General features: G+C 40.1%; 50 protein-coding genes (2 of these 50 running past the window's edge). 33 read left to right on the top strand and 17 right to left on the bottom strand.

Annotation, left to right across the window (positions count from 1 at the left end; genetic code table 11):
• Both HMPREF0766_RS08480 and HMPREF0766_RS08475 read right to left on the bottom strand, forming a co-directional pair.
• Window positions 1–226, bottom strand: the 5' portion of a protein-coding gene (locus HMPREF0766_RS08480; protein ID WP_236590491.1) for a hypothetical protein. The gene continues 101 nt to the left of window position 1, outside the view; 226 of the gene's 327 nt are visible here — the first part of the coding sequence; the start codon lies at window positions 224–226; its stop codon lies off the left edge, out of view.
• A 155-nt stretch (window positions 227–381) separates the two neighbouring features.
• Window positions 382–1,638 carry a CynX/NimT family MFS transporter gene (locus tag HMPREF0766_RS08475; RefSeq protein WP_002995630.1) on the bottom strand — a complete coding sequence of 419 codons (1,257 nt, stop codon included), beginning with the start codon at window positions 1,636–1,638 and terminating at the stop codon, window positions 382–384.
• Between the two features lie 63 nt (window positions 1,639–1,701).
• Between HMPREF0766_RS08475 and HMPREF0766_RS08470 the strand changes: the two genes are divergently transcribed.
• The 3 genes from HMPREF0766_RS08470 (at window position 1,702) to HMPREF0766_RS08460 (ending at window position 3,441) form a co-directional block, all read left to right on the top strand.
• A complete protein-coding gene (locus tag HMPREF0766_RS08470; RefSeq protein WP_002995629.1) occupies window positions 1,702–2,478 on the top strand; it encodes an AraC family transcriptional regulator in 777 nt (258 codons plus the stop codon).
• Window positions 2,479–2,539: 61 nt separating this feature from the next.
• Window positions 2,540–2,872 (top strand): DMT family transporter, encoded by a 333-nt coding sequence (locus HMPREF0766_RS08465; protein WP_002995628.1) that lies wholly within the window; start codon window positions 2,540–2,542, stop codon window positions 2,870–2,872.
• Between the two features lie 5 nt (window positions 2,873–2,877).
• On the top strand, window positions 2,878–3,441 hold the full coding sequence (locus HMPREF0766_RS08460; protein ID WP_002995625.1) for a Crp/Fnr family transcriptional regulator: 564 nt from the start codon (window positions 2,878–2,880) through the stop codon (window positions 3,439–3,441).
• 111 nt (window positions 3,442–3,552) lie between these two features.
• Here HMPREF0766_RS08460 and HMPREF0766_RS08455 read toward each other — a convergent pair whose 3' ends face one another.
• Window positions 3,553–3,882 (bottom strand): DMT family transporter, encoded by a 330-nt coding sequence (locus HMPREF0766_RS08455; protein ID WP_002995624.1) that lies wholly within the window; start codon window positions 3,880–3,882, stop codon window positions 3,553–3,555.
• A gap of 314 nt (window positions 3,883–4,196) precedes the next feature.
• On the opposite strand from HMPREF0766_RS08455, the gene HMPREF0766_RS08450 reads away from it, so the two are divergent.
• Entirely contained in the window at window positions 4,197–6,416 is a 2,220-nt protein-coding gene (locus HMPREF0766_RS08450) for an NADP-dependent isocitrate dehydrogenase (protein WP_002995621.1), read from the top strand.
• A 95-nt stretch (window positions 6,417–6,511) separates the two neighbouring features.
• Here HMPREF0766_RS08450 and HMPREF0766_RS08445 read toward each other — a convergent pair whose 3' ends face one another.
• Complete coding sequence (locus HMPREF0766_RS08445) at window positions 6,512–7,090, bottom strand: PhnA domain-containing protein (RefSeq protein WP_002995620.1); 579 nt, start codon at window positions 7,088–7,090, stop codon at window positions 6,512–6,514.
• Window positions 7,091–7,221: 131 nt separating this feature from the next.
• Here HMPREF0766_RS08445 and ypfJ point away from each other — a divergent pair, with 131 nt between their 5' ends.
• A complete protein-coding gene (ypfJ, locus tag HMPREF0766_RS08440; RefSeq protein ID WP_002995619.1) occupies window positions 7,222–8,091 on the top strand; it encodes a KPN_02809 family neutral zinc metallopeptidase in 870 nt (289 codons plus the stop codon).
• Window positions 8,092–8,094: 3 nt separating this feature from the next.
• Here the strand turns inward: ypfJ and HMPREF0766_RS08435 are convergent, their stop codons facing one another.
• Both HMPREF0766_RS08435 and fabG read right to left on the bottom strand, forming a co-directional pair.
• On the bottom strand, window positions 8,095–9,072 hold the full coding sequence (locus HMPREF0766_RS08435) for a LuxE/PaaK family acyltransferase (RefSeq protein WP_002995618.1): 978 nt from the start codon (window positions 9,070–9,072) through the stop codon (window positions 8,095–8,097).
• A gap of 211 nt (window positions 9,073–9,283) precedes the next feature.
• Complete coding sequence (gene fabG / locus HMPREF0766_RS08430; protein WP_002995617.1) at window positions 9,284–10,027, bottom strand: 3-oxoacyl-[acyl-carrier-protein] reductase; 744 nt, start codon at window positions 10,025–10,027, stop codon at window positions 9,284–9,286.
• A 240-nt stretch (window positions 10,028–10,267) separates the two neighbouring features.
• Here fabG and HMPREF0766_RS08425 point away from each other — a divergent pair, with 240 nt between their 5' ends.
• The 3 genes from HMPREF0766_RS08425 to HMPREF0766_RS08415 all read left to right on the top strand — a co-directional run bounded on the left by HMPREF0766_RS08425 (window position 10,268) and on the right by HMPREF0766_RS08415 (window position 13,766).
• Window positions 10,268–11,764 carry a malate:quinone oxidoreductase gene (locus HMPREF0766_RS08425; protein WP_002995614.1) on the top strand — a complete coding sequence of 499 codons (1,497 nt, stop codon included), beginning with the start codon at window positions 10,268–10,270 and terminating at the stop codon, window positions 11,762–11,764.
• Window positions 11,765–11,988: 224 nt separating this feature from the next.
• On the top strand, window positions 11,989–12,627 hold the full coding sequence (gene pnuC, locus HMPREF0766_RS08420; RefSeq protein WP_002995613.1) for a nicotinamide riboside transporter PnuC: 639 nt from the start codon (window positions 11,989–11,991) through the stop codon (window positions 12,625–12,627).
• A gap of 59 nt (window positions 12,628–12,686) precedes the next feature.
• Window positions 12,687–13,766, top strand: coding sequence for an acyl-CoA dehydrogenase family protein (locus HMPREF0766_RS08415; RefSeq protein WP_002995611.1), 1,080 nt, complete (start codon window positions 12,687–12,689; stop codon window positions 13,764–13,766).
• Window positions 13,767–13,951: 185 nt separating this feature from the next.
• Here HMPREF0766_RS08415 and HMPREF0766_RS08410 read toward each other — a convergent pair whose 3' ends face one another.
• The 3 genes from HMPREF0766_RS08410 to HMPREF0766_RS08400 form a co-directional block, all read right to left on the bottom strand.
• On the bottom strand, window positions 13,952–14,425 hold the full coding sequence (locus tag HMPREF0766_RS08410; protein ID WP_002995610.1) for a copper resistance protein NlpE: 474 nt from the start codon (window positions 14,423–14,425) through the stop codon (window positions 13,952–13,954).
• A gap of 46 nt (window positions 14,426–14,471) precedes the next feature.
• Entirely contained in the window at window positions 14,472–15,314 is an 843-nt protein-coding gene (locus HMPREF0766_RS08405; protein ID WP_002995608.1) for a universal stress protein, read from the bottom strand.
• A 71-nt stretch (window positions 15,315–15,385) separates the two neighbouring features.
• Complete coding sequence (locus HMPREF0766_RS08400; protein ID WP_002995605.1) at window positions 15,386–16,249, bottom strand: DUF4846 domain-containing protein; 864 nt, start codon at window positions 16,247–16,249, stop codon at window positions 15,386–15,388.
• A gap of 218 nt (window positions 16,250–16,467) precedes the next feature.
• Here HMPREF0766_RS08400 and HMPREF0766_RS08395 point away from each other — a divergent pair, with 218 nt between their 5' ends.
• Window positions 16,468–17,040, top strand: a complete 573-nt coding sequence (locus HMPREF0766_RS08395) for a 2'-5' RNA ligase family protein (protein WP_236590492.1) — start codon at window positions 16,468–16,470, stop codon at window positions 17,038–17,040.
• Here HMPREF0766_RS08395 and HMPREF0766_RS08390 read toward each other — a convergent pair.
• Window positions 17,037–17,633: a sugar O-acetyltransferase gene (locus HMPREF0766_RS08390; RefSeq protein WP_002995602.1), complete on the bottom strand. Its 597-nt coding sequence runs from the start codon at window positions 17,631–17,633 to the stop codon at window positions 17,037–17,039. The two genes, HMPREF0766_RS08395 and HMPREF0766_RS08390, sit on opposite strands and share 4 nt — an antisense overlap.
• 65 nt (window positions 17,634–17,698) lie before the next feature.
• Here HMPREF0766_RS08390 and HMPREF0766_RS08385 point away from each other — a divergent pair, with 65 nt between their 5' ends.
• Window positions 17,699–19,162 carry an aminoacyl-histidine dipeptidase gene (locus HMPREF0766_RS08385; protein ID WP_002995601.1) on the top strand — a complete coding sequence of 488 codons (1,464 nt, stop codon included), beginning with the start codon at window positions 17,699–17,701 and terminating at the stop codon, window positions 19,160–19,162.
• 108 nt (window positions 19,163–19,270) lie between these two features.
• Here the strand turns inward: HMPREF0766_RS08385 and HMPREF0766_RS08380 are convergent, their stop codons facing one another.
• The 6 genes from HMPREF0766_RS08380 to HMPREF0766_RS08355 all read right to left on the bottom strand — a co-directional run bounded on the left by HMPREF0766_RS08380 (window position 19,271) and on the right by HMPREF0766_RS08355 (window position 25,169).
• The gene (locus HMPREF0766_RS08380) at window positions 19,271–20,752 is read right to left on the bottom strand and encodes an amino acid permease (protein ID WP_002995600.1); all 1,482 of its coding nucleotides are present in this window, start codon (window positions 20,750–20,752) and stop codon (window positions 19,271–19,273) included.
• 166 nt (window positions 20,753–20,918) lie between these two features.
• Window positions 20,919–21,569 (bottom strand): NAD(P)-dependent oxidoreductase, encoded by a 651-nt coding sequence (locus HMPREF0766_RS08375; protein WP_002995599.1) that lies wholly within the window; start codon window positions 21,567–21,569, stop codon window positions 20,919–20,921.
• A 7-nt stretch (window positions 21,570–21,576) separates the two neighbouring features.
• The gene (locus tag HMPREF0766_RS08370; RefSeq protein WP_002995598.1) at window positions 21,577–21,993 is read right to left on the bottom strand and encodes an Rrf2 family transcriptional regulator; all 417 of its coding nucleotides are present in this window, start codon (window positions 21,991–21,993) and stop codon (window positions 21,577–21,579) included.
• A gap of 110 nt (window positions 21,994–22,103) precedes the next feature.
• Complete coding sequence (locus tag HMPREF0766_RS08365; protein WP_002995597.1) at window positions 22,104–22,805, bottom strand: hypothetical protein; 702 nt, start codon at window positions 22,803–22,805, stop codon at window positions 22,104–22,106.
• Between the two features lie 36 nt (window positions 22,806–22,841).
• Complete coding sequence (locus tag HMPREF0766_RS08360; RefSeq protein WP_002995596.1) at window positions 22,842–24,800, bottom strand: M1 family metallopeptidase; 1,959 nt, start codon at window positions 24,798–24,800, stop codon at window positions 22,842–22,844.
• A gap of 21 nt (window positions 24,801–24,821) precedes the next feature.
• Complete coding sequence (locus tag HMPREF0766_RS08355; RefSeq protein WP_002995595.1) at window positions 24,822–25,169, bottom strand: Spx/MgsR family RNA polymerase-binding regulatory protein; 348 nt, start codon at window positions 25,167–25,169, stop codon at window positions 24,822–24,824.
• A 243-nt stretch (window positions 25,170–25,412) separates the two neighbouring features.
• On the opposite strand from HMPREF0766_RS08355, the gene fbaA reads away from it, so the two are divergent.
• The 8 genes from fbaA (at window position 25,413) to HMPREF0766_RS08315 (ending at window position 35,444) form a co-directional block, all read left to right on the top strand.
• Window positions 25,413–26,492: a class II fructose-bisphosphate aldolase gene (fbaA, locus tag HMPREF0766_RS08350; RefSeq protein WP_002995594.1), complete on the top strand. Its 1,080-nt coding sequence runs from the start codon at window positions 25,413–25,415 to the stop codon at window positions 26,490–26,492.
• A 130-nt stretch (window positions 26,493–26,622) separates the two neighbouring features.
• Complete coding sequence (locus HMPREF0766_RS08345; protein ID WP_002995593.1) at window positions 26,623–27,504, top strand: tyrosine-type recombinase/integrase; 882 nt, start codon at window positions 26,623–26,625, stop codon at window positions 27,502–27,504.
• A 14-nt stretch (window positions 27,505–27,518) separates the two neighbouring features.
• Entirely contained in the window at window positions 27,519–27,863 is a 345-nt protein-coding gene (hpf, locus tag HMPREF0766_RS08340; protein WP_002995592.1) for a ribosome hibernation-promoting factor, HPF/YfiA family, read from the top strand.
• Between the two features lie 151 nt (window positions 27,864–28,014).
• Window positions 28,015–28,392, top strand: coding sequence for a hypothetical protein (locus tag HMPREF0766_RS08335; RefSeq protein ID WP_002995591.1), 378 nt, complete (start codon window positions 28,015–28,017; stop codon window positions 28,390–28,392).
• 178 nt (window positions 28,393–28,570) lie between these two features.
• On the top strand, window positions 28,571–29,098 hold the full coding sequence (locus tag HMPREF0766_RS08330) for a ferritin (protein WP_002995590.1): 528 nt from the start codon (window positions 28,571–28,573) through the stop codon (window positions 29,096–29,098).
• 330 nt (window positions 29,099–29,428) lie between these two features.
• Window positions 29,429–32,086: a TonB-dependent receptor gene (locus tag HMPREF0766_RS08325; protein ID WP_236590493.1), complete on the top strand. Its 2,658-nt coding sequence runs from the start codon at window positions 29,429–29,431 to the stop codon at window positions 32,084–32,086.
• A gap of 1 nt (window position 32,087) precedes the next feature.
• Window positions 32,088–33,056: an NAD(P)H-quinone oxidoreductase gene (locus tag HMPREF0766_RS08320; protein WP_002995588.1), complete on the top strand. Its 969-nt coding sequence runs from the start codon at window positions 32,088–32,090 to the stop codon at window positions 33,054–33,056.
• A 96-nt stretch (window positions 33,057–33,152) separates the two neighbouring features.
• Complete coding sequence (locus HMPREF0766_RS08315; RefSeq protein WP_002995587.1) at window positions 33,153–35,444, top strand: GH92 family glycosyl hydrolase; 2,292 nt, start codon at window positions 33,153–33,155, stop codon at window positions 35,442–35,444.
• Between the two features lie 51 nt (window positions 35,445–35,495).
• Here HMPREF0766_RS08315 and HMPREF0766_RS08310 read toward each other — a convergent pair whose 3' ends face one another.
• A complete protein-coding gene (locus HMPREF0766_RS08310) occupies window positions 35,496–36,350 on the bottom strand; it encodes a helix-turn-helix domain-containing protein (RefSeq protein ID WP_002995586.1) in 855 nt (284 codons plus the stop codon).
• 159 nt (window positions 36,351–36,509) lie between these two features.
• On the opposite strand from HMPREF0766_RS08310, the gene fucP reads away from it, so the two are divergent.
• From fucP to HMPREF0766_RS08235, 15 genes are all read left to right on the top strand, one after another.
• A complete protein-coding gene (gene fucP / locus HMPREF0766_RS08305; RefSeq protein WP_002995585.1) occupies window positions 36,510–37,775 on the top strand; it encodes an L-fucose:H+ symporter permease in 1,266 nt (421 codons plus the stop codon).
• 11 nt (window positions 37,776–37,786) lie between these two features.
• Complete coding sequence (locus HMPREF0766_RS08300; protein ID WP_002995584.1) at window positions 37,787–38,122, top strand: L-rhamnose mutarotase; 336 nt, start codon at window positions 37,787–37,789, stop codon at window positions 38,120–38,122.
• On the top strand, window positions 38,122–39,786 hold the full coding sequence (locus tag HMPREF0766_RS08295; RefSeq protein WP_002995582.1) for a UxaA family hydrolase: 1,665 nt from the start codon (window positions 38,122–38,124) through the stop codon (window positions 39,784–39,786). The genes HMPREF0766_RS08300 and HMPREF0766_RS08295 overlap by 1 nt, the downstream gene beginning before the upstream one ends.
• A 56-nt stretch (window positions 39,787–39,842) precedes the next feature.
• Window positions 39,843–40,607 (top strand): SDR family NAD(P)-dependent oxidoreductase, encoded by a 765-nt coding sequence (locus HMPREF0766_RS08290; RefSeq protein ID WP_002995581.1) that lies wholly within the window; start codon window positions 39,843–39,845, stop codon window positions 40,605–40,607.
• A 161-nt stretch (window positions 40,608–40,768) separates the two neighbouring features.
• The gene (locus HMPREF0766_RS08285) at window positions 40,769–41,626 is read left to right on the top strand and encodes a fumarylacetoacetate hydrolase family protein (RefSeq protein ID WP_002995579.1); all 858 of its coding nucleotides are present in this window, start codon (window positions 40,769–40,771) and stop codon (window positions 41,624–41,626) included.
• Window positions 41,627–41,636: 10 nt separating this feature from the next.
• Entirely contained in the window at window positions 41,637–42,464 is an 828-nt protein-coding gene (locus tag HMPREF0766_RS08280; RefSeq protein WP_002995577.1) for an amidohydrolase family protein, read from the top strand.
• Window positions 42,465–42,477: 13 nt separating this feature from the next.
• On the top strand, window positions 42,478–43,269 hold the full coding sequence (locus tag HMPREF0766_RS08275) for an L-fucose dehydrogenase (RefSeq protein WP_002995576.1): 792 nt from the start codon (window positions 42,478–42,480) through the stop codon (window positions 43,267–43,269).
• A gap of 274 nt (window positions 43,270–43,543) precedes the next feature.
• The gene (locus tag HMPREF0766_RS08270; protein WP_002995575.1) at window positions 43,544–45,016 is read left to right on the top strand and encodes a sensor histidine kinase; all 1,473 of its coding nucleotides are present in this window, start codon (window positions 43,544–43,546) and stop codon (window positions 45,014–45,016) included.
• A gap of 137 nt (window positions 45,017–45,153) precedes the next feature.
• The gene (locus tag HMPREF0766_RS08265) at window positions 45,154–47,772 is read left to right on the top strand and encodes a zinc-dependent metalloprotease (protein WP_236590494.1); all 2,619 of its coding nucleotides are present in this window, start codon (window positions 45,154–45,156) and stop codon (window positions 47,770–47,772) included.
• An 18-nt stretch (window positions 47,773–47,790) separates the two neighbouring features.
• Window positions 47,791–51,129, top strand: a complete 3,339-nt coding sequence (locus HMPREF0766_RS08260; RefSeq protein WP_002995573.1) for a SusC/RagA family TonB-linked outer membrane protein — start codon at window positions 47,791–47,793, stop codon at window positions 51,127–51,129.
• A gap of 24 nt (window positions 51,130–51,153) precedes the next feature.
• Window positions 51,154–52,479 carry a RagB/SusD family nutrient uptake outer membrane protein gene (locus HMPREF0766_RS08255; protein WP_002995572.1) on the top strand — a complete coding sequence of 442 codons (1,326 nt, stop codon included), beginning with the start codon at window positions 51,154–51,156 and terminating at the stop codon, window positions 52,477–52,479.
• A 65-nt stretch (window positions 52,480–52,544) separates the two neighbouring features.
• Complete coding sequence (locus HMPREF0766_RS08250; protein ID WP_002995571.1) at window positions 52,545–53,270, top strand: LytR/AlgR family response regulator transcription factor; 726 nt, start codon at window positions 52,545–52,547, stop codon at window positions 53,268–53,270.
• Window positions 53,271–53,779: 509 nt separating this feature from the next.
• Entirely contained in the window at window positions 53,780–54,382 is a 603-nt protein-coding gene (locus HMPREF0766_RS08245) for an RNA polymerase sigma factor (RefSeq protein ID WP_002995570.1), read from the top strand.
• 86 nt (window positions 54,383–54,468) lie between these two features.
• Window positions 54,469–55,563 (top strand): FecR family protein, encoded by a 1,095-nt coding sequence (locus tag HMPREF0766_RS08240; RefSeq protein ID WP_002995569.1) that lies wholly within the window; start codon window positions 54,469–54,471, stop codon window positions 55,561–55,563.
• Window positions 55,564–55,695: 132 nt separating this feature from the next.
• A protein-coding gene (locus tag HMPREF0766_RS08235; protein WP_002995568.1) for a TonB-dependent receptor crosses the window boundary here: on the top strand, window positions 55,696–57,671 show its 5' portion. Its footprint extends 1,429 nt past the window's final position; the window shows 1,976 of its 3,405 coding nt (coding positions 1–1,976); the start codon lies at window positions 55,696–55,698; its stop codon lies off the right edge, out of view.

Genomic DNA, 57,671 nt, shown 5'->3' with positions numbered 1-57,671 from the left:
TTAAAACTCTCGGTAGATAGAAAACGATCAGAAGAATAGGCAAAATCGCATTTGCCTGATTTGCTGTCCGGTATTCGTCGTATTGGAAATCAGATGTTTCCTGTTCGTTGTTTGCGGGGAGATCCAGAAGTTCATCCAGAATGATATTGACTAATGTTACTCCTGAGTGGATATCATTGTCAATTTTGTCCAAAATACAGGTCTCATGATACGCAATTGCATTCATGTAAAAGAAGAGCATCAGAAAACCGAATAACCGTTTGAACATCTTTGCAAATATATCAAAAGGAGGGTCAATTAGGATAATTGCCCTCTTTTTGTTACAAAATTATGTCATAGTTTCATTTACAGAAGTTTAGATCTTAGTTTAATCGTATTTTTTCAACTTTTCTTTTTAAAATCAGACTCAATGCTGCGGTCTTTAGCTGCATGAAGTCCAAAGATCAGCATCAGCAGGACTGTAGCTGTCAAAAAATAGAAAGAAGTATTCCATATACCGGTGATATCATAAAGTTTGCCAAATACAGGAGGGCCGAATGCTGCAATCATATAACCTACGGACTGAGACATGCCGGAGATCTTGATAGCAGTATGGGCGTGTTCCGTACGCAGAGAAAAAAATAACATAGACAAACTAAAGGATAATCCGTTTGCTAATCCGAAAAGTATAACTGCCGGATAGATATATTGTAAACGGAATACGATGATAAGGATGAGTCCCGCTATCATGGAAAAACTCAGCATCCAGATGAGTATATTTTGCTGCTTCATCTTGCTGGCTATGACCGGACCCACAAATGTTACCGGAAGCATCGCTAACTGAAAGTAGAACAACACCCAGCCTGCAGTATTGGTGTTCATTCCAAAATCTATCAGGACAGCAGGCAGCCAGGCGGCTAAAGAGTAGTACATCAGCGATTGTAATCCCATAAATATGCTGATATTCCAGGCCTGCCTGGATTTGAAAATAGGAATGCTATGATGTGGAGAAGATACGGCAGCGGCTGATCCGGCAGATATACTGACATTGAAAAGCTGCGGTAACCAGATTATAAGGGTGACAGCGGCCGGTATAATCCATATACCCAATGATCCCTGCCATCCGGATTGTGTCCAGCGACCGATCGTAATACTCAGACCGGCAGCAAGCGCAGCAGAAAGGTTCATGGCCACAGAATAGATCCCTGTCATCACGCCGACCTTTTCCGGAAAATTTTTCTTAATAAATGCCGGCATCAATACATTGGAGACGCATATACCTATGCCAACGAGAGCGGAACCGGCAAATAGCCACAGGTTGTTTCCCATTACCCTTGTCCACAGACCGGTAATCAGGATGAGTAAACTAATGAGTATAAGTTTTTCCATCTTATACTTAATCGCAAATTGTCCTATTGCACCGGACAATCCTGCAAAGACCGCCAATGGTACAGCCGTTAATAATCCGGCTTCAATATTGGAGAGGTGAAGCCCGTTAATGATCTCATTCATTACAGGACCTACGGCTGTAAGAGGAGAACGTAAATTGGAAGCCACAAATATTACGCCTGTGAAGGAGAAAATCCGAAGGTAGGGGTTTCTGATTTCAACGCGTATACGAGGCCTTTTTTTAGAGGTTGTGATTAATTCTGATTGCATAATGCAAATGTAAAATGGTTATTTTAATTAAATTTGCCAATAATTACATTTATAACGACATGAATGGATATTTCATTAAGTAATCAATTGCTGGATTCCATACATAAGCAATCCTATGTGTGGTTTGACAATAACTGGGTGCATGCCCATGCGGTGCATGGGCATCGTCTGGCTCAGTTTGTCTACGTAGAGAAAGGATTTCAATATCTTGAAGCAGGAGGAAAGATCCATCTGCTGCCTCAGAATCACGCGGCATGGATTCCGCCAAATATGTTGCATAAGACATCTACAGATGCTTCCCATGTACAGTTACGCACTATTTTTTACAGGATGGAGGATATCCCTGAGTTTTATAACGAGTTGCGTATCTTTCAGGTTGCACCTGTATTGAAGGAGATGATCCTATATGCAGAAAAATGGAACAGGATTGCAGACTACAGTATTGAAGAAGACACATTTTTGAAAGCGATAGTATTGGAACTGCCAAATTTTTGGAAGCATTCGCTGTCCCTGCACATTCCTGCCCCGATGGATGAGCATCTTATTAAAGTCTGTGCCTATATTCACAGCCATCTTGCTGATAACCGGCCTGTGGCAGAAATAGCGGAGCAACACTATCTTTCTTTGCGTTCACTGCAGCGCATATTCAAATCCGAAACAGGTATTACTCTGGCAAAATATATGCAGATGGTACGGATTATTAAAAGTGTGGAATTATTAGGCACAGGAAGGTATACCGTGTCTCAGGTGGCGCATCTGGTAGGATATAAAAGTGTTCAGGCTTTCAGTGACAGTTTTTATATGATTATTAAAGACAGACCACATACTTTTTTGATTTAAAGTTGAAATTGCGGACTTGCTTTTTTTGTACTTTTGAGCACAGAATATTAATAACACGTATATGAAGAGTTATCTGTTTTTGCTGCTGGCTATTGTTTTTGAGATTATAGCGACTACTTTTCTTAAGAAATCGGAGCAATTTACCCAGCTCAAACCTTCTATTATAACTGTACTTGGATATCTGGCTGCCTTTTACTTTTTAAGTATGACCCTGCGTACCATTCCTGTAGGTATTGCCTATGCAATATGGTCCGGTGTAGGTATTGTGCTGATCAGTATTGTAGGCATAGTTCTTTTCAGGCAGACTCCTGATCTCCCTGCCGTGATCGGATTGACGTTGATTATAGCCGGGGTTATCGTCATTAACGTATTCTCTAAAATGTCAGCACATTAATCATTATGGATTTAAAGGAGATCGTTAATGACATCTATGCACTTCCTGAAAGTGCTATGCTTCTGTTTCAGGAAATTGTAAAAGAAGTCTCTCTTCCTAAGGGGTATACACTGATGGAGGCGGATAGAGTGGAGGATACTCTTTATTTTATCCGAAAGGGAATAGCGAGAGCGTATGCCTATCTGGAAAATACAGAAATGACATTTTGGTTTGGGGTAGAAGGTAGCGCTCTGATCTCCATGCGGAGTTATATCGAGCACAAAAGCGGATATGAGTATATCGAACTTCTGGAAGATTGTGTTTTATACCAGTTCAAAACGAGTGATTTACAGCGATTATATGAAAGTAACATTCATATTGCCAACTGGGGCCGAAAGTTTGCTGAGCGGGAACTGATAAAGACAGAAACGCGAATGATAAACCGTGAATTTAAAACAGCTGCAGAACGCTATCAGGATCTGATGGATTATTATCCGCATCTGCTGCAACGTGTTCAGCTTGGGTATATAGCCTCCTTTCTTGGCATCACTCAGGTGAGTCTGAGCCGGATCAGAGCAGATAAACGCTAGGTTTTGGAAAAGGGCCGGCTCGTTAAAAAGCGTAACTGACCCTTTTATACTATAGCTATATCAAACAAATCACACACAATGTTAGGTATACATCACTATAACCTGATCTGTTTAATGAGATGATACTGCTTTAAGCCCTATAATAGAGCCTACTAATGTAGTGATAAACAAAAGTCTCATAAATGTTGCCGGCTCTTTAAACACCAGAATACCCACCAGAACTGTTCCTACTGCTCCAATACCTGTCCATACTGCATAAGCCGTTCCTAACGGAAGTGATTGTGTTGCGCGGATCAGCAAATACATACTGATCAGTAAACAGGCAAAAAAACCGCCGTACCAAAGGTAGGTGTCATTACCTGATGTTTCTTTTGCCTTTCCCAGACAGAAAGTAAACCCAACTTCAAAAAGTCCTCCGAGAATTAAAATAACCCAATTCATAATATTTTTTATTTTATCTATGTCACAAAGGTCTGCTTTAGGGTGGACTAAAAATTTTACAAATGTTAAAAAATGAAATAAGCGTTTGTTTTCTTCAAGTTGCTAGTATCATCATTCCGGCACTCCTCATTTATCCCATTTATCGATGCTTGCCAAAATATTTCGATTTTGACGATTTTATTGTCATAAGTGAATGTTCGGTCGCTGTTTTATTCTTAATTTCTTATCTTTAGGCAAATTTTTGAGGAAGTTGATAATACACGAACCTCTTAAAGGACTAAATCAGAAAATTAACATATTTCTAATAGATAACCATGTCGAATACATCAAAAATTATCTACACCAAAACAGACGAAGCTCCGTTACTGGCTACGTATTCCTTTTTACCAATTGTACAGGCTTTCGCTTCCTCAGCAAATATTGATGTGGAATTGAGAGATATCTCTCTGGCAGGACGTATTCTTGCTAACTTTCCGGAGTATTTAAAAGAAGATCAGAAGATTGCGGATGCTCTAGCTGAATTAGGAACATTAGCCACTACTCCTGAAGCTAATATTATCAAATTGCCGAACATTTCTGCTTCTATTCCTCAATTGAAAGGAGCTATTGCTGAATTACAAAAGGCGGGTTATGCAATTCCAAACTATCCGGATGACGCAAACAATGACGAAGAAAAATCTATCAAAGCTAAATATGCCAAAGTATTAGGATCTGCAGTAAACCCGGTATTGAGAGAGGGAAATTCAGATCGTCGTGCACCAAAAGCAGTAAAAAACTATGCAAAAGCTAATCCGCATAGCATGGGAGCATGGTCAAAAGACTCGAAGACAAAGGTTGCTTCTATGAGTGAAGGTGATTTTTACGGTTCAGAGCAGTCTGTAACTGTTGAGAATCCGACTCAGTTCAAAATCGAATTTGCAGATGCTAATGGTCAGGTAACAGAACTAAAAGGATTGTCTCCGCTGAAAGCAGGAGAAGTGATCGATTCATCTGTATTAAGTCTGAATGCATTGAAAAAATTTGTGGCAGCTACTATTGAAGAAGCTAAGGCTGCAGGTGTATTACTGTCAGCTCACCTGAAAGCGACCATGATGAAAGTGTCTGATCCTATCATTTTCGGCGCTATAGTAGAAGTATATTTTAAAGACGTATTTGCAAAGTATGCTGATTTATTTCAGGAACTTGGTATTAATAAAAATAATGGTCTTGGTGAAGTGTATGCTAAAATCTCCGGAAATGCAAAAGAGGCTGAAGTAAAAGCTGCTATTGATACTGCTATTGCTAACGGTCCGGCATTGGCTATGGTGAATTCGGATAAAGGAATCACGAACCTTCACGTTCCTTCAGATGTTATCGTTGACGCATCTATGCCAGCTATGATTCGTACTTCAGGTCAGATGTGGAATGCCGAAGGTAAACAACAGGATACGATTGCAATTATTCCGGATCGTTCGTATGCAGGAGTTTATGAAGCGACTATCGAAGATTGCAAAACAAATGGTGCATTAGATCCTAAAACAATGGGTTCAGTTCCGAATGTAGGCTTAATGGCTCAGAAAGCAGAGGAATACGGATCTCACGATAAAACATTCCAGGCTACAGCCGCAGGTACTATCCGTGTCACAGATGCAGACGGTAACGTGCTTATGGAACAAAAGGTAGAAGAAGGAGATATTTTCCGTATGTGTCAGACAAAAGATGCGCCTATTCAGGACTGGGTTAAACTGGCTGTAAACCGTGCCCGTCTTTCCGAAACTCCTGCTATCTTCTGGTTAGATAAAAACAGAGCACACGACAGAGAGATCATTAAGAAAGTGGAGAAATACCTTCCTGATTTTGATACTAAAGGATTGGATATTCAGATTTTAAGCCCTGTAGAAGCTACAAAACTTTCACTGGAGCGTATCCGTAAAGGATTAGATACTATTTCTGTAACAGGAAACGTATTACGCGATTACCTGACAGACTTGTTTCCTATTCTGGAAGTAGGTACATCTGCAAAAATGCTTTCTATCGTTCCTTTAATGAATGGTGGAGGTTTGTTTGAAACAGGTGCAGGTGGTTCAGCTCCTAAGCATGTTGAGCAGTTTCAGGAAGAAGGATACCTGCGTTGGGATTCATTAGGTGAATTCTTGGCTTTAGGCGCTTCTTTAGAGCACTTATCACAAACACAAGATAATGCAAAAGCGTTGATCCTGGCTGAAACACTTGATGAAGCCACTGAAAAATTCTTAGCGAATGATAAATCTCCGGCACGCAGAGTAGGGCAGATTGACAACCGTGGTTCTCATTTCTACCTGACGCTATATTGGGCGCAGGCTTTGGCTGCTCAGACAAAAGATGCGGAATTAGCTGCCAGATTTGCTCCTTTAGCACAAAAGCTAACAGAGAATGAAGCAAAAATCAATGAAGAGTTGATCGGTGCACAGGGTAAACCTCAGGATATCGGAGGTTACTACTTCCCGAATGATGAGCTGGCTTCAAAAGCTATGCGTCCTTCAGCGACATTAAACAGTGCGATTGCATCTTTGTAATTCTGTGCTGTTATAACGAAAAAGACCATTCATTTTTTGAATGGTCTTTTTTTATGAAATTAGTAGCAAAAAACAGAAGTTTAATGCTGCAGTTTTTATCCCTTTCTCAGGTATTTAGTCAGAATCACAATTGTCTGGCCTTCTACTTTACCTTCTATCTGGCCGGTATTGTCCGCAACCAGTCTGATGTTTTTGACAACTGTACCTAATTTAGCACTTAAAGAAGAACCCTTTACATCGAGTGTCTTGATCAGCACAACGGTATCGCCTTCATACAATCGTGTTCCATTAGAATCCTGATGAAATTCCACGTGACTGTCCGCCTCATGATCTCCGGTTTTTTTTGCCCACTCCAGATTTTCATCATCCAGATACAGAATTTCCAGATTATCCGATGCCCAGCTTTCATTACGAAGTCTGCTCAGCATACGCCAGGCCATTACCTGTACAGGCGGGTACTCCGACCACATCGTCTCTGACAGTATCTTCCAGTGATCAGGATCCAGGCTTTCATTTTTTTCAATTTGTGATAAACATACCTGACATACAAGGATACTGTTATCTGTATTTGCATTAGATACAGGAGGCACTTCATATACACTTAGGTTTTCTGTACCATTGCACAGTTCACATTTGTTGCCCGATCTTTCAATAAGTTGTTGTTCTAAAGTCATTCCTAATAATTAAATCCCTAAAATTAATCAATTTTAAGGGATTAATAAATTAATTTGAGCGTATAACTGTATTCGTGTACAGATATGGCAGAGATTTTGTATAATTGAATCAACTTTAATTATGTAAGTATATGAAATGGCAAGGCGGTCGTCAAAGCGATAATTTTCAAGACAGAAGAGGTATGTCCGGTGGACAGAAATTTGCAATTGGTGGTATCGGCGGTGTGATTATTCTGGTCATCGGTTTTCTGATGGGGGGTGATCCGGGACAATTGATGGAACAATTGCAAAATGCCAATGTTGGCGCACCGCAGACGGAGCAGGGAGAAGTACAGCTTACAGAAGAGGAAAAACAACTTACTGCATTTTCCCGAACAGTATTAGCGAGTACGGAAGATGTATGGACAAAAGTATTCAAAGATAATGGGCTGACCTACCAGACAGCTGATCTGGTTGTATACACTGGGGGTACACAAACTGAAGGTTGTGGTGTAGGAAAAGCTTCCTACGGACCTTTTTACTGCCCGGGTGATCATAATGTGTATCTGGACCTTAGTTTTAATCAGGAGTTACAACAAAAGTTTGGCGCTAAGGGGGAATTTGCTTTAGCGTATGTGATAGCACATGAAGTAGGACATCATATTCAGAATCTGGTAGGTACGTTAAATAAAACGAATCAGATGCGTCAGCAGATGAGTGAATCCGAATACAATAAAGTCAGTGTAATGACAGAGTTGCAGGCGGATTTCTATGCAGGCGTATGGGCACACTATGTCAATCAGTTATCTGATATTAAGATCGATTACAATGATATATTAGACGGGATGCAGGCAGCAGAGGCTGTAGGAGATGATAAACTGCAGGAGCAGGCGCAGGGGTATGCTGTCCCGGAGTCATTTACGCATGGCACTTCCGAACAAAGGGCGCGATGGTTTAAGAAAGGATATGATACAGGCGATCTTAAAGCCGGAGATACATTCTCAGACAGAAGTCTGAGGTAATAACTACTGCACTAAAAGATTGCAGCCTCTGATATCACTTTGATCAAATCTGCCTAATACCTCAAAAGAACCATCAGGATAGATTTTTCCCAAATCCTGTGTGGCAATAAAAGAGCAGGAATAAATATTGGCTAAGTCGATGACATTGATAGCTCCTGTACGGCTATTGTCTATTAATGTGAGGGGATCATTCGTATCTCTGATGAGTATCTTCATCCAGTTCGGATGCTGAAAGATACCTTTACCATAGGAATATCCCTGTGAGAGAAGCTCGGTCATACCATATTCGGAATGGATAGCAGGGACGTTAAATCCCTCACGAAGCAGGTCATGAACTTCCTCCCGGATCATTTCTTTGCGTTTTCCCTTCATTCCTCCTGTTTCCATAATGATCAGTCCCGGAAAATCGATTTCATATGTTTCGACAAAGTCCAGAAGGGCATAGGTTACACCGAATAAGATCGTTTTTGTGTTTTTTTGTTTCAGCTTTTGTAAAACCGTGAATAAATCGGCATGGTTGTACAGAAAATATCCGGATTCTGGTTGTTCACTCGATTTGATCAGATCATCCACCATATAGATGAGCGAAGATCCCGAACGTTCCAGATAAGAGGGTAGTAAAGCCAGAACCGCTATATCCCTGACATCACCGTAGAATTGCTTAAAAGCTTTTCTGAAAGAGCTTTCATAGAGTTTTGCATCAACGACCAGATGTTTGCTTGTTATCATTCCTGTTGTTCCCGAGCTGCTAAAAGTTACCTGAGGAACAGATCCGGAAGTAATTATCTCCTGGGATTTGAAAAGTTCTATGGGAAGGAAAGGAATCTGTGTATAGTGAGCAATATCTTTAGTATCTATATGCAGATAATCTACATATTGCTTATAGGTCTGGCAGTGATCATATTGGTAGCGGAATATGCTTAAGCAGTTGTCATTAAATTGCTTGTCGGATTGTATCTCAAATATCTGTTGCGTATCCATCTTCTGTATTGAAATACAAATATAAGCATATCTTTTCTGATCATTTCAACAGATATCTCAGTTTTGGGTTAGCCCATTATGGCGACCTGCTGTTTGCCGGCAGATGATCTGGCTAGATGAAGTCAGCTGTTACCGGAAAGTAAAAGAGCTATTAAAATTGCTGTAAAACAGCTTTTTAATAGCTCTTTTTATAGTGAACTATAAGATTATCTTATAACATGCCGCCATCTACCGGTATTACCTGTCCGGTCACGTAAGCTGACAAATCAGAAGCTAAGAAAAGACATACATTTGCCACTTCTTCAGGATCTCCGGAGCGTTTCAACGGAATTCCTGCTTCCCATCCTGCAACGACTTTAGGATCCAGTACATCGGTCATTTCTGTACGGATAAAACCCGGAGCAACAACATTAGCACGGATATTACGTGAACCTAATTCCTTAGCCACTGATTTGGAAAAACCAATAATTCCGGCTTTAGATGCCGCATAATTTGCCTGACCGGCATTACCCTGTACACCGACTACAGAAGACATATTGATAAATGAACCTTTACGGTTTTTCATCATAACTTTAGAAGCTGCTTTAGTCACATTGAAGATGGACTTGAGATTGACATTGATGACATCATCCCAGTTTTCTTCTGTCATACGCATTAGAAGACCGTCTTTGGTAATTCCTGCATTATTTACCACGATGTCAACTGTTCCGAAGTCTGCTACGATATCGTTAATCAGTTTTTCTGCTTCTTCAAATTTTGAAGCGTCAGAGCGGTATCCTTTGACCTGAGTTCCAAAAGCCTGCAGCTCTTGTTCCAATGCCTGTCCTTTTTCAACTGATGACAAATACGTAAACGCTACATTTGCTCCATTTTGTGCAAAAACCTCTGCAATCTTTCTGCCAATACCTTTGGATGCACCTGTTACAAGCGCCGTTTTTCCTTCCAATAATTTCATACGTTATTTAATAATGCTATTTACAATTTAACAGATCAACAGCAAAAATGTTAAAATCCGCTTATATTACCAATTTTTTAAGAAAAGAAAATGAAAGAAAAGTATTGAATCAGCGGTATTTGTCAATCTCAAAAAAGAAAAGGGCTGTTTTTGATAAAAATGTAGTTTAATGAAAGAAATTTGACAAAACCATTGGTAATAAACCAAATTGAATAGTAAATTTGCAACAATCACAGAGACATGGGTAAAAGCAAGAAAAATTACGAAGACGTAGACGTCGTATTAATAGGCGCCGGTATCATGAGCGCTACTTTGGGTACATTGATCAATGAATTAAACCCACATGTTAAGATTGAAATGTTTGAGCGGTTGGATCTGGTCGCTGCTGAAAGTTCAGATGCCTGGAATAATGCAGGTACAGGACATTCTGCATTATGCGAACTGAACTATACGCCTCAAAAAGCAGATGGTTCCGTCGATATAAAGAAAGCTATCAGTATTGCTGAATCCTTTGAAATTTCAAAACAATTCTGGACATACCTTGTCGAAAAAGGAATTATCAAAGATCCGGAAGGATTTATTCGCAGTATACCGCATATGAGTTGTGTTTTTGGTGAACGTAATGTGGAGTTTCTGAAAAGACGCCATGCTACGATGATTGAAAATACATTATTCAAAGGAATGGAGTATTCTGAAGATCCGGAGGTATTGAAAGAGTGGATCCCTTTGGTGATGGAAGGACGTCCGGAAGGAGATAAAATAGCCGCTACCAAAATGGATATCGGTACTGATGTTAATTTTGGATCACTGACAAGAGATCTGATTGATCATCTGGTGACAAAAGATAACTTCTCTCTGAAACTCGAGCATGAAGTGAAAGATATTGAACGGGAAGGTGATGGCCGATGGGAAATAGAAGTAAAAGATATCAAAACAGGAAAGAAAAGAGATTTAAAGGCACAGTTTGTTTTTATAGGAGCAGGGGGACATTCTTTATTACTCCTTGAAAAATCCGGCATTCCGGAAGCAAAAGGTTACGGAGGATTCCCGGTAGGGGGACAATGGTTGCGATGCACGAATGAAGAAGTCATAGCTAAACACCATGCTAAAGTATATGGTAAAGCGTCTGTAGGTGCTCCGCCAATGTCTGTTCCTCATTTGGATACACGATACATTGATGGCAAACAGGCTTTATTATTTGGTCCTTACGCAGGGTTTTCGACGAAGTTTCTGAAAAAAGGATCTTTCTTCGATTTACCGGCATCTATCAAACTCAGCAATATCCGTCCTATGCTTGCAGCAGGATGGGATAATATGGATCTGACCAAATATCTGATTACCGAAGTCATGAAGAGTCCGAAAGATAAGCTGGAGTCTCTAAAAGAATACATGCCGAATGCAAAACAGGAGGACTGGGCTCTTGAAGTCGCAGGACAACGTGTACAGGTTATCAAAAAGGATAAGAAACACGGAGGTGTACTGGAGTTCGGAACTGAAGTAGTCGCAAGCGCTGACGGATCGTTAGCAGCCTTGCTAGGCGCTTCTCCCGGAGCATCTACTTCTGTAAAGATCATGGTTGAATTATTGAAAAAATGTTTTCCTGACCGTGCAAAAACGCAGGAATACAGAGATAAATTAAGAGAAATGATCCCCACATGGGGACAATCTCTTGCAGCTGATCCGGAGCTTTGCAAAACGACACGTGCGCGTACACAAAAAGCGCTGAAATTAGATTAGTCTATTGAATTTTACTTATGGGGTGCTTTAGACAGCAGAACACATGTTTTGTTGTTATGAAACAGGCTGAGATTATACCCAATATTACAGACGGACAATTCCTCGTCCGTCTGTAATATATACCTGATCCGGATAATGCCGGCGTAGGGATTTAATTTCGTTTATATTTGTTTTTAAATTTAGCCAGATCCATAGGTGCGTATATAATCATTACACACTTTTAAATGGAAATATTATCTATTCTACAGCACCTTTGGCAACAGGTTCTGGAAATATCATGGTTGCAATGGTTAGGTGTATCCGCAGGAGTTACACAAGTCATGTTATCCAAAAACAACAAAGTTTCTAATTACTTATTTGGTATCATCAGTGTTATAGTGACCATGATTGTACTTTATGAGGCTAAACTCTATGCGGAGATTGCTCTTAATATGTATTATCTAATTATGAGTATTTACGGATGGTGGTATTGGATTTCAAATAAGGACGCAGCTCAGAAGCCGATTACATCTTGTTCGGGAAAAGACTGGGGTATTGTTGTCTTGATTGTAGGAACCGCATTTGCCATTTTTTATTATTTTCTGACCCGTTACACAGATTCGGATGTGCCTTTGTGGGATGCGTGGGTATCCGCTACAGCCTGGGCAGGAATGTGGCTGCTTGCCAGGCGTAAACTTGAGAATTGGATACTACTCAATATCAGCAATCTGTTTGCGATTCCTTTGCTCTATCACAAAGGTTTGTTGCTTTACGCTATTCTTACCTTTTATTTATTTACGGTTGCATTTTTTGGGTATTTCAACTGGAAAAAGATGATGAAAAATCATGCGCTTTCCACAGTAAAGGGGGATCAAAAGATTTGATATCTATATCTCCGTTTTAAATAAATTTCATAGAGATAACATACAGCTCTTATAATATTATGCAGATTACGAAAGATCAGAAGCACATACTTGAATCGCAGATTCATGCTGCTATAGCACAGCAGCAATTGACAAGCGCACAGTTGGACCTCGCTTATCAGGAAAAATGGTTTAAAATATGGGTACCACAGGAATTGGGTGGGCTAGGATTGAAATTATCAGAAGGGGTACGCTTTCTTCGGGATCTCGCCTATATTGATGGTAGTCTGGCCTGGACAATAACCCTATGTTCGGGAGCAAATCTGTTTGTAGGTTTTATAGATACGGAAAAAGGAAAGTCTGTTTTTTCAGATGCAAAAGTGTGTTTTGGCGGAAGCGGTATGTGCTCCGGCAGGGCTTATAAAACTGAAGAGGGATACCTCGTTTCCGGTGTATGGAAATACGCTACCGGATCTCCGCATTTAACTCATTTTACCGCAAATGTTCCCGTATTTGACGGAGATGCAGCATGTGCGGATGAAAAAGGACAGACTTCTTTTATTACCATCTTTGCAGATCACACAGATGCAGAGTTGATAAGGGACTGGAATACATTCGGTTTGGAAAGTACGGCAAGCCATAGTTTTAAACTGGATAATGTGTTTATTGCAGACAATCAGGTCTATTCATTAGTGCCTGAAAAAGCTACCTTAGCAGATCCGATATATCAGTATCCGTTTATGCCATTTGCAGCGTTGACACTCTTAGCCAATTACATGGGTATGTTTGAACGCTTTCTGGATCTGGTCGTGGAACTGTTTCAACATAAATCCAAACAATCCGGATGGCAGGAAAAATTTGGTGTTTCGGTAAAAGATCATCTGGATCAGACGGTGGTTCTTTATGATAAAATGCAACAGGAAATATGGACAGAAATGGATATTTCGTGGAGCAAACTTGTTGATGGAGAGAGCGACGCGGTATGCTATGCCCGTATTGAAACTCAAAGCCGAGATATGGTGTCTTTTATCCGCAGTAAAGTGACTGCCTTTTTTCCTTATTGTGGTATTGCTGCTGCTCAGCGGGAATCAGAATTAAATATTGTATTCCGGAATATTTTTACTGCTTCGCAGCATAGTTTGCTGCTAAAGACAGATTAAGTGCATTCGAAGAGATATTAATCGTGCTTAACCGGTCGATTCTTTACCAAAGGTTAGAAACCTCACTCCCGATTATATCGGGATCTCTCCTTAGAAAGGAGATCGGAAGCACACAAAATGAGTAATATAAAAAGAGCTGTTTTACGATTTAAATCAGCTCTTTTTATGATATGGACTTTTAATTCTTAAACTTTCTTAAGTATATAATTTGCTTCAAGTGATCCGGTGATGACATTTCCTTCCTGATCCAGCATTTTTAGTGATCCTTCCTGCACTTTAAATTTATTTGTTCCGTCTTTAAGTTTCAGTGTAACGACACTTCCACTATCATCCCATGTAAACTTACCTTCTTCTTTAAACGTTGACTTTTTTCCTAAATATTCCGATACAAGTGAATACGTATTATCCTTATGCAGGATTACATTTGTCTTGATGCCTTCACAGTCCGCGCATGGTAACACGCCTTCATATTCCCCGTCCCAGTCCAATGCATTCTGGCTGTTATGAGCCGGATCCGGATTTGAAAATTCTCCTGCTGAATCTTTTTTTACTAAAGCCGCTATTGAATCACTTTTTTCGGATGTTGTAGTTGTAGATGCGTTTTGACAAGAAATTAAAACCAATGCAGCTCCTGTGATACTTAAAATCAATTTCTTCATATTTGTTTTCTTTTGATGTACCTGATAATTTGCAAAAACCGTTCCTTTATGCTTCTTCGCGAATAACTAATATAGGTATTGTAGAATGATAGGCTAGTTTCTGACTCATACTGGAAGTGAATAAGCGATCAAAGAAGTTACGGTTGCGTTTTACAATGGCCAGAAAATCAATTTTATGCTCCATAATAAATTCCAATACTCTCTCTTCCACAGATGTGGCCGGTAATATTGAAAATGTCAGACGAGAATTGTTGAATTGTTGTTTCCATGCCTCTGCCTGAGATTCAATATCTTCATTTTCCTTTGTCTTGATGTGTAATACTTCAACTTTTGCATCAAAATAATCGGCCAGTTTCAAAATCTCAGCTAAAGGTTTCTTATCGGCCTCTCTGAAGAGGGTGGTAAATCCTATAGCTTTGATTCCATCAAATTTTGCCAGTCTCGGAATGCTGAATACGGGCTGTGATACAGAACGAATAAGATTGACGGTATTGGAACCTATGAGTGTGGTGTTGGCTGAATTCAAGCCAGTGGTGCCCATTACAATCATATCGATCTGGTCACGTTTAATAACCCGTTTGATCGAATCCAGAAACAGTCCTTTTTCAAAAACAAAGTACATCTCTATATCTTCAAGGTTGTACTTTTTAGCGATCTCATGTAATTGCGGAACGTTGTCTTTGTAATTGTCAAATTGGGCCAGTTCTATAGACTGATAAATCTGCTGTACATAATCCAACTGCCCTGCATACATGCTGGAATAAATCGGCAATTCGTAGACATGCAGGATGTAAAGAGATGCATCTATACTTTTAGCAAGTTGAAGCGCATAAACAAATGCATTGTTTGCAGCTTCTGAAAAATCGGTAGGGAATAGAATACGTTTCATAGCACAAATGTGATGATGTAGAATCCTATTAAGTTACTGATTTTGAGGTGTAATTGCAAATGTTATTGTGTTTAGTTTTTCCAGGTCTTGAGATTTTCACTTTTAAATTTCCATTCCGGAGTTAGAATTACCCCGTCTTTCAGCTTATACCAGGGGCTTAGTTTGGGGTCATTAGGGTTATTTAATATCTGTATTTCCTGTGCAGGCATGTAGCTTTGTGCAAGGAGCACCAATTTTTCTCCCTGCTCATTTTCGGCCATATCTACCGCAATGATGGCGTGTCCTATTGGATTTCCCTTTTGAATAAATGTGTCTCCGATTTTAATATTACGGACAGAGGACACGGCAGGTAATTCATCATGGAGTGAGGCTGTGTTGGCATATGCAAATATGTATTCCATATACTTCCAGTATTTTTTTGCACTATAGTCACCTTTAATATAGTCTGTATAATAACGGGGCTTCGCATCAGATAAGAAGTTGAAGTGAATTTCCTTAAATCTTTTTTGCTGGTACAGGTAGTCTGCCCTTAACCGCATGACAGCATCTGCACATTGATGGAGATCTCTTGTGCCGATAGGAAGATTGACTACACTGACATATATTTTATTTTGAGCTTTGACGTTACCATTGTAGTATAAGACCTCAGATCCCATCTTCTTCAGGGGCAGATGTTGTAGAAAATAACCAAATTCACCGGCCTTGTAGGCTTTGCGCTGGTATCCATCAGGCGTGATAAAACGATCTTTTACAGTTGCGCCTTCTGAATTGATCCAGGCTGTATTGTAACCTTCATCCGACACATAGTTTTCGGAGGGCAGAGAATCACGATTTGCTATGTCAGATTCGGCATTACCGCTGCCGGATTGACAAGCTGTAGCAGATAATATCAAAGAGGGGATAAGCAGAAGGGTATGAAAGAAATGCAGCATCATATATTTTTAGTTTAAATTTATAATATCAAAATAGCAAATTTATGTAGCATTTTGAAATTTAAGTGGTGCATGCAGAGTGCGAAAATTGATAAATAATGTTAAAGTTTGTTAAGTAACAAGTTTGTTTCAATTGCGGTGTAAGTATTCATCTGTAAACTTTTTCTACAATTCATTCGTTATAGTACTGTCAATTATTATAGGTTCAATTTATTATAACTATGGAAAGTAAACATTATTCGCTGGTTTTCCTGCCGTGTTCTCGTTCTATGAGTCTGGTCCGTCATCTCAAAGAAGCATTGGCCAATATAATCGGTTGGTACAATAGTAAAAATTCGGATGCTCATATTACTATTTTAGAGTTCAATGCTACAGATGCCGAGTTGGAATTTATCAAACGTAAAATCAGACAGCTGGCTGATACCGAACGTCCGGATTATGTCTATCTGGATAAGTATGAGGCGTTTCCGCAAAACGGAGCATTTTTCATTGCTCCTACGGATTATTCCAAGAATTATCTGAAGAATATTATGAATCGTTTTGTCGGATCTCTGAATGCTAAAAATATCCGGAAAAGTAACGATCCGCATATGAGTATTGCCCGAAAACTCAATGCAGATAAACTGGCAATTGCATTGGAAAGGTTTGAGAGCATCAGTCTCAATTTTTTCTGTGATCGTGTGGTATTACGTATCTACGATAAAGGATCCAGTCAATACCAATTCGCAGATGAATTTAAATTTGGAAGCAAAATGCCGGCTACACCTGCCCAATTCAGACTGGATATCAGCTAAAATTTTTTGTCCCTGAAATAATATTGCTTGTCTTCGTCCGTAATCGGACGAAGTACACGGCAGGGATTGCCTACAGCAATGACATTTGCCGGAATATCCCTTGTGACTACCGAACCGGCACCTATGACTGTATTCTCACCGATCATGACGCCCGGGTTAATTACTACATTACCTCCAATCCATACATTGTCTCCTATAATAATAGGAAAGGCATATTCCCATCCTTCATTACGGGGTGTTGCATGTATAGGGTGGCCTGCTGTAAATAAACTTACATTGGGTGCAAACATGACATTCTCACCTATGCTGACTTTAGCGCCATCGAGGATAGTACAATTATAGTTCGCATAAAAATTATCACCTATTTCTATATTATATCCATAATCACATCTAAAGGGTGGTTCAATAAAAAGACGACTACCTGTCTTCGCAAATAATTTTTTGATGATCTGATTCCGCTCCCTGATTTTTGAAGGAGCTAATGAATTGTATTTGTACAATTCTTCCTTTGCATATTGACGGTCCTCGAATAATTCCTTTCCCATTGCGCGGTAAGGCTCAGAAGAAAGCATAAGTTCTTTAGCGGTTTTCATGTTCCCAAGATAGAAAATTTTATCGTCGTTTATAATCCTTACCTTTGTGACATAATTCAGATACTATGAATCAGGAAATATTACAATTACAACCACAGTCGATTTGGAAAAATTTTAATGCTTTAAATGCAGTACCCCGAGCTTCTAAAAAAGAGGAGAGGGTAATTGCTTTTATACAGGATTTTGGAAAATCATTAGGCCTGGAAACCATCACTGATAAAACCGGAAATGTCGTGATCCGAAAACCTGCTACAGCAGGTATGGAAGATCGTAAGGGAATCGTCCTGCAATCGCATCTGGATATGGTACATCAAAAGAATAACGATACCGTGTTTGATTTTGACGCAGACGGAATCAGGATGCTGATCGATGGCGACTGGGTAAAAGCAGACGGCACTACTTTGGGGGCTGACAATGGAATAGGGGTGGCGACTATTATGGCTATTCTGGAATCAAAGGAGCTGGCTCACCCGGCTATAGATGCCCTTTTTACAATAGATGAAGAAACCGGTATGACTGGTGCATTCGGTCTGGAGGGTGGAGTTCTGCAAGGAGAAATACTCTTGAATCTGGATACAGAAGATGATACAGAAATTGATATCGGCTGTGCCGGTGGTGTGGATGTCACTGCAACAAAGAGTTACAGTTCTGAACCTGTATTAAACGGATATGCGGGATTGACAATTACGGTAAAAGGACTGAATGGCGGGCATTCCGGTATGGAGATTCATAAAGGTCTGGGAAATGCCAATAAGATTATGAACAGAGTCTTGTTTGGTACGCACGCCGGATTTGGGCTTCGTTTGTCGGAAATAAAAGGGGGCGGTCTGAGAAATGCTATTCCCAGAGAAAGTGTTGCTAAAGTCGTATTACCGCAGGAACAGGTTCAGCACTTTATTTCAGCTGCTGACATTGTGATCCAGGCGATCAAAGCAGAATACAAAAGTGTGGATGCAGGTCTTGAAATTGTTATTGATCAGCAAGAACATACTCCGGTCACTATTTTGCCACTGGATGTACAGGAACAACTTATCAAAGCAGTATATGCCGCTCATAACGGTGTGTACCGTATGAGTGCGGATTTCGCAGATCTGGTCGAAACATCCAATAATATAGCGAATATAGAGGTGAAGGATGGCAAGATCACGATAAAATGTCTGACCAGATCCTCCGTTGAATCTTCTAAATACGACCTGGCAAACGCGTTGAAATCTACATTTGAACTGATGGGAGCGGAGGTTGGTTTTTCCGGAGATTATCCGGGCTGGACTCCTGATGCTAATTCGCAGATCCTGCAGGTACTTAAGGATATCTATGAGAAACAATATCACGAGAAACCGGAGGTAGTTGCCTGCCATGCAGGTCTGGAATGCGGTATTCTGGGACGTAATTATCCGGGTATGGATATGATTTCCTTCGGCCCGACTATCCTTGGAGCACATTCACCGGCTGAGCGCGTATCTATATCATCCGTTCAGAAATTCTGGGCATTTATACAGGAGATCCTGGTAAACATTCCCAAAAAGTAAAGGGGTGCAGATGGCACAGCATATACATCTTTGATCCGGTCAAAGAGAAAGGGCAGTCTAAAATATATAGACTGCCCTTTTGTATATCATTTGCTTTGTTTCAGGATATTAATTTTTCAATCCTTGTTCATGCTGTTTGCGAATCTTACTGTGCTTTTTACCGTAAATAAAATAGATAATCATTCCTATTCCAAGCCAGATCCCTAACCGCTCCCAACTCTGGATCGGCAATGATGCCATCATTGTCACACATACGATAACGCCAAGGATCGGGATCAACGGCACTAAAGGTGTACGGAATGGACGCTCGATATCCGGAGCTGTTTTTCTCAGTACCAGAATACCGATACATACTAAAGTAAAGGCAAAAAGAGTGCCGATACTTACCATATGTCCCAAATCAGAGACCGGTACAAATCCGGCAAAAAGACTGACGAAAATCATAAAAATAACATTGGTTTTCCATGGTGTCTGATTTTTTCCGAGATGAGAGAAAAGAGCCGGAAGCAAACCGTCTTTACTCATAGAGTAAAATACACGGCTTTGGCCTAAGAGCATAACCAGAATGACAGAAGTGTAACCACTGATGATGGTAATAATAAGAGCTGTATTCAGGAAGTGATATCCGGTCTTGGCAAATGCTGTAGCTACAGGTTTTGCGTCACCTTTGAATTCTGTATAGTTTGCTAATCCGGTCATAACATACGAGAATAATACATATAGTATAGTGCAGATGACCAATGAACCGATGATACCGACTGGCATTCCTTTTTTAGGGTTCTTGGCTTCCTGTGCTGCTGTACTCACTGCATCAAAACCAACAAAGGCGAAAAATAAAACTCCTGCTGCTCTGAAAACTCCGGAAATACCAAAGTTGCCGAAATAACCATCTTTAAAGAATTCTCCCCAGCCGATTTTTCCGCTTTTCAATAATTCTTCACCTTCATTTGCAGGGATAAACGGAGTATGATTTGCCGGGTTGATAAATGACCAGCCTAAACCGATAAAAATCAAAACCACAGATACTTTAAGAATAACCAGCAGATTGTTTACTGTAGATGATTCTTTGGTACCTCTTATCAGTAACAGAGACAAGAGGCAGACAATAATGATTGCCGGAATATTGACATATCCGCCTTCCCATGGGCCATGCAGGAATTCATCGGGTATACTCATGCCGAATATTTTCAGCAACTCCCCGAAGTACTGAGACCAGCTCACGGCTACCGTGGCACTTGCAAGTGCATATTCTAATACCAAATCCCATCCGATGATCCATGCTACCAATTCCCCCATAGTTGCATAAGAGTATGTGTAAGCACTGCCTGCGACCGGAATCATAGATGCAAATTCTGCATAACAAAGTCCTGCAAAAGCACAGCCTACTGCGGCTATAATAAAGGAAAGCATAACTGCCGGCCCTGCATTATCAGCTGCTGCCATTCCCGTCAGTGAAAATAATCCTGCACCAATAATGGCTCCAACGCCAAGGGCAACCAGCCCTGTACTGGACAAGGTTCTTTTCAGGGTGTGCTCGCCACTCTCGTGGGCCTCTGAGACTAATTGAGTGATTGATTTTTTAAAAAGCATTTATAATTTTGATTAGAATAATGATTAATACACTTGTTTTTCCAGTTTTTGAATCTTAATATTTATTACTCATTGGTTAGTACAAGTAATTCTATACCAAAAATAGATTTTTAAATGAAAAAAGGGAAGAAAATCTTCTTCCCTTTCTGTTTTTTTTAAATATATCTTAATAAGCAGCTGTGAAACGCTTTTTGATAAACTGTGGTTTCTCCAACTCATCGACTATTGCAACAGCTACATCTTCTACAGACAGACGTGAGCGACCTTCCTGATCGGTCACCGGATGATCAAGATCTGTGCGATAAGTACCTGTTCGTGTACCCGGAGAGGCAGGGCTCATCTCGATAGCCGGACTGAATAAGGTCCAGTCCAGGTCATTGGATCTGCGGATGACTTCGTAGTAATCTGCAGCAGCCAGCGCTCCCGGTTTGATCTCTGCCGGAAAATCAGGAGCATCTACAATTCTTGTTCCCGCTTCGGTAAGCAAACTCCCTGCACCACCGATTACGATAAACCTCTTGATACCTGCGTGTTCTACGGCTTCCTGAATAGATCTGGCTCCGGCAGTATAATCTTCATAGATGGATGGATTGGTCCATCCTGCATTGTATGCAGAGATCACAGCATCGCTTCCTTTGAGGATAGCTGCCAGTGCATTGCTGTCATTGACATCATTTTGTACAGCGAGAATATGTTCATTCTTCTCTATCTGATCTGTGTTTCTTGCTATAGCGGTTACATGATGTCCTCTATGTACTAATTCTTTTAAGATATGTGAACCTACATATCCTGAAGCTCCGATTAATGCTACTTTCATTTTTTTATTATTTATTGTTAAAATATGAGGATAAATCCTGAATACTGATTTGATTTAAATAGGCAATGTGTTGTTCTTCAATATCGTTATATACGATTGTAAGATAGTTGTTGATGTTTTTTCCCACCGGACAATTGGGATTCGGATTGTTGTATTTACCCTTTTCATCTGATGCCAGTGTTGCTTTATAAACATCCGCAAGTGTTTTTTTGTTTATGTCTTCTGCTATTCGCACACCGCCGTTTTTTCCTTCTTTACTTATAACAAGTTGTGCTTCTTTGAGTTTTCTGATCTCTTTGCGTACAACTACCGGATTTATATTAATACTTCCGGCTATATAGTCCGATGATAACCACGTATCCCGCTCCAGCATCAGGAGGGCAATAATATGTGTAGCAGTGGCAAAATGTAAATTACTGAACATGGCTCTTTGTTTTTGTTGTGCAAATATAGTGGTTAAAATTATACTGTAATAATTTTTGTTACAGTTTTGTGTAAAAATTAACCTTCTATGACAATAGAAGGTTAACAGTTTTATTTTTTATTACTTTTATATTTCTTGTATGAATCCAATACGTAGAGTTTCAGCGTTTCGTCATTCACAGTTTCTATAAAATCGAGTGATGGTCTGAATTGTTCTCTGAACAATGGGATCTCGTCGGCTTCAAGAGGAGTGAGGGAGGCGATAAGTTTGTCTGAGAATCTGCGATCGATAATTCGGTTATTTTTCTCCAATACCAGAATTTCCAGATTCTTACGTGCAGCCTTTCCTTTTTTGCCAAAAAGACGGGATGGAGATACGCGTATTCCGCCCTGATACTGACTTGCATTTGCTATTTGTCCCTGTTCTTTAGCTTTTCTAATCTCTTCATCCAGTCTGGAATCTGTAAGTCGGGTTACTAAAGCTTCATTAAGGACAATAGATTTGCCATCGCGCATCATATATACACGTTGTACGCCTTCCTGATACAGAAAAATGGTATCCGGAGTATAGCCGTTGACAAAAAGAGAAAGTCTTTCACCCATTGCGGCATCAATACTAAATTTTCCATCCTTATCAGAGAAAGACTTGACCGCTGATTTGAGGTTTTGTATGCTGACATTGGAGATAGGTTCACTGCTTTCCAAATCGTAGATTATACCGTTTATTTTTTGCGCATAGGTATTGGTTACCATTATAAACAGGATTCCGATCATTCCAGATAGTTTCTTCAGTAAAGAGGACTTTAACAGCATAGTACGTTTGATTTTTTTGTTATAAAAGTACGAAATCTATTTCTTAGACCAAGTGTTATTTTCGGGATTTATATCCGGGTATACCTGATCCGGATCGATCACGACTGAGCTTAGTTCTTCTTTAGAGTCTAAAAGGAAAGTCCAGGAAGTATTGCGTTGCCATATATCCACCGGTAATTTTTTACGTATCTTTTTTCCCGATACCGTTGTTGCTTCTATAACAACCGGCATAGGTAGTTTTTCAAGATTATCTATAGTAATCAGCGCACCGTTAGCGGCATTGAATTTTGCATATTCCACTTTTCTGATCGCCTGATCCAGTTTCCAGTTATTGAGAAACCAGCCTCTCCAAAACCATCCGAGATTTTCTCCGGTTACATTTTCAATTGTGCGGAAGAAATCATTCGGGGTAGGATGCTTGAATGCCCAATCCTGAATATAGGTTCTGAAAGCCTCATCAAAACGTTCTGCACCAATTACTTCATCCCGCAACAAACGCAGACCAAAGCCTGGCTTGTAATAAACCAGTGTGCCAATATTACGTTCCTGCATATTCTGCGGGGTCGACATAACAGGTTCAAGAGAAGGGGAGTTGAATCCCTGAGCCATTTTATTACGGCTTCCTATACTTTTATCATATTCACCTTTATTAAAGGCTTCACGGGATAATCCGTTTATAAATGTATTAAACCCTTCGTCCATCCATCCGTGAAGGCGTTCATTCGAACCGACTATCATCGGAAACCAGTTGTGCCCGAATTCATGATCCGTTACTCCCCAGAGTCCTGCATTTTTGGCTGAGGAACCGCAAAATGAAAGGGCAGGATATTCCATACCTCCAACATTAGAAGCCACATTAACGGCTACCGGATAGGGGTATTCAAACCACTTTTGTGAATAGTATTCTATAGAAGATTTGGTGTATTCAGTAGAGCGCGACCAGGCTTGCTGTCCGTCACTTTCCTTTGGATAGGCTGATATGGCCAGCGATTTTTTACCACTTGGAAGGTTGATTTTTGCTGCATCAATAATAAATGCTTTCGAAGATGCCCATGCTACGTCTCTGGCATTCTTTAAGGAATATTTCCATGTCAGTTCTTTCTTTGCCGGTCTGGAATTTTTATTTGCAACTTCAGCAGCACTACGGATGATCACCGTCTGATCAGAAGTTTGTGCCTGCTGATAACGCTTGAGTTGTTCTGCAGTCCACACTTCCTGAGGATTGAGCAGTTCGCCTCCCATGACCACTATGTGATCAGCAGGTGCAGTGATTTCCACATTAAAATCCCCATATTCTAAGTAAAACTCTCCTGGACCGGAATAGGGGTCTGTATTCCATCCTAATATATCATCGTATACGGCCATACGCGGATACCATTGGGCAATAGCATAAATATCTCCGGCCGCAGTGGGTAGAATCCCGGTTCTGTCAGCACCATATTGCGGCACAGTATAGGAATAATCAATCGTAAACTGTACTTGTCCTCCTTTTGGATCAAGTGGTTGTGGCAGTGTGATTTTCATACGCGTGTCGGACACTTCGTATTTCAGGTCTTTTCCATTAAGCTGAACAGATGTAAGATTGTATCCTCCCTCGAACTGTGATGCGGCATCTCCGTACCGGCTATTGTTCAGAGGGACAGTGCTCTGTCCTCTGGAATCACTTTTAAACAGATTCTGATCAAGCTGCAGCCAGATATAATCCAGACGGTCCGGACTGTTGTTGGTATACGTAATCGTGACATTACCGCTTACTTTTTTATCGGTATCACTTAACCTGGCTTTTATGGTGTAGCTGGCCGCATTTTGCCAGTACTGGTCTCCGGGTTTACCGCTTGCAGAGCGGTAGGAGTTGCCATTGGAAGTATAAAACTGCGGGCTGAAAGCTTGCGTATAATTATATCTGCTTGTATTGTCCTGGGCGACAGTCTCATTCAATTGAGAACAGATCAATGCTAAAGCTAAAGAAATCCCGGCGCAAGATTTTTTATTCATAGTCTGTTTATAAATGTGATATTATTTCAATTTCAGATTGTATTCGTCTTCGTCAAAACCTAAAATCAGACCTGAAGTATATTCAATGACAGGTCTTTTGATCATACTGGTATTTGCGATAAGTGTTTTATTGGCTGAAACAGCATCTGTGACAGCCTCTTTTTCTTCATCAGTCAGTTTTTTCCAGGTTGTTCCTTTCTTATTGACTAATTTTTCCCAATCGACCTGTTTTTCCCATTTTTTTAATTGTTCATCTGATACTCCTTCTTTCTTGAAATCGTGAAACGTATAATCAAGTTTGTGATTTGTCAGATAATCGAGGGCTTTTTTTACTGTATTGCAGTTTTTTATTCCGTAAACGTGAAGCATAATATTGAAAGACTTAATTATGGTAATATTTCAAATATATTATTTTTAGTTGTAATAGTCTTTTCCCTTTCGGATAAATAATGTCACCTTTGTATTACGAATGTTTTGTATGGTATAATCTCTATAAACCAGTAGGAGATGGTGTAACTTTTACACTATATGATTAGGAGTAGTTAAAAATTATTTTTAACTTAGGACCACAAAATAAAGAGGAACAGAATCAATAAATTTTAAAACAATACAATGAGCCTAAAAGATTTTAAAGGTGTGTTGACCGGCGATCAAGTTCAAGAGTTATTTGAAATTGCTAAAAAACACAAATTCGCATTACCGGCAGTTAATATTATCGGTACAAATTCTATTAATGCTGTAATGGAAACAGCGAAAGCTGTAAATTCTCCTGTGATTATCCAACTTTCAAACGGAGGAGCACAATTCTATGCAGGAAAAACATTAAACAATGACAATTTAAAGGCTTGCGTATTAGGAGCAGTTTCTGCAGCACAACACGTTCATCTTTTGGCTGAGCACTATGGTGTTGCTGTTATTCTGCACACTGACCATGCTGCTAAAAAATTATTACCCTGGATAGACGGATTGTTGGATGCCGGTGAGAAATTCTTTGCTCAACACGGCAAACCTTTATTCTCTTCACATATGCTGGATCTTTCTGAAGAGCCTATTGAAGAAAATCTTGAAATCTCTAAAAAATATCTGGAGCGTATGAAACCGCTTGGTATGACCATCGAAATCGAACTTGGTGTAACCGGTGGTGAAGAAGATGGCGTGGACAACTCTGATGTTGACAGCTCTAAATTATATACTCAACCGGAAGAAGTAGCGTATGCATTTGAAGAATTATCTAAAATTTCTGACAAATTCACTGTTGCTGCAGCTTTTGGTAATGTACATGGTGTATACAAGCCAGGAAATGTAAAATTACAACCTGTTATTCTGCATAATTCTCAGGAGTATGTAAAAGAAAAATTCGGATTGAATGCAGAGAAGCCAGTTAACTTTGTATTCCACGGTGGTTCAGGTTCTTCCGCTGAAGAAATTGAAGAAGCAATTTCATACGGAGCGATCAAAATGAATATCGATACCGATATGCAATGGGCTTTCTGGGATGGAGTTCGCGGATACGAGGCTAAAAACCATGATTACCTGCAGGGACAGATCGGCAATCCTGAAGGTGCAGATTCACCAAACAAAAAATACTACGACCCGCGTGTATGGTTACGTAAAGGTGAAGAAGCGTTTGTAACTCGTCTTACACAAGCTTTCGAAGAATTAAACGCTGTTGACGTCAACAGCAAATTGTAATCTGTGCTGCTCTGTTTCATGCAGCAGAATGTATAGTATTATTAAATATGTTAAAAAAGCTCAATTCTAAGGATTGAGCTTTTTTATTGCCTTTTTATTTTCTAACTTTCCTTTGATCAAGAAAGAAGATATGTATCAGCAGCGGTTTTTAAATTTTTTGCGTTTTGAGAAGCGGTATTCCAATCATACGATTGAAGCTTACACGCATGAATTGACTATCTTTTTTACTTTTCTTCAGGATCAGGGTATTCCGGAGGAGGAGGCAGATCATCGCGTTATACGGTTTTATCTGTCACATCTCATGGAAGAGGGGCGGCAGGCAACTTCTGTAAACCGATCTATTTCTGCTTTGCGTACTTATTATAAATTCTTACAACGGGAATCTTTGACAGATCAGAATCCTTTGACTTTAATCAAAGCGCTGAAGACTCCAAAGAAATTGCCGTCTGTAATGGAAAAAGATAAGATGGTCGGTTTGCTGGATCAGATGGAGGGAGCGGTCGACTCGTTTACCGATGAGCGCGATTATTTGGTTTTGGAGCTGCTTTTCGGAACAGGTATACGTTTGACAGAGTTATTACAAATAAAGATTACAGATATTGATTTTTATAATAAAAATATCCTTATATTAGGAAAGAGGAACAAGGAAAGACTTGTACCTGTCAACCATACACTTTTAGAAAAACTAAAGATCTATATCCAGCAATTGGATAATCAAAAAATTGACAACAAAACTGCGTTCTTAATTGTTACTAAAGAAGGGAAACAGGCATATCCAAAGATGATCTACCGGATCGTTCATCGGTATTTAAGTCTGATCTCGACACAGCGTAAAAAAAGCCCGCACGTACTGCGGCATACATTTGCTACAGCTCTGCTGGATAACGGAGCAGATCTGAATGCAATAAAAGAGTTATTAGGACATGCCGGATTGGCGGCCACTCAGGTGTATACGCACAATTCGGTAGAGAGATTAAAATCAGTTTACAAACAAGCCCATCCAAAGGCTTAAAAAAAGGAGGAAAAATGAACATTACTGTGCAATCCATTAAATTTGATGCAGATCAAAAACTTGTAGATTTCATTAAAAAGAAAACATCTAAGTTAGAGCAGTTTTTAGATAGCATAATCGAAGGTGTATGTTATCTGAGACTGGAAAATGTAGACGACGAAGAAAATAAGGTGGTAGAACTTAAATTGAATATTCCGGGAAATCAATTGTTTGCCAAAGCACAGGCAAAGAGCTTTGAAGAGGCTACAGATGTCGCTGTGGAATCTATCAGAAGGCAGATTAATAAACATAAGACGAAAACAAGAACTGCTACAAGCAATCATAAAGAATTACTCAATTCGGAAGAGGAAGAGTATTAACATTTTAACATTTTCAGAGAAGGCTAACCGAAGGGTTAGCCTTTTTTATTTAGAATAAATTGAAATAATAAACGAATTTATTTGGATTCAATCTTAATAGTCATTACATTCGCAATGTATTAATTTTATCGATCCGATATCAAGTATGTCAATGATAGCAAAAGTTTGTCCATTAGCTGAAGTAGAAGAGGTCTTTCTGACCGCTCAGGGTGCAGTTTATCAATGTAGCAGAAAAAATAACTACTGGCTGGATTTTCAGGGCAAGACCACTTCTTTCAGTGTATCAGATTTCTTTTGTTTTAAAAGAAAGATAGATGCTGTTGATGTGGATGCTATGCTTCATGATGCTTCACGTACTTCGGACTTTGAGATTATTATGCCTTTCCGTACAGAAAGATGCTTTATATTGTCCGTGCAGGATGTGCTCGAATTAAGAGAGATTCTGAATGGTGCTAAATTTATGATTGAACTGAATAGTGTCGTTAGATCCTGTTTACGTACCTGCCCTGCGCCTGTTCTGGTCGGATAAGTCTTCTTTGTAATTGTATTGATTCTAAATTAATTAGCGTTAAAAAGTCTAATTTAGACTTAATTTGTATTGCACATTTTTTGTCCTAACTGCCTAACTTCGTTGTACCTTTGTATCAAAGGAAAGCGAATATTTGTCTTTCCGTTTTAATGTTAACAGAATTTTAAAATATACTAATATGAAAGATTTATTGAAATTGAAATCATCTTTAGCACAAGAGATCGAAAATATATTGAATGCACAAATCAAAGTTGAAGCTCATTCTTCAGCACTTTACCTTGCTATGTCTTCATGGTGTGATGATCAGGGGCTGGATTTCAGTTCAGACTTTTTCGCAAAACAGTCTAATGAAGAACGCGAGCATATGTTGAAATTATTCAATTATATCAACAACAGAGGTGGTCGTGCAGTTTCTCCTGAAATTACAGGCATTCCTACAGACTTTGAATCATTCAGAAGTGTTTTCGAACAAACGCTTGAGCAGGAAATGTTTGTGACAGAGCAATTCAATCAGATTGCTGACAAATGTATGAAAGCTAAAGATTATGTTACTTTTAACTTTGTTCAGTGGTTCCTGGAAGAACAAGTTGAGGAAGAGTATGTAGCGAGACGTATTCTGGAAATGTTTGACGTGATTGGTGAAGAAGGAACCGGACGTTGGGAAATTGACAAACATGTAAACAAAGTAGCACTTGGTGCAGAATAAAATTAATTTTTTTTAATACAAAAGAGGATATCCAAAAGGTATCCTCTTTTTGTTTGTTAAACTATATTTTAAGAATACGTTAAGTCTGAAAATAACGTTTGTATTGTATATTCTCTTCATTTTGTAAAGATGAATTGAGAAATCATGAATAGCGGCATTTTTAATTTGATTTTTTTAGATACCGGATTATTATTGTGCGTAATTTTTTTTATATTGACAACAGTAAATTAAAAGAATAGAAGTTTGGCTACTCCTCGTTTTCGGCTACATTTTGTTTTTCTTTTTTCTTTGGTTTTTATTTCGGTGACGGTAAACGCTCAATCGAAAAAAATGACCATTGAGGGGCTCGTTGTGGATACTGCAGGAATACCGCTTAAAGGGGTTAGCGTGCGTCTGATTGCTCCGGGAGGGACATTTACGCAGGCTTCTGCAGCTAATGGCCGTTATACATTTACAGGCGTACCTTTGGGCCAGATTCGCGTAACCTATAGTTTGCTGGGTTATCAGATTACAGACAAAGCCTATTCGGCCACAGAATTGGTTACCAAATCTTCTCTTCCAACTATTATCTTGTCTCCTCAGTCTGAGTTGCTGAAAGAGGTTGTAATTGTAAAAACGATCCCTGTCATCTATAAGCAGGATACAGTGCAGTATAATATGAATGCTTATAACTTTCATAAGAGACTGCTGCTGGAAGATGCTCTTAAACAATTGCCCAATATTCAGGTATCCCGGGATGGTTCTGTCTTTGCTTTTGGGAAACCTATTACTTCGGTTCAGGTGGAAGGGAAAAAGTTTTTCGGAGGAGATGTGCTTACAGCAACACGCAATCTACCTGCCGATTTTGTGAAGAATTTACAGATTATAGATTACTACGGAGATTATAATACTTCCAAAGGTACTAAAAGCGGAGAGCCTGAAAAGATTATTAATATTGTCTTAAAAGATGATAAAAAGAAAATTGTATTTGGTCAGGTAACAGGTGGCATCGGTACGGAAGACCGTTACCTGATGAGTGGTGGTATTAATAAGTTTAACGATGGCCAGGAGCTATCCCTGATAGGATCTGTCAATAATACGAATACCAGTCTTTTTACCTTCGGTTCTCCAAGCGGAGGAAGCCGGGAGCGTTCTATGGGTGAACTGGCTGATTTCGCTGATCCTACTGATGGTCTCAATACCACTACATCGCTGGGCGGCAGCTTTTCTGATAATCTTACCAAAACGACCACGGTCAACGGACAGTATACTTTTACAAAAAGACAAAATCTCATTGACGGTAACTCTCTGCTGCAATCGGTATATGGCAACAATTCTATTTTCAATCAGGAAGATTATCAGGTCGATACGAAAGATTTCAGTCATAGGATGGCGCTTAATTTTGATTCAAAATTTAAGAATAATGATATTTTAAAAATTGAGCCGGTATTCTCTTACAGCCGGACGTACATCAACAATTACAGGGAGAAAAAGCTCAGGAATAATGTATTGACCAATGACGGGACATATTCTTCCATATCAAAAAACTTTTCTCCCAATCTGGATATCGATGCTTTGTATTCCAAATTCTTTAAAAAGCCGGGGCGTAAATTAGTTTTTAATATAAAAACAAGTGCCGGTTCAAGCAGTAAAGACGAGCAGGTGACAGATCGCTACATTATTCAGGATGCAATGAAAAAAAATAACAGCTATTCTTTTTTTCTGCAGCGACAATATATTGAGACGGTAAGTGATAACAGATCCATCAAACTGAACGGATCTTATATAGAACCTATTAACTCACAGAGTTCCCTGGAAGTGAGCTATGAATTTGAACGGAATGATATTGATGCAGACAGGAGAGTAGAAGATCTGGAACGTTCTCAGTTGTTGGGATATATGGTATTTGTAGACTCACTTGGGCTTAACTATGATTATAAGTACAGCAGCAATCAGACAGCTATTAATTATCAATATGACTCCAGAGATAAGAAGTTTAAGTATAATCTTGGATTCGGTGTACAGCCGCTGGAAATTTCGGGCAGATTATATGCTGAAGATGAGCAATATACATATGATAATGTAAACCTGATTCCTACTGCGGGTTTCAAGTGGAAGATTAATGATCAGACAGATTTCTCTATCGATTACATGGGCAAGAACAATCAGCCTAATTTCTACCAGATTCAGCCTATTCGTGATGTTTCCAATTCGCAGAATATTATTGTAGGGAATCCGGCTCTGAAAGCAGAGTTTACCAATCGTATTTCCAGTCGTTTCCGCAAGTCACTTGTCTCCAAGGGACAATATTTTGAAGCGAATCTTTCTTATAATTTTGTGCAGAATAAAATTGCGACGGATAAGATCTCCCTGAATAATACGACTGTTCAACAGACCAGCTATCAGAATATGTCGGGATACTATGATATACGTTCTTATTATTTGTTTTCTTCCCCTTTTATTTCTGATGATTTTCAGCTGAATATTAACGGAAACGGAGATTTTTACAACAATGTTTCGATGGTGAATAAAGCATTGGTAACAAACCGGCAATTTATTTATTCACAATCTATGCAGTTGCGCTATATGATTGACGACATTATGGAGTCTGAATTCAACGGTAATTATATGCTGAATTCTGCCACGTATAAATGGCCGTTTAAGAATAATATTACAGCACATTCCTTTGTGCTGAGTCTGGGTAATAAGTTTTACTTTAATGAGCATATGACGCTTGGCGTAGAAGTATCTCAACGTTTCAATGACGGTTACAGAGGTACAGCAAAGAATGTTAACCCTACTGTTATCAACTCTTACTTTGAATGTACATTTTTGCCAAACAAACTCGCCATGTTAAGATTGCAGGGGTTTGACCTGCTGAATCAGAATACCGGAATCTCCCGCGAGATTCTTGGCAATGATATCCTCGATGTTCGTAATAATCGCCTGGCGCGGTATTTTATGTTATCCCTTAATCTGCGGTTGCAGAAGTATCCTAAAAAATCATAGTATGAAAGCAGTCGTTATTTCTTCATCCGGAGGCCCTGAAGTATTAAAAGTTGAAGATAGACCTGTTCCAGTTGTCGGAGATCAGGAAGTATTGATACGGGTGAAAGCTGCCGGAATCAACAGACCTGATGTTTTTCAACGGAAAGGGAATTATCCGGCTCCGGCAGGAGTTGTTGCTGATATTCCGGGATTGGAGATCAGCGGAGTTATTGAGGCAACCGGAAGTATGGCCGGTTCCTGGAAAGCTGGGGACGAGGTATTAGCTTTGATTGCAGGAGGCGGATATGCGGAGTATGCTGTGGTAGATGCCGGCAGTTGTATGCTTAAGCCAGAGAATCTCAGTTATGAAGAAGCTGCTGCATTACCAGAGACTGTTTTTACGGTATGGCACAATCTTTTTGAGCGTGGTCAACTAAAGAAAGGGGAGCGTGTACTTATACATGGCGGTTCGGGAGGAATAGGTTCTACCGCAATTCAGCTGGCTGCGTTGTCCGGAGCGGAGGTATATGCTACTGCAGGCAGCAGGGAGAAGTGCGAATTTTGCGAATCATTGGGTGCTGTACGAGCTATCAACTATCATGAGGAAGATTTTGAAGAGGTACTGAAAGAGAGCGGGGTGGATGTGATACTGGATTGTATAGGTGGTGATTATTTTAATAAAAATATAGCAATCCTTAATCCGGATGGCAGATTGGTGTATATCAATGCGATGGAGGGAGCAAAGGTGCAATTGAATATTCTGCAGATGATGCAAAAGCGTCTGGCAATTACTGGAAGTACATTAAGAGCAAGAGATAAAAGCTTTAAAGCAGAACTGACAGCATCAGTAGTCGGTAATGTCTTCCCGTTTATCGAATCCAAAGCATTTAAACCCATGCTTTTTAAGTCTTTTGATTTTACACAAGCAGAACAGGCACATAGATTAATGGAGGAGGGCCATTTTCTCGGAAAACTGGTGTTAACCTTTTAAATTGTAATATTTCCTTTGCTAAATACTTTTAGCAACGATATAATCAAATTATTTTTTTATTTTAGTTCCGTTAATAGCTAACCATAATCAAGTAATATGAACTATATAGCAACAGCCTTACTCTGCCTTTCTACCTTCTGTGCTACCGCACAGGAGATCGGTAAGATCAGTAATCCTGTAGATTTTGTCAATCCATTAGTTGGAACACAATCGGATTATACTATTTCTAACGGAAATACGTACCCAGCGATTGCTTTGCCGTGGGGCATGAATTTCTGGAGTCCGCAGACTGGAAAAATGGGAGACGGATGGATGTATACCTACAACGCGAATAAGATTCGCGGATTTAAACAGACCCATCAGCCATCACCCTGGATGAATGACTACGGTCAGTTTGCTATTATGCCAACTGTAGGGATCAAGACTTTTGATCAGGATAAAAGAGCGAGTTGGTTCAGTCATAAAGCCGAGGTTTCCAAGCCTCATTTTTATGAAGTATATCTTGCTGATTATGATGTAAAGACAGAGATTACCCCAACAGAACGTACAGCTTATTTTCGTTTCACATTTCCTAAAACAGAAGAGGCTTATGTACTCATTGATGCCTTTGATAAAGGTTCTTATGTAGAGGTCATTCCGCGTGAGCAGAAGATCATTGGCTACTCTACAAAAAATAGCGGTGGTGTGCCGGACAATTTCAGGAATTATTTTGTGATGACCTTTGATCATCCGTTTGCTAATATTTCCACATTCGCGGATTCTGTATTAAAAGATGATCGCTATCTGATCAAGGCGGATCATGTAGGTGCGATTGTAGGATTCAAGATTGCTAATCGTGGTGATCAGGTCTTAATGAAGGTAGCTTCTTCTTTCATCAGTCCGGAACAGGCTGAAATAAACCTGAAGGAGCTCAACGGCGTTACTTTCGATCAGCAGGTGTCAAAAGGAGAGAAGAAATGGAATGAAGAGCTGGCTAAGGTCGAGATCGAAGGCGGTTCAATAGATCAGGTTCGCACATTTTACTCTTCCTTATACCGTTCGCTGTTATTTCCGAGAATGTTCTATGAACTGGATGCACAAGGCAATGTAATGCACTACAGTCCATATACAGGAGAGGTCAAACCCGGATATTTCTTTACGGATACAGGTTTTTGGGATACATTCAGAGCCTTATTTCCTTTTCTGAATCTGATGTATCCTGAAATGAGCGAAAAGATGCAGGAAGGATTGGCGAATGCGTATCGTGAAGGCGGATTTTTGCCTGAATGGGCAAGTCCGGGCTTTAGAAATGTGATGGTTGGAAATAATTCGGCCTCTGTTGTTGCAGATGCGTGGGTAAAAGGCGTGAAAGTAAACCAAAAGGATATAGAAACCTTGTATGAAGCTGTTATCAAAGGTGCGAATAATGCCGGTCCGCTGACTGCTGTGGGCAGAGCAGGTGCTGAGTATTACAAAACACTGGGTTATGTGCCTTATGATGTGAAGATCAATGAAAATGCGGCCCGCACATTAGAATATGCTTATGATGATTTTGCGATCTACCAGCTGGCCAAATCTTTGGGAGGTCGTCAGCAGGATGTAGACTTGTACCGTAAACGTTCCTTTAATTATAAAAATTTATTTGATCCTGCTTCCGGATTAATGCGCGGCAAAAATAAGGACGGATCTTTCCAGTCTCCATTTAATGCTTTCAAATGGGGCGATGCGTTTACGGAGGGTAACAGCTGGCATTACAGCTGGTCTGTATTTCAGGACGTAAACGGATTGGCTCAGTTAATGGGCGGACACCGTGCTATGGAAATCAAACTGGATTCGGTATTCTCTTTGCCTCCTGTATTTGATGATTCTTACTACGGATTTCCTATTCATGAGATCAGAGAGATGCAGATTGCTAATATGGGGCAGTATGCGCACGGCAATCAGCCTATACAGCACATGATCTATCTGTACGGTCACATCGGTGCGCCGTGGAAAACGCAGTATTGGGTAAGGGAAACGATGAACAGAATGTATGCACCGACTCCGGACGGATATTGCGGAGATGAGGACAACGGACAGACTTCTGCCTGGTATGTGTTCTCAGCGCTTGGGTTCTACCCGGTAACTCCGGCAACAGATGAGTATATATTAGGTGCTCCTTTGTTTAAAAAGGCTACATTACATTTGTCTAACGGAAAAAAAGTAGTTATACAGGCTCCTCAAAATTCGGATACCAACCGTTATATCAAATCGATGAAATGGAATGGTAAGAATTATACAAAAAATTATATCAACCATAGTGAGTTGATCAAGGGTGCAAATTTGTCTTTTGATATGAGTGCCGAACCTAACAAGAGCAGGGGTACTGTGAAGGCTGACCTTCCGTACTCCCTGAGTTATGAGCAGTAAAGATTTTTATAATTAGTTTGTTTTGTTGAATAGGTTCCGGATTTCCGGAGCCTATTTTTTTAGACTTTTCTGATACATCAGCGGGGTAGTTTCCTTGATTTTCCTGAACGCTTTATGAAAACTGACGAAATTTTGAAATCCGCTTTCAAAACAGATTTGTTTTACGGGCATTTCCTGTTCGATCAGCAATCTGGAAGCATGTCCGATCCGGAGTTCGGTAATGAACTCTATGGGCGTTTTGCCGGTCTTGGATTTGAAGAATCTACAAAATGAATTTTCTGTCATCCCAATAATCTGTGCTAATTCAGCCAGACTGATCTTGTTTCTGTAATGTTGAGTGGCATATTGAATAATAGCATTTAAGCGATCATGATCTCCCAGGTGATTCTGAAATTCATACGTAGATCGTGTCAACCGTTCGTATTCATCACTTGTTGCCAGCACATTGAGCGCTTCGAGAAGAATGATAATCCGTGAAGCTCCGGTAGCTGATATTAGTTTTTCCAGCAATTGTCGGAGTATATCTCTTGTCCCGCCATAAATTAGCAGTCCCTGCTTAGCTTTACTGAATAGCTCTTTCAATTTGCGGTTTTCCGGTAAATTGAAAAATACATCTCCTAAAAAATTCTCTCTGAAATGAGCCACCCGGATATCCGCATTATCCTGCAGGTACTGTTCATCGAAGAGCCAGTAATGAGGCAGATTTGACCCCAGCAGCACCATATTGTCATTTTCGAAGTTATTGATACTGTCTCCTACAAATTGAGTTCCGCTGCCTTTGGCAATATGGATCAGCTCCAGCTCTTCATGGTAATGCCAGTTGTTATGCTGCTGTGGCTTTACATCATTCCGAATGGAAAATGAGGCTGCCGAGGGTGTTCCGAGCGTGAGGAGTTGTGGTTTCATTTTTACAAAATTATAAAGAATACTTGCATAAATAATAATTCTTTTATGCAAATAAAGGTAAAATAGCTTAATGATTGGGTAATATCCATTAATGTATTGAAAATATTATTTGCGAATTTTACAAGAATCAATTATAAATAATTAGTAAGACAATTACGTATGACAAAAACTAAAAGCTATTCTCTGGCTCTGGTATTGGTGACCTCCCTGTTTTTCTTTTGGGGATTTATTCACAATCTGGATCCGATTCTGATACCGCATTTGCGTATGGCATTCAGTCTCACGACTTTTCAGGCGTCATTAGTGGATTCGGCTGTTTTCATCGCCTATTTTGTGATGGCTATTCCTGCAGGTCTGTTAATGAAAAAATATGGGTATAAGTCAGGTATTCTGATCGGTCTGATCTTTTTTGCTTTAGGATGCTTTCTTTTTGTTCCTGCGGCAAATACGATGAGCTATGTTTTCTTTCTGGGCGCTCTTTTTGTAGTGGCTTGCGGGCTTACCATTCTGGAGACAGCAGCTAATCCTTATGTAACGGTATTAGGAGATCCCAGTACAGCTACTCAACGGCTTAATTTTGCCCAGTCTTTTAATGGACTGGCTGCTTTTGTCGCTCCTATACTTGGAGGTAAGTATATTCTTACTGAAGAGCCCAAGTCTGCTGAAGAGCTGGCTGCATTAAGTGAGCAGGCCCGTAATGCGTATCTGCAGGTTGAGACTTCTTCTGTTAAACTACCTTACGTTATTCTGGGGGTACTCATTCTGGTGGTAGCGGCTATTTTCTATTTTACGCGTTTACCGGATATTAAAGATGATGAGGAAAAAACAAAATCAGGTTTTTTTCATGCATTTAAGCATAAAAATGTTTCCTGGGCAGTGCTCGCACAGTTCTTTTATGTAGGTGCGCAGGTCTGCATACTGAGTTTTCTGGTTCTATTCGCTACAGACGCTGCAGGCATTCCTCCTCAGGAAGCCAAATATTATGCAGGAGTAGCAGGGCTGGCGTTTATGCTTGGACGCTTTGTGGGTACATTCTTTATGAAGTATGTGTCAGCACCTAAATTATTGGCTATTTATTCTGTAATATCAATCTTATTATCCTTTGTCGTGATCTTTGGATCCGGAGTAATTACGCTGTATGCATTGATCGGCATTTCATTTTTTATGTCCATTATGTTTCCGACTATTTTTGCGATTGGTGTACAGGGAATAGGATCAGATACGAAATCTGCATCCAGTCTGATCGTCATGTCAATAGTGGGGGGAGCTATTTTGCCTCCTATATTAGGCTATATCTCTGATCATACCGGTCACCTGCAATATGGATATTTTGTGCCATTGGTATGTTTTGTAGTGGTTCTGCTATTTGCCATGAAGAATAATAAATTAGTTATAGAAGAGACAGAAGATATTAAAACACATTAATACAATTGATTATGAAGCGATATACACTGGGGCTGGATTTGGTTGATGACCCTAAGTTGATAAACGAATACGAGACTTATCATGCTGCAGTATGGCCGGAGATTAAGAAGTCAATTACGGATGCAGGAGTGGAGTCTATGGAAATTTACAGGTTTGCGAATCGTCTTTTTATGATTATGGAAGTAAATGATAGCTTTTCGTTTGAACGTAAAGGGGAGATGGACAGCCTTAATCCTAAAGTGCAGGAGTGGGAAGAGCTGATGTGGAAATATCAGGTGGCTATACCGGGAGCTAAGACCGGTGAAAAATGGGTGCTATTGGATAAAATATTTGATTTAAGTAAGTAATGGAAACTAAAAAACAACTGTTTCTGCAAATCCACCCTTCAGATAATGTGCTGGTGGCTTTACGTGATTTACAGAAAGGAACGTTAATTAATTGGGAAGGTAAGCAATTTGAATTGCTGCAGGATGTGGCTGCTAAACATAAGTTTACAATCACTCCGCTGGCAGCTGATGCTGAAGTGTATATGTATGGTGTACTTGTGGGTAAAGTGAATTATGCTTTGAAACAGGGTGAATTGATCTCTACAGATAATCTGCGTCATGCTGCTGAAGATTTCAGAATGGGTAAGCGTAAGCTGAGCTGGAATAAGCCGGATGTATCTTTATTTAAAGATAAGACTTTCAACGGTTATCATCGTTCTAACGGAACTGTAGGTACAGCTAACTACTGGCTTGTCATTCCTCTGGTGTTTTGCGAAAACAGAAATGTGCTTACATTGAAGGCTGCTTTTGAAGAAAAACTGGGGTATAAGGTAAAGTCTAATGATTATACAAGTGAAGTAGACGACCTGATCAATCTGTATAAGTCGGGTGCAAATGTAGATGCAATCATTGCTCAGGATCTGAATGCCGGTTCTTCTGATACAGAAGTGAAACGTCTGTTTCCTAATGTCGATGGCATCAAATTTTTGAATCATGATATGGGTTGTGGTGGTACGCGCATGGATTCGGATGCACTCTGCGGTCTGCTGGCAGGTTATATTACTCATCCTAATGTCGCCGGGGCCACAGTCTTGAGCTTAGGCTGTCAACATGCACAGGCTTCTATTCTGAAAGATGAAATTCAAAAAAGAGATCCTCATTTTGATAAGCCACTGTATGTATTTGAGCAGCAGAAAGAAGGCACGGAAAAAGAATTGATGCAAAAGGCTATTAAAGCCACTTTTGCAGGTATGATGCAGGCAAATCAACAGGAACGTAAACCTGCCGGACTGGAGAAATTGTGTATTGGTCTTGAATGTGGTGGTTCTGATGGTTTCTCGGGTATTTCAGCTAATCCGGCTTTAGGTTATTTATCGGATATACTGGTTAGTCTTGGCGGCTCGGTGATTCTGGCTGAATTTCCTGAACTATGTGGGGTCGAACAGGAACTTAGTGACAGATGTATAGATGAGGAAACGGCAAGCAAATTTATGAGCCTGATGCGCACATATAATGCTAAGGCTGAGGCAGATGGTTCAGGATTTTATATGAACCCTTCACCCGGGAATATTCGGGATGGTCTGATTACGGATGCGATCAAGTCTGCAGGAGCTGCGAAAAAGGGAGGGACATCACCTGTAACTGCGGTGGTCGATTATCCGGAACTGGCTAACAAACCCGGCCTGAATCTTTTATGTACTCCGGGTAATGATGTAGAAAGTACTACGGCTGAAGTAGCAGCAGGTGCAAATGTGGTGTTGTTCACTACAGGATTGGGCACGCCTACAGGAAACCCTATCACTCCGGTGGTTAAATTATCTACCAATACAAAAACGTATGAAAAGATGCCGGATATCATTGACCTCAACTGCGGGACTATTATTGAAGGAGAGGAAAGTATAGAGCAGGCCGCACATCGCATACTGGATTATGTAATAGCTGTGGCAAACGGTGAGATCAAACCTAAGGCTGTACTGCTGGGTCAGGATGATTTTATTCCATGGAGAAGAGGAGTTTCTTTATAATTTTTTTAGATATAGATATCAACCGGACTATATGGCCCGGATTTTAAGATCATAACATGAGTAAATTAGTTAATAAATCGGCCATTATCACAGGTGGCGGCAGTGGAATCGGGAAAGCCATCAGCTTGTTGTTTGCTGCTGAAGGTGCTGAAGTTCATATTCTGGACCTCAATACGGATGGAGCAGATCAGGTAGTGGAAGAGATTACTGCTGCAGGAGGCAAAGCAAAGGCACACGCTTGTAATGTTGCTATCCAAAGTGAAGTGGTAACTGTCGTGGAAAGTATCGGTACTGTCAATATTCTAGTAAACAATGCCGGTATAGCCCATGTGGGCAAATTGGAAGGCTGTACTTCCGAGGATTTTGACCGTATATTCAATGTCAATGTTAAAGGCGCCTATAATGCGCTGTATGCAGCTGTGCCGTTAATGAAAAAACAAGGTGGCGGTGCTATTCTGAATATGGCTTCTATTGCAGCATGGGTAGGTATCAGCGACCGGTTTGCATATTCTATGAGTAAAGGTGCCATCTTTGCAATGACTCTTTCTGTTGCACGTGATTATATGGCGGATAGCATTCGTTGTAACAGTATTTCACCTGCACGTGTTCATACTCCATTTGTAGACGGATTTATTGCGAAGAACTATCCGGGGCAGGAGGCCGAAATGTTTGAGAAGCTCTCCAAAAGTCAGCCTATAGGCCGTATGGCTCAGCCGGAAGAGATTGCTAAACTGGCTCTGTTCTTATGTAGTGATGATGCCGGTTTTATCACGGGTAATGACTACCCTATAGACGGCGGCTTTATTAAATTAAATAATTAAGGTCAAAAATTGGAAAATAATAAAAAGAATTAGCAAGTTTGAAAAGCGAATAGGGCTAATTTAAACCTCAAAATCTACATATTACTGAAATATCCGTTTTGAGTATTCCATCCCGGTTTATCGGGATATAATAAAGACTTTTAAACACAAATTATATACAAATGAAATTAATACGTTTTGGTGAATCCGGAAAAGAAAAAATAGGCGTTCAGATCGATGGCGTTAATTATGACACTTCAGCTCTGGGCGGAGACTATAATGAATCATTTTTCGCTGAAGACGGGTTGGCCCGTTTAGAAGAATTTGTAAAAGCGAATGAAGGTAAATTATTGGAAATTCCTGCAGATTCTCGTCTTGGAGCACCATTCGCACGTCCTTCCAAGATTGTTTGTATTGGTCTTAACTACAAAGATCATGCAGAAGAGACCGGAGCAGCCATTCCGAAAGAACCTATTATTTTTATGAAATCCACTACCGCATTGGTAGGGCCCTATGATCAGGTTGTTATTCCTAAAAACTCAGTCAAAACAGATTGGGAAGTCGAATTCGGAATCGTAATCGGCAAAGAAGCCTCTTATGTAGAAGAAGCTGAAGCGCTGGATTATGTGGCTGGTTATGTCTTACATAATGATGTTTCTGAACGTGAATTTCAAATCGAGCGCGGAGGCACATGGGACAAAGGAAAAGGTTGTGATACTTTTGCACCTATGGGGCCGTATTTGACCACAGCAGATGAGATTGCAGATATCAACAATGTACGTCTGTGGTTAAAAGTTAACGGAAAAACCTACCAGGACGGAAATACTAAAAACTTGATATTCTCTGTACCTTATATTGTAAGCTATGTATCACAGTTTATGACCTTGTTGCCGGGAGATGTGATCTCTACAGGAACTCCTGCAGGTGTAGGTCTTGGATTTAATCCGCCAATCTATCTGAAAGCCGGAGATGTAATCGAACTGGGGGCAGATGGTTTAGGTGAATCCCGTCAGGAAGTAATTGCTTATCCGGGTAAATAAATATTTAAGTATGCGCATTGATTCCCATCAGCATTTCTGGCATTTTGATCCTGTCCGTGATAGCTGGATTACCGATCAAATGGAAGTAATCCGACGTGATTTTTTACCGCAGGATCTTGAATTTATCTTACAGCGGAATGATATAGCTGGCTGTATCGTGGTGCAGGCTGATCAATCTCCGTCAGAAACTGAATTTCTGGTTCGGCTGGCACATCAGCATCCGTTTATAAAAGGAGTAGTTGGATGGGTGGATTTACGGGCTTCGAATATTGATGAATTACTGAGTACCTATCAGCAAGAGTCTGTCATCAAAGGTTTCAGGCATATCGTAGAAGGAGAGAGCGATCCGGAATTTCTGATAAAAGATAATTTTCAAAACGGACTTTCCCGGTTGAGTCAATACGGCTTTACTTATGATCTGCTCATTCGTCCGCGTCATTACGCAAGTACATTAATTTGTGTCGCTAATCATCCGGATCAACGATTTATACTGGATCATATCGCCAAACCTCCGATCAAATCACAGGAATTCTTTGAATGGGCATCTTTTATAAGTGCGCTTGCCGAATATCCTAATGTGTATTGTAAGGTTTCGGGGTTGGCTACAGAAGCAGATTGGAGTGGCTGGAAACCAGATCATTTCTCTCAGTATCTGAATCATGTTTTTCTATGTTTCGGGAAGGAAAGGATTATGTTCGGATCAGACTGGCCGGTGTGTCTTCTTGCTGCATCGTATGAGGATAATCTGGCTATCGTGGGGTCCAGGCTTGATGATTTTACATCTGCTGAAAAAGAGGCCTTTTGGGGACTGAATGCAGTAAAAGCATATAATCTATAATAAAGAATGTAATATGAACTTAAATCTAAAAGATAAAGTAGTTATTGTCACCGGGGGAGCTAAAGGCATAGGACGAGCTATCGTACTGGCATTGGCTGGTGAGGGAGCTATACCTGTGATCGTAGGTCGCAATGAAGCCGATAATAACAAGGTGAAATCCGAAGTTGCACAACTAGGCATAGAGGCACTGTGTATTGAAGCTGAGTTGTCTGTTCCGGAAGAAAGTGCAAAAGCAGTACATAAAACTCTGGAAGTATATGGTCGTATTGACGGTCTGGTCAATAATGCGGGCGTTAATGATGGTGTAGGCCTTGCTTCCGGTGATTATGAAAAGTTTGTAGCGTCATTACATAAGAATCTGATTCATTATTATCTGATGGCTCATCATTCATTAGAAGCTCTAAAGCAATCAAAGGGAAGTATAGTTAATATTACATCCAAGACTGCTGAGACGGGACAAGGAAATACATCTGCTTACGCCGCATCAAATGGAGGCAGAAATGCGCTGACACGTGAATGGGCTGTGGAACTGCTGCCTTATTCTATACGCGTGAATGCCATTGTGGTTGCGGAATCTTCTACACCGCAGTATGATAAGTGGATTCAGACACTTGATAATCCGGAGCAAACGCTTAAGAAAATTACAGATCGTATTCCTTTGGAACATCGGATGACTACTCCGGAAGAGATCGCAAATACCACTGTTTTTCTGTTATCCGACAAATCCAGCCATACTACAGGACAATTGATTCATGTAGATGGAGGATATGTTCATCTGGATCGTTCTATTCTGGCTGAAAAGTAACATTCAGAAATACAAAATAAACTTTTAAGCGTCATTGTAAGACGAAGAAACGGGATATCATATTCGTTTTTTCAGTATATACAATGACGCTTTTGTTATCCGGGCAGGGGGATGGTGGATATTATATGTATAAGAGTTTGTTTATATGGATGCTGTATAATGTTTATTTATAGTTTTATATAATAAATTGTTTCAGCTGTTTTCGGAATCATAATCCGTTTATTCCTGAATTTCTAAGGCTAACTTACAGACTTTATGTAGTTTTGCATCCAATATGTCTTCAGGCAAAAAAATATGGAACAAACGTAGCGTTCTGCTTTTTTCGGGCGGACTTATCACATTTGTTGTTTTGGTATTCTGCATGCTTCATCTGATGAATCAACGGCTGGAGAGGCTGAATAGTACTATTCTGAAAGAGATAAATGCAGAAAGTGCACTTCTGGTTCAAAAAGAATTTGATGTTTTTGATCAAAGTATATTTTTGCTGAGAACGCTGGCTGAAACGAAAGAATTTTCTTCCATAGATCGTTTAATTCAGGAAGACAGTAAGAAAAAGTTTATTGCAGGCTATCAGATATGGAAAGGAAAAGATGAGTCTGTACGGTCTATCCTCCACCAACAGCTATTTATTCCTTTAGCGGCTGACCGCTTACAACTGCTGAGTGTCACGCCTAAGGAAAGTGAAACGGCAACTTTTATAAAGACTCAGGATGGAATGTACATCGCACGTCAGTTCATGCTGGATGACGGAATTTTACAGGTGTATATTGATGTAAAGAAGCTTAATGAGTACTTCTGGACTTCTTCTCTGGGTAACAGGTCTTATTTCGAAATTTACAATGCAGACGGGATCTGTCTGATAAATCCGGAACTGGAAAAAGTAGGCGTGCAGGATAACCGAAAAGTAAGGCTGGATTATAGCAAGGGAAATGTGGTTATCAACTCCGATTTTATCAAACTTCCTGTCTTAATTCAGAAGTATAAAATACACGGTATATTAGGGGAGTGTGATTTACTGCTGTCTACGCTTTTTCTGATAACAGATGAAGAGGTGACCGGTATTGCTAATCTGAGTATACTGCTGGGGCTGGTTCTTGTATTTGCGATTGTAGTCTTTCTGACCATTTTTTATCTGCAGCGCAGAAAAAATCATCGTCTGGAAGTGAATAATCTACATTACCAAAAGGAGCAGGCGCTGTTGAAATTTGAACAGCTACAGGAAAAGATGGATCCTCATTTTCTATTTAACAGTTTAGGAACTTTACAGCAGCTGATAGGTAAAGATGGGAAGCTGGCAAAGAGTTTTGTCACAAAGCTGGCCCGCGTATATCGTAAATTGCTCAGTGCAGACGATTCCGGTCTTTCTCTGATTTCAACAGAACTCGAGCTGGCGGAGGAATACTTTTTTTTACAAAAAATTCGTTTTGGAGACGGGCTTTCTCCATTAGATGTGCAGTTGGATCTGTCCCTGCGCAACAGGAAAGTTCCCCGGTTAAGTTTACAAATTCTGCTGGAGAATGCAATCAAACACAATGAAATCTCTGCAGAGAATCCGCTTTCTATCCGTATTTATCAGCAAGATCAACGTATTGTAGTCAGTAATGATCTGCGACTGAGGCTTTCAGGAGACGAATCAAATGGATACGGAACGCAGTTTCTGGCTAATATTTATGATTATTATCAGGTTAGCGGCTTTGAAATTACAGAAGACAAATCCTCGTTTAAAGTCTTTCTGCCCATTATTTAGAAATTGTTTTATTTTTCTTCTGTCTAAAAGGAGGATTCACTCCTGTATTAAGCGGTTTCACGGGTAATCGCTTTATAATTAAGGTATTTCTTTTGATCTTCACTTCTCATTTATTTGACCCTACTTAAAGTATCTTAATGAAAAGCAATTATTTCAGTAGCAACACTAAACTCGCATTTCTTTGTTTATTTTCCACTTCGTTACTCGGCTCATGCCAGCTGATGACCAAAATAGGTCTCAGAAAAGATCATTCAGCTCACACCACAACTGTCGATACCACAAAAAAGGACAGTGTAATGGCTTATGCCAAGATTGCTAAGGATGCAAAAATTGATAGCGGCATATTTAATATCCTGTCAAAAGGCAAAGATTACTATTTTGAGATCCCTCTGAATAAGATGGATAAGGATTTTTTGCTGATCAATAAAATTTCTTCGGTACCTTTGGCCCTGAATGAGGCGGGACTGAATAAGGGGATGAATTTTGAAAATAAAGTACTTCGGTTTACAGTTAAGAAAACACGTAATGAAGTGTGGGTAGGTGAAGCAAAGCCACAGGTAGAGGTACCCCGCCAGGATGCCATAGCAAAATCGGTAGCCGATAATTTTACACAATCATTTATAGAATCATTTAAAATTGAAAGCTACAATGCAGATTCTTCTGCTGTGCTTATCAAAGTCAATAAAGTATTCGACGGAACAGAAAAGAGTTTCAATGATGTATTTACGAACCTGGGATTGGGGACATCGCCGAAAAGTTCGCTTTCAAATATAGAACAGATCAAATCTTTCCGTAATAATGTAGTTGTCAGGTCAATTCTCAGCACTAAGGTGACAGAGGGAAATGAATCTGTGCCGATCAGTCTGACGGTGACAAGTAATATATATGAGCTGCCGGATAATAAGATGAAGGCACGCTTTGCGGATCCGCGTGTAGGATACTTTACCACGGCACGTTGGTATTTTTCGGATGCGCAGCAGGAAATGGAAAAACGGGAGCTCGTGACCCGCTGGAGATTAGAACCGAAAGATGAGGACAAAGCTCGTTATCTGGCCGGCGAATTGGTTGTTCCTAAGAAACCTATTGTATTTTATATTGATCCTGCTACACCAAAACAATGGAGAGAGCAGATTATAGCTGGCGTGTACGACTGGCAGAAGGCTTTTGAAGAAGCTGGTTTCAAAGATGCTATTATCGCAAAAGAAGTACCCGAGGGGATGGATTTTGATATTGATGATGCTAATATTTCTGCCATTACTTATGCTGCTTCTCCACAGGCTAATGCCATGGGACCATCTGTAGTAGACCCGCGGACTGGTGAAATCCTCGAGGCGGACGTCATCTGGTGGCACAATGTGATGACTATATTGAATAGCTGGATGCGTGTACAAACCGGGATAATCGATACCGATGTACGCGGAAATTCCTTCTCGGACGAAAAGATGGCGCATGCTATCCGGTTTGTTTCTTCTCATGAAGTAGGACATACCCTCGGTTTAAAGCACAATATGGGTTCTTCTCATAGTTTTCCGGTAGATTCACTTCGTTCGCCGCATTTCACGGAAACAATGGGAGGGACAGCGACTTCCATCATGGACTATGCGCGTTTTAATTATGTAGCACAACCGGAAGACAATGTCAAAGTGATCACTCCGGTTATCGGCTTATATGATAAGTATGCTATCGGATGGGCATACCGCTGGTATGATAAAACAAATCCCTGGGATGAACTTCCGGAATTGAGAAAGGTGATCGAGACGCACCAGCACAATCCGTATTACTGGTACGGTGAGCAACAGGATGGCAAGAATATCATAGATCCGAGGTCTCAATCTGAAGATCTTGGTGATAACGCTATGAAGGCAGGCGAATATGGATTGCGTAACCTGAAACGGACGATGCCTCATATTATCAACTGGACAACAGCTAACGGGGAAGATTACTACCGTGCAGGCAAATTGTATATGGCTGTAATCGGACAATGGTATGCCTATGCTGATCATGTACTGAATAATATCGGTGGGATCTATCTGGAAAATCCGGTAATGGGCGATGGTAAAAGTGCATATGCTCCGGTTCCGCGTGATACACAGATTGAGGCTTTGAAATATCTTAAAAATCAGGTTTACTATCTACCCGAATGGTTATTCAGAAAGGATCTGATAACGAAAACTTTTCCATTGAAAGATAGTCCGGTCGGTCCGTTTGAATATGCGCCTTATAATCTGAAGCGTGAATTCCAATACAGCATTCTTTACAATCTGGTAAAGGATGAGCGCCTGCTGCGTATGACAGAGATGGAGCTGCTGTTTGGCAAAGACAAAGCATGGAGTGTAGAAGAATTCCTGACCGCAGTACGTAAGGATATTTTCCGAAAATCTTTGAACAAAGAAAATCTGGATATAGAGACACGCATGCTTCAGCAAAACTATGTTGATGTATTATTGGTTTCTACCAGCAAGAATATGGAAAAGCTGCAAAGCAAAAAACTACAGATCGTGGATCAGTTTCTGAAAGAAGCCAGACCTGAAATCTGCCCTGTTCATGGAACAGCTCACGGATCGGACAAATCTATCCGCAATGTGCATGTATCGGGCATGAGCAGAACTTCTGAAATGCTGACCAGCAAAAGAGCTGAGTTATTTCAGATCCGGACATTATTGATGCAGGCCAGAAATTCGGGCGATATAGCTACAAAAGCACATTATCAGGATTTATTGGCGAGAATAGCGGGAGTACTAAATACAAAAGATTAAGCAACACAAACACCTAACATGAATAGAATTTTATTATTTCTTTTATTTTCCTGTGCGCAGTTATTATATGCACAGGATGTAATTACCATCAAGGGAAGGGTCCTTGATGCCAGCAGTCAAAATCCGATCAGCGGAGTGACTATCCTGCTGGGAAGCTCAGCGGTCAGTGAGGACACAGGAGTTCCGGGACAGATTCAGCAATCTGCTTTGGGAACTTTAACGGATTCAAACGGAGCCTTTGAGTTGAAAGTGCCTAAAAACACAGCCTTTATTACTGTGTCATTTGTAGGGTACGAAAGCCAGAATGTAAAAGTAAACGGAGGAGAGAAGACTATTTATCTGCGTACGGAAAATCAGTCGCTGGAAGAAGTTATTGTTACGGGGTATACCGATATCAGTAAACGTAAGAATACTACAGCATATAATAAACTGAAGGTTGCTGAGATCAGACAGGCTGGTGTATCCAGTATCGATCAGTTACTGGAAGGAAAAGTAGCAGGCTTGCAATTGAGTAATCTGAACGGGGGGCCGAACAGTGCACCGCAAATCCGTATCAGAGGTACTGTATCATTAAACGGAACACAGGATCCGTTATGGGTAATCGACGGATTGCCAATAGAGGGAACAGCGCTTCCAAACAGTTTTGACAAGGACAATCTGAATAATCTGACCAATCTGCCTATTGCCGGTATTAATCCGGATGATATTGAAGATATCACCGTCCTGAAGGATGCAGCAGCAACTTCTATATACGGAGCACGTGCCGCAAATGGGGTAATTGTGATCACAACCAAAAAAGGTAAAAAAGGACCTGCGCAGGTGCAGATCAGTGCCAACAGTTTTGTATCGCAACGTCCGGATTATAATAAACTGAACCTGATGTCATCAAGTGAAAAAGTTGATTTTGAACTGGCCATGGCAAACAGAGCAGATCTGGATTACCGTGCGGACAGAGGGGCTGTTGCCCGTATTCTTGCGACGGGAAATGAACTGGATGCATTCAGAAAAGGCGGATTCACTGCTTTATCCTCTGCAAGTCAGCAGGCTATCAATACTTTGCGCAATCAGCAGACCAATTGGGGAGACGAGCTTTTTCGTAATGCTGTTAATCAGCAATACACGGCTTCTGTGTCAGGTGGAACGGATGCGCATACATACTATATCTCAGGTGGGTTTTATGATGAGAAAGCTACTACCAAAGGTGTAGATATGCGTCGTTATTCACTTACATTCAGCAACAATTTTAATATCAACAGCAAACTAAAAGGAGGATTAAGCTTGTTGGGATCTGCCACAGACCGACACAATCTGATTCAGGATGCAGATGGCTTTTCTAATCCAAGCAAATATGCACGTACTGCGAATCCTTATTTACAGGTCAGAGATGCCCAGGGGAATTATATATATGACCGGGATATAGAAGGGTTTGAAAAGAACACTTATATTCCTTTTAATGTTATCGAGGAGAGAGAAAATACTTCTTACTCCTTGGCGAACAAAAGCATGAAAGCTATCGCTAATCTGGAATATCAGATTATTCCTTCTTTATCAGTACGTACTGAGCTGGGACTCCAGTTTGAAGAAGTGGGAACTGAACGTTTTGGAGATAAAGAGTCTTATTTTACCAGAAAATTCAGAGAAAATACCCGCTACTACGATAGTCAGACAAAACAATATAAATACTTCCTGCCGGATGGTGGTATTATTGAAAATAGCAGTAAAAGTGATTTTCAATACAACTGGAAATCTTTTGTGCAGTACAACAAGACATTCAACAGTCGTCATGAACTGGACGTCATGGCCGGTACCGAGCTGAGAAGATCAAAAAACACGCTGATCTCGACAAAAGGATTCGGGTTTAATCCTGTGACACTGACTACGCAGAATATTGTATTTCCAAACAGCAACTACCAGAATAACGGATTATACAGACAATATGCAAAAGCAATAGGTGAGACGGCATATGCTTCATTCTATGCTAATGCGTCTTATACATTAGATCGTAAGTATAACGTTTATGGAAGTATCCGCTACGACGGTTCGAATATGTTTGGGGTCGATCCAAAATACAGATTCCTTCCTATATGGTCTCTTTCCGGATCATGGAATGCTTCTGAAGAAGATTTTATCAAAGATATAGAAGCTATTTCTATGCTGAAGATACGCGGATCATATGGTATTCAGGGAAATATTGATCGTAATACATATCCGTTTATTGTCGGAAACTACAGTAATGCAACTTTGCTGCCCGGAAATAATGAACCTACAATCGTAGTGACAGCGCCTGCCAATGACAAATTGCGTTGGGAGCGTACAGCATCCTGGAATGCGGGATTCGATCTGGGATTATGGAAAAACAGACTGGTAGTCACCGTTGATTACTACAACCGTGACAGTAAAGATCTGATCGGTAATAATGATCTTTCATTAGAGAATGGATTTGACCTTGTACAACGCAACTGGGCTTCGGTCAAGAATGATGGTATAGAGCTTTCTATTTCCAGTAAAAATATCAGCAGAGAACATTTTACCTGGTCTACAGATTTCAATATTGCACACAATCGTAACAAGCTGACACGTGTAGTCGCTAATCCTAAAGCATATATGCCTGACGGAAGAGCGGGGTTCCCGATTAACTCTATGTTTGTGCTGGAAACAGCAGGACTGGATAAGGACGGCGTTCCACAATTCTACGGTGATAACGGACAGGTGGTTTCTTTTGAGGATTTCTATGAGCTGTATGATCCATGGGCAGATTTTCTTCCCGGATATAATGTAGCTACTAATATGACAGCAAGTAAGTATCAATCTAAATTTAAGTACAAAGGAAGCCTGGATCCGGAGTTTATCGGAGGTATGACCAACCGGTTCAGATACCATGATTTTGATCTTGCTGTATCCGCCATATTTAATATCAATAGACTGGTAAGACGTACACCTACTTACAATCCTTCATCATTAGACAGAGGAGCGAATAATACACGTGAAATGTTAGCGGTCGTGAAGGGAGAAAGTACATTGCCTGCTCTGGGCAGTTCCAATATTGAGCTGAATGACAGATGGATGGCTTATAGCTGGATGATGGACAATGATCCGATCAATTCCTTCCAGTTTCTGGATATCTGGTCTAAAAAGATGAGCTATGCGCGTATCAACAGCATCCGTTTAGGATATACCTTACCTCAATCGGTTAGCAGAAAGATTCGTTCATCTAATCTTCGCGTGAGTATAGAGGGGCGTAATCTGTTTGTATTCGGATCAGATTATACCGGATTTTTTGATCCGGAGACTTACGGTAATAACTATGCGCAGCCTATATCCAAATCTATTGCTTTTGGACTATCTGCCTCATTTTAACACTTATCTATACGAATATACAACATGAAAAAATATACCACATATCTCTGTCTTTTTTTGATGGGAACAGTTTTCTCCTCATGTGACAAATATCTGGACATACAGCCTGTCGGAACGGTAGTTCCTAAGACTGAGGCCGACTTCAGAGCCCTGATGACCAGTGGCTACCAATCGTTTCCAGCACAAAAATCTTATCTGAACCTCCGGACAGATGAACTGGCATTAGATGAAAATTCTACAGATTTGGCTGCAATACGTGATCTTCATCTTTGGAATGATCGAAATCCGGACGCTACAACATTGCCTTACGCATGGCTGTCCTTTTACAAGACGATCTTCTATGCTAATCATGTTATCTCAAAAGCGGAAGAAGCAGCCGGCAATACGGATGCTGTACAACAGATACGTGCGGAAGCCTATCTGATGCGTGCCTATTCGCATTTTGAGTTATTGAATTCGTATGCTGAGCAATACAATGCCGGTACGGCAGCGACTGATAAGGGTGTTCCGATATCCATTACTATAGATCTGGAACAAAAATTTCCTGCAGCTACAGTCGCGGCTGTATATAAGCAGATAGAAGCGGACATGCAGGCAGGTAATGCCTTATTGAATGTCAGCGATCAGCCTGCAGCTGTAAAATACAGATTCAGCAAGCGTTCATATTATGCTTTTGAATCCCGTTTGAGATTGTATAAAGGAGAATGGAAGGTGGCTATGGATGCAGCAGAAAAGGCTTTGGCCATCAAAGCTGATCTGGTAGACCTTAATAAAACCGGAAGTGTATTACCTAACGATTTTGAATCGGCAGAAATGATTCAGGCCTGGGAAGAGGTTGGTAAATCTAATGTAAGCACATCCACATTTATTTCATCAAAATTATTAGGCTTGTATAACCAAAAAGATGACCTGCGTTTCGCACGATATTTTGGAAAACAGGGAAGCCGTAATTACGTTTCTTTAAAAGGTGGAAATATCCGTTATAATGTTAGTTTCCGAAATGCAGAATTATATCTGATTATTGCTGAAACAGCAGCACGTCTGGGAGACCGGCCTAAGGCTATAAGTGCTTTGACAACATTGTTGAAAAACCGCCTTACACCAACCTACTTTGCGACACGCAACGCTGAACTAAATGCGATGCCGGATGCGGAACTGCTGAAAGAGATCATTACTGAACGTGCACGCGAATTGGCTCTGGAAGGTCTTCGCTGGAACGATATGAAACGTACAGATCGTCCGGAAGTTATACATACATTCTTCGGAAAAGAATATCGCCTTATCCAGAATGATCCGCGCTACGTGATTCGCTATCCTAAGGAAGCAATTGAAAAAAATCCTGATCTATAGTCATATATATGTAGATAGATATCCCCATTCTTTAGAGAGTGGGGATTTTTTTTTAATTTCACGGCATGGCAATTCGTGTACTGATCGTGGAGGATGAAAGCTGGGCTTCAGAGAGCCTGCTGGAAATGTTGACGGAGCTGTGGAACGATGATTATACTGCTGTTGTCAAATCTACTGTCCGGGATGTAATCAGCTGGTTAGGGAAAAATGAGACTGATCTTATTTTTATGGATATCCATCTTGGAGATGGCCTTAGCTTTGATATTTTCAATCATATCAAAATTCAGACTCCCGTTATTTTCACAACTGCATTTGATGAATATGCATTGGAGGCATTCCGTAACCGGGGGTATGCTTATCTGCTAAAACCCTTTGAATTACCTGAACTGAAAGAAGCACTCAGTAAAGTGGAATCGCTTTTGCCGCGTGAGGAGCTTGTACCCCAGTATAAAAACAGATTTCTGGTGCGTTATGGTATCCGGTTAAAATCTGTACCTGTAGAAGACATAGCGTATTTCATGGCTGATGATAAGCTTTTATATGGTTTTTCGGTGCAGGGGGACCGTTTTATTGTAGATGATACATTAAGTAAACTTGCCCCGAGATTAGATCCTGCATTTTTCTTTCAGATCAACCGCAAATTTATAATACATATCCAGTCTATTGCCGAAATGGTAAAGATGAGCCGCAACCGTATAAAACTGCAATTGCACCCTCAGGTACTGGACAATCCGGAGATTATTGTCAGTGAGGAGAAATCCAATGACTTTCAATTGTGGCTCGACAAATAAATCCAATTCATTTGATAATCTCAGGGTCAGGAAACATTCAGGTCGTTATGTATCAACTAATTTCCTGAAGAAATTAGTTGATCCGGAATTCTTTATATTTTCTTCAGCTACATGCGGATTACCATATAATATCTTGCTCAAGTTTGTTACAATTTAACTCTTGATTGACGTAAGGGAATAGAGTAATGTAAAAATAATAGATGAATACAGTTTAATTAGTCATATTATGAGTAATGGGTACCGTCATCTTATGATGATAATAATAGGTGACTTATAATAATGATAGTTAATAAATTTTATGTTAATTAATTAATACGATTGTATTCTCCTTATTGCATATGTTCGTCCTGTCTTTATTTTTTTATTATAGATTATACAGAGAAGAATTGTCTTTTATTCAGATAATGTTGTAATATTTCATTCTGAAAATGAGTACCATAATTTTTACTTTTTAGATTTCTTCTTTAATTTGTGTACGGTAAACTTAAATTTTTGATCCTTGGTCATATATGAAATATCCAGTTCCTGAAAAGCAGATTCTACTCGCATTGAAGAATGGGAATGAACGTGCATTTGAGCGTATTTATGAGCAGTATTTTCAGTCTGTATATCTGTTTGTACAAGGGTATGTCAAATCTCCGGATCTGGCTCAGGACATCTGTCAGGAGATATTTATGAAAGTTTGGGACAACAGGGAGCGGTTTGTTAAGGTATTATCTTTCCGGCACTATTTGTTTACGCTGGCCAAAAACCATACACTCAATCACCTTAGAGCAATTTCCAGATCAAATGTATCGATGCAGGAATTACTCCGTTATTATCCGTTGGAAGAGCAGACTACTGGGAATAGTCTGCAAGAAAAAGAATACGAAAAGTTTATTCAACGGGCTTTCGAAAACCTTTCTCCAACAGCAAAACAGGTTTTTGACCTCTGCAGAGAAAAACAAATGACCTATGATCAGGTCGCAAAGGAAATGGGATTCAGTAGAGATGCCGTCAAAAAATACATGGTGCAGACCATGAAAACATTCAGGTCGCTGATATCCGGACCTCTTGATATTCATTTCTGTGTACTCCTTTGTTTTTCAGTTGATTATATTTTATTTAAATAAAATATAAAATATCCGGTACCCTAAACGCTTTTTGTGGTGTCTTATACCAAAGGGCTCATCTCAAACCTTTACAGATAACCAATTTCATGGATAATAAAGAATTTTACAAACAACTGGTACAACGTTATCATAGCGGTAAAGCTAATGAACAGGAAATTGCTTTGTTTCTGGAATTGCTAAGAACGGGGCAGATTGATGATATTGTAAAGTGGCATATGGAGGAGCAGTCAGGTATTGAAACAAAAAAGACACAAAGAACCCGTTATTATCATTTGTTAAAATACGCAGCAGCATTATTGTTATTGACATTGACTGGAGCTGCATTATTATATAACTGGTATGAGAGAGAGAGGAAGATTGAGGTAGCGCTGATGAATAATATTGGCCCGGCAATCTCAAAAGCTACTTTAAAATTAGCAGACGGTCGTCATATTATGTTGGATTCTACATTCGGAGAGTTGATTATTCAGGACAGTATAATTAGAGATCAATCGGGAAAAATGGTACATCAGGGGGAAAATGAATATTATGAAGTTCATGTACCTAAGGGAGGCACATTTCATCTTAGCCTCAGCGATGGCTCAAAAGTATGGCTTAATTCGGGTAGTACACTTCGGTTTCCGCAAAAATTCGCAGGCAATCTTCGTAAAATTGAGCTGAAGGGAGAAGCGTTCTTCGAAGTCAGAAAACAGTATGCTGCTGATGGTGAACGTATTCCTTTTGTCGTACATACTTTAAAACAGACGGTGGAGGTATTAGGAACCAGTTTTAATGTCAAAGCTTATGGAGAGGAGAATGAGTCTGCGACTTTATTCACCGGACTTGTCAGACTCAAGAATAATACAAATAACCATGAAAAAATGTTGTCCCCGGGTACCAAAGCAGTTTTGGAGCGGAATGGTGAGTTTAAGGTCGGAATAGCTGATCTGGAAGAAGAAGCAAGTTGGCGGTCAGATGCTTTTCTATTTAATGAAACTCCGATAAATGATATTTTAAATCAGTTGAGCCGATGGTATAATGTGGATATGGAATTTACAGGTTCTGCTGAGTACAAGTTTAACGGATATCTGCAGCGAAATGTATCTCTTGGAGACGCATTGGAAACATTAAAAGGAACAGGAGAGCTTGACTATCAGTATCAGAATCATAAAGTAATTATAAAACAGAAAAAAACTAAATAGCCTATGCATCATAAATAAACTATAAAAAAAGGAAAACGGTGAAGTTCCAGCAACACCGTTTAAATCCAGTTCAATTGACTAAAATAGAGATAGTCAGTATTAATCAATTTATAAACTAAACCAAGCAAATGTATGAATTTAATCATATCATTCAAACAGTCTTTTGGTCTGAAACAGATTTTTCGCAGATCATTAAATAAAAAACCTGTACTTTGGATAAAGTGCACAACTCTGTTTTTGTGTCTGATGCTGTGCCATATATACAGCAGTGCCTATTCACAAAATATCAACCTGTCTTTTAAAAACGAAAAATTAGGCAAAGTATTGAGATCAATCAGTCAGCAGAGTGGTTATAGAATCTTCTATAACAGTGAGTTGCTGAAAGGAACAAAACCGGTTAGTATAGATATAAAAGCCGGCACATTAAACAAAGTGCTGGACCTTGTTTTTGTCGATCAACCGCTGAACTACAGGCTGGAAGGCAAATCTATTCGGATAAGCAGACAAATTCCTGTAAAGACTATGGCAATCAATACTACAGGTGAAAATTTTCAGGAAACGATCACCGGTACAGTCACAGACAGTATGGGCAATAGTCTTTCAGGAGTTACCGTAAAAATAAAAGGAACAAACAATATTACCTCAACGGATGCGCAGGGATATTTTAAGCTGGCAAGAGCCCAACAGGGCAATGTTACATTGGTCTTCTCCTATATTGGATACCAAACGTTTGAAAGTATATACACCGGTAGCCCCTTACATGTCGCCATGAAAACAGAGATTTCTGACCTTGCAGAGATTGTCGTAATCGGTTACGGAACAGTGAAAAAATCCGATCTGACAGGATCTGTTTCTACTATATCTGCAGCTCAGCTGGGACAGGTCAACGGTGTATCTAACGTAGCACAGGCCTTACAGGGACATGCGCCGGGTGTACGTGTCAACCAGGCTTCTGGTCAGCCGGGTGAGGGCATGAAAATACAAATACGAGGCACAAATTCTCTGGCAGCGAGTAATGACCCTCTGTATGTGGTGGATGGGATGATGCTGGACGGACTGACGGCACAGATTAATCCAGATGATATCGAAAGCGTATCTGTATTAAAAGATGCCTCTTCAACAGCCATATACGGATCACGAGGTGCTAACGGTGTGATTATGATCACCACCAAGAAAGGTGCATCGGGAAAGACAAAAGTTTCCTATAATAACTACTTAGGAGCTCAGGTGCTTCGCAAAAAGATCGATGTGATCAATGCAACGGATTTTGCTACGTTGCAGAATGAAGTGGCTGTTAATGACGGCAAACCACTCCCGTGGACACAGACACAGATAAATGAACTCGGAAAGGGAACAGACTGGCAGGATCTTGTTTACAGAACGGCATCTGTACAGACACACAATCTGAGTCTGAGTGGCGGCAATCAGGATACCAAATATTTTACTTCATTTGGTTATTTCGATCAGGATGGTATTATCCGTAATTCCGGATTCAAAAGATTGTCTCTACGTAGCAATATTGATCATAAGCTGTTTGATAAAGTCAATCTTATTACGAATTTATCTATTCAAAATTCAGCTTATGACCGTGCTCAATACCAAAGCGCGGATGGGGGAGGAGGAATTCCATGGTCATCTATGGTATTACCACCTACCATGCAGGTATATGATGCTGATGGCAATTACACAAAGTTTACAGGTGTATCCTGGGGTGAGACCAATCCGGTAGGTCTCTCTGAAAACTGGAAGAACAGAAGCAATAATCTGCGTATTATTGGTAATGTGGCTGTTTCTTATGAGATTATAGATGGGCTTAAATTAAAACTAAGTGCAGGCCTTGATCACGCATATAATAAACGGGATACTTATTATCCTGGTAATATAAGCCTTGGCCAGCGAACTGTAGATGGCAAGCCTGTATTTGGAATAGCAAACAAACTGTATGGCAGCTCAACCACTTTTATTAACGATAATATTCTGGAGTATCAAAAACAATTTGGAGATAAACATAAACTGGATGCGTTGGTTGGTCTGACCTATCAGACAAGTAAGAATGACGAACTTAACAGTGGTACCGGGATAGGTTTTGCAAGTGATACCTATGAAAC

The organism is Sphingobacterium spiritivorum ATCC 33861, from assembly GCF_000143765.1.
In the GTDB taxonomy this organism is placed as follows: domain Bacteria; phylum Bacteroidota; class Bacteroidia; order Sphingobacteriales; family Sphingobacteriaceae; genus Sphingobacterium; species Sphingobacterium spiritivorum.
Note: the sequence above shows the minus strand (reverse complement) of the source record. Positions and strands in the feature narration are given on the sequence as shown.

Excerpts from the sequence above, each read along its gene's own strand:
- HMPREF0766_RS08475 (WP_002995630.1), bottom strand. The coding sequence starts at position 1,638 with ATGCAATCAGAATTAATCACAACCTCTAAAAAAAGGCCTCGTATACGC.
- HMPREF0766_RS08470 (WP_002995629.1), top strand. The coding sequence starts at position 1,702 with ATGGATATTTCATTAAGTAATCAATTGCTGGATTCCATACATAAGCAA.
- HMPREF0766_RS08465 (WP_002995628.1), top strand. The coding sequence starts at position 2,540 with ATGAAGAGTTATCTGTTTTTGCTGCTGGCTATTGTTTTTGAGATTATA.
- HMPREF0766_RS08460 (WP_002995625.1), top strand. The coding sequence starts at position 2,878 with ATGGATTTAAAGGAGATCGTTAATGACATCTATGCACTTCCTGAAAGT.
- HMPREF0766_RS08455 (WP_002995624.1), bottom strand. The coding sequence starts at position 3,882 with ATGAATTGGGTTATTTTAATTCTCGGAGGACTTTTTGAAGTTGGGTTT.
- HMPREF0766_RS08450 (WP_002995621.1), top strand. The coding sequence starts at position 4,197 with ATGTCGAATACATCAAAAATTATCTACACCAAAACAGACGAAGCTCCG.
- HMPREF0766_RS08445 (WP_002995620.1), bottom strand. The coding sequence starts at position 7,090 with ATGACTTTAGAACAACAACTTATTGAAAGATCGGGCAACAAATGTGAA.
- ypfJ (WP_002995619.1), top strand. The coding sequence starts at position 7,222 with ATGAAATGGCAAGGCGGTCGTCAAAGCGATAATTTTCAAGACAGAAGA.
- HMPREF0766_RS08435 (WP_002995618.1), bottom strand. The coding sequence starts at position 9,072 with ATGGATACGCAACAGATATTTGAGATACAATCCGACAAGCAATTTAAT.
- fabG (WP_002995617.1), bottom strand. The coding sequence starts at position 10,027 with ATGAAATTATTGGAAGGAAAAACGGCGCTTGTAACAGGTGCATCCAAA.
- HMPREF0766_RS08425 (WP_002995614.1), top strand. The coding sequence starts at position 10,268 with ATGGGTAAAAGCAAGAAAAATTACGAAGACGTAGACGTCGTATTAATA.
- pnuC (WP_002995613.1), top strand. The coding sequence starts at position 11,989 with ATGGAAATATTATCTATTCTACAGCACCTTTGGCAACAGGTTCTGGAA.
- HMPREF0766_RS08415 (WP_002995611.1), top strand. The coding sequence starts at position 12,687 with ATGCAGATTACGAAAGATCAGAAGCACATACTTGAATCGCAGATTCAT.
- HMPREF0766_RS08410 (WP_002995610.1), bottom strand. The coding sequence starts at position 14,425 with ATGAAGAAATTGATTTTAAGTATCACAGGAGCTGCATTGGTTTTAATT.
- HMPREF0766_RS08405 (WP_002995608.1), bottom strand. The coding sequence starts at position 15,314 with ATGAAACGTATTCTATTCCCTACCGATTTTTCAGAAGCTGCAAACAAT.
- HMPREF0766_RS08400 (WP_002995605.1), bottom strand. The coding sequence starts at position 16,249 with ATGATGCTGCATTTCTTTCATACCCTTCTGCTTATCCCCTCTTTGATA.
- HMPREF0766_RS08395 (WP_236590492.1), top strand. The coding sequence starts at position 16,468 with ATGGAAAGTAAACATTATTCGCTGGTTTTCCTGCCGTGTTCTCGTTCT.
- HMPREF0766_RS08390 (WP_002995602.1), bottom strand. The coding sequence starts at position 17,633 with ATGAAAACCGCTAAAGAACTTATGCTTTCTTCTGAGCCTTACCGCGCA.
- HMPREF0766_RS08385 (WP_002995601.1), top strand. The coding sequence starts at position 17,699 with ATGAATCAGGAAATATTACAATTACAACCACAGTCGATTTGGAAAAAT.
- HMPREF0766_RS08380 (WP_002995600.1), bottom strand. The coding sequence starts at position 20,752 with ATGCTTTTTAAAAAATCAATCACTCAATTAGTCTCAGAGGCCCACGAG.
- HMPREF0766_RS08375 (WP_002995599.1), bottom strand. The coding sequence starts at position 21,569 with ATGAAAGTAGCATTAATCGGAGCTTCAGGATATGTAGGTTCACATATC.
- HMPREF0766_RS08370 (WP_002995598.1), bottom strand. The coding sequence starts at position 21,993 with ATGTTCAGTAATTTACATTTTGCCACTGCTACACATATTATTGCCCTC.
- HMPREF0766_RS08365 (WP_002995597.1), bottom strand. The coding sequence starts at position 22,805 with ATGCTGTTAAAGTCCTCTTTACTGAAGAAACTATCTGGAATGATCGGA.
- HMPREF0766_RS08360 (WP_002995596.1), bottom strand. The coding sequence starts at position 24,800 with ATGAATAAAAAATCTTGCGCCGGGATTTCTTTAGCTTTAGCATTGATC.
- HMPREF0766_RS08355 (WP_002995595.1), bottom strand. The coding sequence starts at position 25,169 with ATGCTTCACGTTTACGGAATAAAAAACTGCAATACAGTAAAAAAAGCC.
- fbaA (WP_002995594.1), top strand. The coding sequence starts at position 25,413 with ATGAGCCTAAAAGATTTTAAAGGTGTGTTGACCGGCGATCAAGTTCAA.
- HMPREF0766_RS08345 (WP_002995593.1), top strand. The coding sequence starts at position 26,623 with ATGTATCAGCAGCGGTTTTTAAATTTTTTGCGTTTTGAGAAGCGGTAT.
- hpf (WP_002995592.1), top strand. The coding sequence starts at position 27,519 with ATGAACATTACTGTGCAATCCATTAAATTTGATGCAGATCAAAAACTT.
- HMPREF0766_RS08335 (WP_002995591.1), top strand. The coding sequence starts at position 28,015 with ATGATAGCAAAAGTTTGTCCATTAGCTGAAGTAGAAGAGGTCTTTCTG.
- HMPREF0766_RS08330 (WP_002995590.1), top strand. The coding sequence starts at position 28,571 with ATGAAAGATTTATTGAAATTGAAATCATCTTTAGCACAAGAGATCGAA.
- HMPREF0766_RS08325 (WP_236590493.1), top strand. The coding sequence starts at position 29,429 with ATGACCATTGAGGGGCTCGTTGTGGATACTGCAGGAATACCGCTTAAA.
- HMPREF0766_RS08320 (WP_002995588.1), top strand. The coding sequence starts at position 32,088 with ATGAAAGCAGTCGTTATTTCTTCATCCGGAGGCCCTGAAGTATTAAAA.
- HMPREF0766_RS08315 (WP_002995587.1), top strand. The coding sequence starts at position 33,153 with ATGAACTATATAGCAACAGCCTTACTCTGCCTTTCTACCTTCTGTGCT.
- HMPREF0766_RS08310 (WP_002995586.1), bottom strand. The coding sequence starts at position 36,350 with ATGAAACCACAACTCCTCACGCTCGGAACACCCTCGGCAGCCTCATTT.
- fucP (WP_002995585.1), top strand. The coding sequence starts at position 36,510 with ATGACAAAAACTAAAAGCTATTCTCTGGCTCTGGTATTGGTGACCTCC.
- HMPREF0766_RS08300 (WP_002995584.1), top strand. The coding sequence starts at position 37,787 with ATGAAGCGATATACACTGGGGCTGGATTTGGTTGATGACCCTAAGTTG.
- HMPREF0766_RS08295 (WP_002995582.1), top strand. The coding sequence starts at position 38,122 with ATGGAAACTAAAAAACAACTGTTTCTGCAAATCCACCCTTCAGATAAT.
- HMPREF0766_RS08290 (WP_002995581.1), top strand. The coding sequence starts at position 39,843 with ATGAGTAAATTAGTTAATAAATCGGCCATTATCACAGGTGGCGGCAGT.
- HMPREF0766_RS08285 (WP_002995579.1), top strand. The coding sequence starts at position 40,769 with ATGAAATTAATACGTTTTGGTGAATCCGGAAAAGAAAAAATAGGCGTT.
- HMPREF0766_RS08280 (WP_002995577.1), top strand. The coding sequence starts at position 41,637 with ATGCGCATTGATTCCCATCAGCATTTCTGGCATTTTGATCCTGTCCGT.
- HMPREF0766_RS08275 (WP_002995576.1), top strand. The coding sequence starts at position 42,478 with ATGAACTTAAATCTAAAAGATAAAGTAGTTATTGTCACCGGGGGAGCT.
- HMPREF0766_RS08270 (WP_002995575.1), top strand. The coding sequence starts at position 43,544 with ATGTCTTCAGGCAAAAAAATATGGAACAAACGTAGCGTTCTGCTTTTT.
- HMPREF0766_RS08265 (WP_236590494.1), top strand. The coding sequence starts at position 45,154 with ATGAAAAGCAATTATTTCAGTAGCAACACTAAACTCGCATTTCTTTGT.
- HMPREF0766_RS08260 (WP_002995573.1), top strand. The coding sequence starts at position 47,791 with ATGAATAGAATTTTATTATTTCTTTTATTTTCCTGTGCGCAGTTATTA.
- HMPREF0766_RS08255 (WP_002995572.1), top strand. The coding sequence starts at position 51,154 with ATGAAAAAATATACCACATATCTCTGTCTTTTTTTGATGGGAACAGTT.
- HMPREF0766_RS08250 (WP_002995571.1), top strand. The coding sequence starts at position 52,545 with ATGGCAATTCGTGTACTGATCGTGGAGGATGAAAGCTGGGCTTCAGAG.
- HMPREF0766_RS08245 (WP_002995570.1), top strand. The coding sequence starts at position 53,780 with ATGAAATATCCAGTTCCTGAAAAGCAGATTCTACTCGCATTGAAGAAT.
- HMPREF0766_RS08240 (WP_002995569.1), top strand. The coding sequence starts at position 54,469 with ATGGATAATAAAGAATTTTACAAACAACTGGTACAACGTTATCATAGC.